Origin of the sequence: Nonomuraea mesophila, assembly GCF_004352805.1 — a bacterium.
Taxonomy (GTDB): domain Bacteria; phylum Actinomycetota; class Actinomycetes; order Streptosporangiales; family Streptosporangiaceae; genus Nonomuraea; species Nonomuraea longispora.
Map to the genome: position 1 here is coordinate 1 of NZ_SMLD01000042.1, position 56,488 is coordinate 56,488.

Here is a 56,488-nt window from a genome sequence, read left to right on the forward strand (position 1 = left end):
GGATCATCCCATGCTGCGCCTGCAGCAACACGATGACATCGGTCTCCTCCATCGCCTCCGGCGCCGTACCGGGAGCGCGTAGCGCGCTGTGGGGGAGGGGTGTTGATGACCAGGACGGCGCCGGAGGCGATGGAGGAGACCGATGTCATCGTGTTGCTGCAGGCGCAGCATGGGATGATCCGGGATCTGTTCGATGAGGTGGAGCGGGCGCCGGAGGAGCGTCGGGGGGAGGCGTTCAGCCGGTTGGTGCGGTTGCTGGCGGTGCATGAGACCGCTGAGGAGGAGATCGTGCATCCGTACGCGCGGGGCCGGATCGATGGCGGTGATGCGGTGGTCGCCGACCGGCTGGCCGAGGAGGGCGAGGCCAAGGAGCTGTTGTCGCAGCTGGACGAGGCCGGGCCGGACGCGCCTGATTTCCTGGAGCGGTTGCTGGTGTTGCGTGCGGCGGTGGAGGCGCACGCGCGTAGTGAGGAGCGGTATGAGTTCCCGCAGTTGCGGGCGCGTACCACGCAGGCCGAGCGGCGCAGTATGGCGGCGGGGGTCAAGGCGGCCGAGGCGATGGCTCCCACGCATCCGCATCCGGGCACGGAGTCGGCTGCCAAGAACGTTCTGGTGGGCACGCCGATCGCGATGATGGACCGGGTCCGCGACGTCATCCGCCAGGTGATGGGCAAGAACCCCTGATCATGGCGGCGCGCGGCATCGGGCTGCCCGGTCGCCGCGCGCGGTCAGCGCCCGGCGCGGGCCGGCTCGTCCGGTGAGCGCGCGCCGGCGGACGAGACGCCGCCGCGGTGCACGATGACGACCGCCGCGAGGCAGACGGCCAGGCCGACGGCGGTCTGCGCGTGGAAGGGCTCACCGAACATGAGGGCTCCCCAGACGGCCGTGACCGGGGCCATGAGGAACATGAGCGTGTTGACCTTGGTGACTCCCGAGCGCCTCATGATGAGCCAGTACAACCCGTACCCGCCGAAGGTGGACAGCGCCACCAGCCAGGTGATCGCGACCCAGAACGAGAGGTCGGCGGGCGGCTTCGCGGCGCCCGCGCCGACCGCCAGCGCCGTGAAGATGACGGCGCTCGTGGCGCAGTGCACGGTCATCGAGGTCGCGGCGTTGACCGGCGTACGGGCGCGGCCTTGCAGGAGCGTGGCCCCCACCAGCGAGAACATGCCGATGAGCGGGATGAGATAGGCCCACCAGGGGGCGCCGGTGCCGGCCGTGGCGTCGGCCATGGTGACGACGCTGACGCCGCTCAGGCCGAGGACGAGGCCGATCCACTGGTGACGTGAGACGTACTGGTGCAGCAGCGGTCCCGCGAGCGCTCCGGCCACGAGCGGCTGCACGCCGTCGATCAGGGCCGTGGTGCCGCTGGAGACTCCGAGCTGGATCGCGTAATAGACGGTGAGCAGGTAGCCGCTCTGCGAGAGCACGCCGATCACGGCCTGCCGGGTCACGTCGCGAGGGGTGAGCTCTTTCCACGACGCACCGGAGAGAGCGGCGACGACCAGCAGGATGACGGCGAGGGGCAGGAACCGCCACATGAGGATCGTGACCGCGGGCGCCGTGCCCACGCCGAGCTTGGCTCCGATGAACCCGGAGCTCCAGCAGAGCACGAAGGCGATCGAGAGCAGAAGGTTCACGATCCTGTCCTAACTATACCGATCTGTATACCTACCCCTTCACTATACAGATCGGTATACTGCGTGTCATGGGCAGCAACGAGACCCCGCAGCGGGTCACGATCACGCCGGCCGCACGGCGTGTCCTCGAGGCCGCCGAGAGGCTCTTCTACGAGCGCGGCATCCATGCCGTCGGCGTGGACCTGATCGCCGCCGAGGCCGGGGTGACGAAGAAGACGCTCTACGACCGGTTCGGCTGCAAGGAGCAGATCGTCGTGGAATATCTCGCGGACCGCGACGAACGCTGGCGCGTCTTCCTCTCCGGCCACATGAACGCCGCCGCTCCGACGCCGGAGGCGCGCGTCCTGGCCGTCTTCGACGCATCACGCGCGTGGGCCGCGCAGCACGGCCACAAGGGGTGCAGCATGATCAACGCCCACGCCGAGATCAGCGACCCCGCCCATCCGGCCTACCCGATCATCACGGGGCAGAAGCGGTGGATGCTCGCCCTGTTCACCGACCTCGCCCGCGAGATCGCTCCGGAGCGGGCCGGTCACCTGGGCAGGACGCTCATGCTGCTGCACGAAGGAGCGGTCGTCGCCGAGGGCCTGAGCGTCTTCCCTGACGCCATCGGCCAGGCCCGGGAGCAGGCTCAGGCCGTTCTCGCCGCCGCTTGAGCGGCGAACGGCGCGATGAGGCCGTCGTCCCGCCGGCGGCCGCGCCGGATCCGCCTCCGTGGGACGTCGTCAGGGCGGGGCGTGTGACGGACCGGGCAGGAACGGAGAAGCGCGGGACGACGCGCCACACCTAGCGTGACGGTCATGGCTTCCATCGCAAACATCACCTTCGACGTGGACGACCTCGAGGCGGCAGGCCGCTTCTACGACGCGGCCTTCGGCCTCGGCGAGCAGGTACGTCTGCGCGCCCCTGCGGCGCCGTCGACGGGCTTTCGCGGGTTCACGCTGTCGCTCGTCGTGTCCCAGCCGTCCACCGTCAACGCCCTCATCGACGACGCTCTCGGCGCGGGCGCCACGGCGCTGAAGCCGGCCGCGAAGTCGTTGTGGGGGTACGGCGGCGTCGTACAGACCCCGGACGGGACGATCTGGACGGTCGCCTCGTCGGCCAAGAAGGACACCGGCCCTGTCACCCGTACGGTCGACGACGTCGTGCTCCAGCTGGGAGTCGCGGACGTGGCCGCGAGCAGGCAGTTCTACGTCGAGCGCGGCTTCGCCGTGGCGAAGAGCTACGGCCGCAGGTACGTCCAGTTCACCGCCCCGTCGAACACCGTCACGCTGGCCCTCTACAAGCGGCCCGCCCTCGCCAAGGTCGCCGGCGTCTCCCCGGAAGGCACCGGGTCGCACCGGCTGGCCATCGGCGGCGACGCCGGGTCCTTCACCGACCCGGACGGCTTCGTGTGGGAGACGCCCTGAGAGCAGGGCCGCCCGGCGTGTTCCGCGTGATCGTCGCGGGCCGGATATGGTGCTGCGGTGGACGCTTCCACCGAGCCGCGCCGACCCGGCATGCGCCAGGTCGCGCGGGAGGCCGGGGTCTCACCGACGACCGTGAGCAACGTCCTCAACAGCCCCGAGCTCGTCGCCGAGGAGACACGCCGCCGCGTGCACGCGGCGATGGCCCGCGTGGGCTACCTGCCGGACAACGCCGCCAGACGGTTACGCGGCGTGCCCAGCCCGCTGGTCGGCGCGGTGACGCTCGACATCGCGGGCCCGTTCTTCACCGAGGTGTGCCGCGGGGTGGAGGACCGGCTGCTCCAGGACGGCTGCATGCTCATGACCTGCAGCACCGACCTGCAGCCCGGCCGGGAGCGGCACTACCTGCAGGAGCTGGAGAAGCAGCGGGTACGCGGCGTGCTCATCACGCCGGTCGAGGCCGACCTGGACCCGCTGGTCTCCCTGGCCGGGCGCGGGGTCCCGGTGGTGCTGCTCGACCACAGGTCCGACGGCCGGCTGTGCTCGGTGTCGATGGACAACCAGTGGGGCGGTGAGCAGGTCGCGGCGCACCTGCTCGCGCTGGGGCACCGGCGGATCGCCCTGCTCAGCGCGTCGATCGAGGTGCAGCAGACCGTCGAGCGCCATGCCGGGGTGCGTACGGCGTTCGCCAAGGCCGGCCTCGACCCGGACCACGGCGTGCTGGACGTACGCGTGCCGTCGCCCGACATCACGGTGACCGCCGCCGCGGCCCTGGAGGACGTGCTGGCCGCGGCCGATCCCCCCACCGCGATGATCTGCCTCAACGACACGGCGGCGCTCGGCGTGATCGGGGGCCTGAAGGAGCGGGGGATCGCGGTGCCGGACGAGATGTCGGTGGTGGGCTATGACGACGTGGCGTTCGCCGCGCAGCTCGCCCCGGCGCTGACCACGGTCTGGCAGCCGAAGCGCGAGCTGGGCCGGGTGGCCGCCGAACTGCTGCTCGACGAGGCCCGCCCGGGGCACCGTCACCAGAAGCTGGTCTACCGGCCGCGGCTGGTCGTACGCGAGTCCACCGCGCCGCCCTGCCGGTGACCGGTTCCGGCTCCGAAAGTTTCAGAGCCGTGGCGTACGCCCTTCGCCGCTGACCTGAAAGGTAACAACCTCGGACGGGATGGCAGCCGGTGGTTCGTTGACACGTTCATCAGCGCCTTCTTACCGTGTGGACGCCCGGGACCTCGTACACCGATTGGACGTTCAATGAAACGTTTATCCCGTCCCGCACTGCTCGTCACGGCGCTCGCCGGCAGCGTGTGCCTGGTCGCCGCGACCGCCGTCGGCCTGCAGTCGCCCGCCGCCGCGGCGGTGGCCTGCGAGGTCGACTACGACGTCGCCACCCAGTGGTCCGGCGGGTTCACCGGCAACGTGACCATCAGGAACCTGGGCGACGCCGTCGACGGCTGGCGCCTGGACTGGTCGTTCGCCTCCGGCCAGCGGATCACCCAGGCGTGGAACGCCACCGCCACGCAGAACGGCGCCGCCGTCACGGCCGAGGACGCGGGCTACAACGCCGCGATCCCCAGGGGCGGCCGCACCACGTTCGGCTTCAACGCCTCCTGGGACGGCTCCAGCAACCCGCCGCCCGCCTCGTTCACGCTCAACGGCGTCACCTGCACCGGCGACCCGGGTGAGCCGGGTGAGCCGACCCCGACGGTCACCCCCACTGATCCCGCGGACGGCAAGCAGGCGGAAGACCTTGACCGCGGACTGATCAGCGTCCGCTCCGGCAACGGCAACCTGGTCTCCTGGCGGCTGCTCGGCACCGAATCCCGTGACACGTCCTTCACCGTCTACCGAGGCGGTACGCGCATCGCGACCGTCACCGACTCCACCAACCACCTGGACGCGGGGGCGCCCCCGGACGCCTCCTACACCGTGCGCCCGGTCACCGGCGGCACCGAGGGCCCGGCCTCCGAACCCTCACTCCGGTTCGGCAACGGCTATCTCGACGTGCCCCTCTCCCCACCCGGCGGCCACCACGCCAACGACGCCAGCGTCGGCGACCTGGACGGCGACGGCCGTCTCGACCTCGTCCTGAAGTGGGAGGCCGACAACTCCAAGGACAACTCCCAGTCCGGCACCACCGACGTGGTCTACGTCGACGGGATCACGCTGGACGGCACCCGCCTGTGGCGCATCAACCTGGGCCGCAACATCCGCGCGGGCGCCCACTACACGCAGTTCCAGGTCTACGACTACGACGGCGACGGCCGGGCCGAGGTCGCCATGAAGACCGCCGACGGCACCGTCGACGGCCGCGGCACCGTCATCGGCAACGCGAACGCCGACCACCGCAACTCCTCCGGCTACGTGCTGTCCGGCCCCGAGTTCCTGACGATGTTCGACGGCCGGACCGGCGCGGCGCTGTCCACGGTCGGCTACGACCCGCCGCGCGGCAACGTCTCCTCCTGGGGCGACTCCTACGGCAACCGGGTGGACCGTTTCCTGGCCGGCACCGCGTACCTCGACGGGCAGCGGCCCAGCCTCATCATGGCGCGCGGCTACTACACCCGTTCTGTCATCGCCGCCTGGGACTTCCGCGACGGCCGGCTCGTCAAGCGCTGGACGTTCGACAGCGACGCCTCCGGCAACGGCTCGTACGCCGGCCAGGGCAACCACAGCCTCACCGTCGGCGACGTGGACGCCGACGGCCGCGACGAGATCGTCTACGGCGCCGCCGCCATCGACGACGACGGCGGCCGCCTGTGGAACGTCGGCTGGGGCCACGGTGATGCCGCCCACCTGGGCGACCTCGACCCCGGCCGACCGGGCCAGGAGTACGTGAAGATCTCCGAGTCGGCGAACCGGCCCGGCCTGTACATGGTCGACGCCCGTACCGGCCAGGTGTTGTGGCGTACCGGCACCGGCTCCGGCTCCGACGGCGAGGGGCCCGGCCGCGGCGTGGCCGCCGACATCCACGCCGGCAGCCCCGGCGCCGAGTCCTGGGCCTCGGGGGCGGGACAGAACGGGCTGCGCAACACCTCCGGCACGGTCGTCGGCCGCCAGCCGTCGTCGGCGAACTTCCTGTCCTGGTGGGACGGCGACCCGGTGCGCGAGCTGCTGGACCAGACCCGGATCGACAAGTACGGCACCGGCGGCGAGACCCGCCTGCTGACCGCCTCCGGCGTGCACAGCAACAACGGCACCAAGGCCAACCCGTCACTGTCGGGCGACATCCTCGGCGACTGGCGCGAGGAGGTCATCTGGCCCACCACCGACAACCGCGCCCTGCGCATCTACGCCACCCCTCACCGGACCGCCACCAAGATCCACACTCTGCTGCACGACCCGCAGTACCGGGTGGCCCTCGCCTGGCAGAACACCGCCTACAATCAGCCGCCGCACCCGAGCTTCTTCATCGGCGACGGCATGAGCACCCCGCCCCAGCCCCAGGTCTACGTGCGCTGACCGCGTCCGGTGGTGCGGCCTTCCCTGGGAGCGCGGGAAGGCCGCACCCCTCGCGACGCGTGATCAGGTCCGCGGAGGGCCGGACCGCGGGACGTGCGCGTACGGTGTTCCGCCCCGGACGGGAAGCGATGCGACGACCTCGAACCCGCCGCCGTCCGCCGGGCCTCAGCGGACGGATCCGCCGTAGGCGGCGACGCGCTCCCTGATGCCCACGAGCCCATGCCAGCCGACCCGCCCGGCGTACTCGGCCTGCGCTCCCGCGCCGCGAACCACTGCCCGCACCCGACGCCGGCCAGGGCAAGACCGTCGACCCGGTGCAGCTGCGCATCAACGCGTTCCTGTCCGTGCCCCAGGAGTCCCGGTGGCCGCGCTTCGCCCAGGCGCTGGCCAAGGCTCGGGCGGGCCACGCGAGCGACCTCCACATCACGCCCTCCGACGTTCCGACCGGCATCCGCGTCGACGGCCTGGCGTGGTGCGCCGACTTCCCGTTCACCCAGGACTGGAAGGGCATGGCCGCGATCGAGCGCCCGCTCCGCGAGATCGAGCCGCGGGCGTGCCCCGCCTGACCCGAGCGTGGCGGGAGGTGCGGTGGCGGCGTCCGAGGGCAGCGGAGGGCCATGAAAGGCAGACTCCTCCTGAAGACCGCCCTCGCGGTGACCGCCACCGCCGTCGCCGGAACGCTCGCCACCGACGCCCGCTCCACCTGGTACCAACGGCTGAAGAAGCCGTCCTGGCAGCCGCCGCCGCAGGCCTTCGGCCTGGTCTGGACCCCGCTGTACGTGCTCATCGCCTGTGCCGGCACGCGGGCCCTGTCCCAGGGCGACCAGGAGGGCAGCCGGGCGTTCAAGAAGACGCTGGCCACCAACCTGGCGCTCAACGCCGCCTGGCCGGCCCTGTTCTTCCGGGCACGCAACCCGAAGCTGGCCCTGGCCGAGATCCTCGTCCTCAACGCCTCCAACGCGATGCTCGTCCGGCGCGGATGGACGCTCGACCGCCGCGCGGGGCTGTTCCTGCTGCCGTACGCGGGTTGGACGGTGTTCGCCACCGCACTCAACACCGCCATCGCCCGCCAGAACGACACCTGACCCGCCCCGCGACGCTGGTGAGCCCGTGCGGGCGGCGGCACGGGCTCACGTCAGTGGACGGGCGAGACGGTCAGTTGGTGTCGAGCGCGACGGCGATGTCGGTGATGGTCAGCGGGAACGGGTCGCTGATCTGGGTGGCGGCGCCGGTGAGCAGGTCGACGGAGTTGAGCGTGGCGAAGCCGTCCGAGTCGACGAAAGTGGCGAAGGCCATGTTCGAGACGGTCTTGCCGCCCTTCAGGTCGCTGTAGATGTCGAGGCCCGCGTTCAATGCGACGGGCTGGCCGAGCGCACCGGTCGGGGCCAGCAGGCCGTTGTTGGCCGGCGACTGGACGACGACCTGCGCAGTCGTGGTGTTGACGTCGAACAGCGTGGTCGCCGTGTCGCCGTTGAGGTCGTTGTTGGTGTAGGCGGCGGCGGTGACCCCGGAGGCCGGCGAGCCGGGGCCGTTGCTCAGGTTGCCGTCCGACACCGTGGTGCCGTCGTTGAGGTTGTGCCGCAGGTTCTGGCCGTTGTCGCTGATCACGCGCAGCCGGTCGGCGGCGGGATTGAAGTCGACTCCGAACGCCGTGCCCTTGAGACCCACCTTGAGCTGGGAGACCTTCGAGACCACGACGTCCTGGTCGCCGGTCGGGAGCGAGATCGTGTAGATGCCGCCGTGGTTGCCGACGGCGTAGAACTTGCCGTCCTGCACGCGGAAGTCGATGCCGATCACGAAGGTGTCGGTGACCAGCCCGGAGATGCGCCTGACCCAGTTGAGCTCTTCCGGCTCCTCGGTGGTGAAGGTGGCCATCACCCTGCCGTTGTCGGTGATGCCGTACGCCCTCAAAGGGGCGGCCGCGGCCGAACTGGAGTCGGCCGCCAGGCTGGTGCCCGCCGGCCCGACGCCGATGGCCGCAGCCGTCGCTAACGCGATCAGCACGGCGGCCTTCCTCATGATCCGTCCTCGCATGGGTGCTCCTCCATCGAGTCGTGCAGGCGGCCTGTGGGCACCTGCGCCTACCGGCGTGTTCGCCGGCAGCAACAGCTTGTCCTGCGGCGGACTAGCCGTCCTCGTGACAGATGTCAAAACGCCGTGCCAGGGCAGAGGCGGTCTTTGTCATCTCGCGCAACGGCCCGCACGGGTGTCGAAGCGGCTCCGCTTCTGCCCTGCTGCGCGTACGGGTGTCGAAGCGGCTTCGCTTCTGCCGCGTTCCGGCGCACGGGTGCGGGATCAGGGGTGGGGGGAGGGGCGTTCAGTGCTTGACGGCTTCGCGGATGATGTCGTCGAGCACGTCGCGGGAGCGCACCAGGTCGCCGATCATGCGGTCGATGCGCTCACGTTCCCTCATGAGCTGCTCGGCCAGCCACGGGGAGGCCACCTCGGCCGGCCCGCCCTCGCCGTCGCCCAGGCAGGGGAGGAGCTGGACGATCTTGGCGCTGCACAACCCGGCGGCGAACAGCTCCTGGATGCGGATGACCCGCGGCACCGCGCTCTCGCCGTATTCGCGGTGGCCGCCAGGGGTGCGCCGCGATTGGAGCAGCCCCTGCTTCTCGTAGTAACGCAGGGAGCGCTCGCTCACGGCCGTCCGCCGCGCCAGCTCACCGATCCGCATGCCGCACCTCGGGTTGAACCTGACATCAATGTCAACTCTTACCGTACCGGCATGAATGAACTTTTGCTGCTCAAGCCCTACCTTCTCGGCCCGTTCGCACTGCCCAATCGTATGGTGATGGCCCCGATGACCCGTTTCCGCGCCCACGAGGACGGCACGCCACAGCCGATCGTCGCCGACTACTACGCGCAACGCGCCAGTGCCGGTCTCATCATCACGGAAGGCATCTGGCCCAGCGCCCGGGGGCAGGCGGGATGGCGCATGCCGGGCTTGGAGACACCCGAGCACGTACGAGGCTGGCGTACGGTCACCGAGGCCGTGCACGCGGCGGGCGGCCGGGTCTTCGCCCAGCTCATGCACGGCGGCCGGCAGGGTCACCCGTTGTCCCGCCTGGCCGGCGACCTCCCGTCCGGCCCGTCCGCGGTGCCCGTGCCCGGTCCGGTCCACGTACGGGACGGCGGCAAGGCCGATCCCGTCACCCCTCGCGTCATGATCAGGGCGGACATCAGGCACGCCGTCCAGGACCACGTCACCGCGGCCCGCAACGCCATGGCGGCCGGCTTCGACGGGGTGGAGTTGCACGGCGCCAACAGCTACCTGATCCACCAGTTCCTGGCCGACAACACCAATCTCCGCGACGACGAGTACGGCCCCGGCACGCCAGGCGGTCGCATCCGCTTCCCGGTCGAGGTCGTCACCGCCGTGGCCGACGCGATCGGCGCCCACCGCACAGGGTTGCGCCTGTCGCCGGGCAATCCGCAGGCGGGCATGGTCGAGACCGACCCCGGCCCGGTCTATCGCGAGCTCGTCGAGCGCATCGACGGCCTCGGCCTGGCCTATCTGCACCTCACGGACAACGACCGCTATCCCGCGCCGGCCGACCTGCGGCCGCGCTGGCACGGGCCCCTCATCGTCAACGTGGGGGAGAACGGCCCCGCCACCACCAAGGACGCCGGCGAAGCCGCGCTCGCCGCGGGCCGCGCCGACCTGGTCTCGTACGGCAGGGCCTTCATCGCGAACCCCGACCTGCCCGCCCGCTTCGCCCGCGACGCCCCGCTGCAGCCGATCGACACGGCACATCTGTACACCCACGGAACCGCCGGGTACACCGACTATCCCAGCCTGGACTGCCTCACGCTCCGCTGAGCAGGGCCGGTTCAGCTCGCGTTCGACAGGCTGGCCTCGGAGCCGTCCGCCGGTTCGCCGGCCGGCGTGGGGGGTTGCAGGGCGTCCAGCTTGGCGTGCAGACGCGCGAGCTCCTCGGTGATCATCCGCAGCCGGTCGTCGGTACGCTGCTCCTCCGCGGAGGTGCTCTCGTCGTCCATGGCGTTCACGACGACGGCGATGAACAGGTTCAGCACCACGAACGACGACACCAGGATGTAGGCCACGAAGAAGATCCACGCCCAGGGGTGCGCCTCCATGATCTGGTCGGCGATGTCCGGCCAGCCCTCCCCGGTCATCACCTGGAACAGGGTGAACAGGGAGGTCGGGATCTCGGCGAAGTGCGCCGGAGCGGTGCGCCCGAACCACTGCGTGGCCATCACCGCGGCCACGTACATGATGATGATCAGCAGACCGAGGATGGAGGCCATGCCGGGGACGGCCGCCGCCAGCGCGGAGATGACGCGGCGCATGCTGGGCACCGCGGTGACGAGCCGCAGCGCCCGCATGATCCGCAGAGTACGCAGCACCGAGGCCGGCCCGGAGGCGGGCACCAGCGCTATCGCCACGATGGCGGTGTCGAACCAGTTCCACGGGTCCTTGAAGAACGCGCCCCGGTGGGCGTAGAGGCGGGCGGCGAGCTCCAGGACGAACACGCCCACCACGACGCGGTCGACGACGTGGAGCGGCTCGCCGATCCACCCCATCACGAAGGAGGAGGTCTCACAGCCGATCGTGATCGCGTTGAGCACGATGACCGCCATGATCGCCCGCTCGAAGCGAGGGTGGGCGAGGATGGCGCGCACGCGTTCTCGATCCAGCAACGTTCCAAGCCTCCAATGTCGGCGCCGGGGCGTCGATCATCGTACGAGGTGGGACGTGCTCCGCATCGACCGGCCCGTTCTCCCGGCCGCCGGCCCGCTGTCAGGCGGGTTCGGCGTCGACCGCGTCGGCGAACGCCCTCATGGAGGTGAAGGTCCAGTCGGGGGTGACGCCGGCCGACGGTTGCGGCGTCGCGCCCCAGCCGGCGTTGTCGTGCCGGCGGTTGATCCACACGGTCGGCAGGCCGGCGGCCTTGGCGGGCACGTGGTCGTGGAACAGGCTCTGCGCCACGTGCAGCAGCCTGCCCTCGGCCACCCCGAGCCGCTCCGCCTCGCGCAGCAGCGCCTCGAAGGCGCGGGGATCCGGCTTGTAGCAGCCGATGTCCTCGGCGGTGAGGACGCTGGTGAAGGTGGCGCCGAGGTGCTTGTTGGAGCCGGCGAAGCCGGCGCGGTCGACGTTGGAGACGATGATGAGCTTGTATCGCCGCGACAGCCGCTGCAGCGCCTCGGCCGAGTCGGGGAACGCCGGCCAGTCGGGCACGGAGACCGCCAGTGACCCGGCCTCGCCGTCGCTGACCGGCACGCCGAGTTGCGCGCCGAGGCCGCGCATGGCCCGTGCCAGGATGTGCGGGTAGAGGTCGCCGGGATGGTCGGCCTCGGCCTGCGCCTCGTGTGTCGAGTACGCCGTCAGCAACTGCTCGTCCGTCATCCGCAGGCCGTGTGCGCCGGCCCACGCGCGCAGCACGGTCGCGATGCCGTTCTCCCAGTCGATGAGGGTGCCGTAGCAGTCGAAGCTGAGGGCGTCGAAGTCGCCGAGGTTCACCGTGTGTGCTCCTGGATGAGGTCGAGGTAGAAACGTTCAGAGTCGTCACAGTGCCCGTTCCAGGCGGCCCTGACCTGTCGGAGATCGCCGGAGCGCAGCACCGCGAGCAGCGATTCGTGCTCGTGCGCCAGGTCGGAGACGCTCTCGTAGGTCGGGCGGAGCTGGGCGATGAGCAGGCGCAACTCGGCGCTGAGCTCGTCGAAGGTGCGCAGCAGGCGCGCCGAGCCCGCGGCGGTGAACACGGCCCGGTGGAACGCCACGTCGTGGTCGGCGACCACGTCCCACGAGACGTCGTCCCCTAATGCGGAGAACGCCTGCGCCGCCGACGCGATGCCGGTGAGCGGCCGCTCCTGCGTCACGACCATCTCGACCGCGACGAGCTCGATGGGCCGCCGCAGCCGGCCCAGGTCGATCGCGTCGTCGGCGGTGAACGACCGGACCTGAGCACTGCGCCCGCGCCCGCGGTCGAGCAGCCCTTCGGCCACGAGGGTCTGCACGGCAGCGCGCACCGTGGGCCTGGCCACGCCGAACTCCTGTGACAGCTCGGTGTCGCGCAGGTGGTCTCCGCCCGAGTAGTGGCCGGACAGCAGCCGGCGGCGCAGTTGGTCGGCGACGGCGTCCGCCACGGTGACCGTGTGAATCGACATGTCCAACTGTATAACAGCTATCCAGATAGTCAGGCAAATGCGGGTCCGGGCTAGCGGCGCGCGAGGGGCGGGCTAGCGGGATCGTGAAGCATCCACGTCGTGGATCACCCGCTCGTCGCGTGCCGTCAGCCCGCGTGGGCCGGAGGCGATCCCACATCTGCTCACGGACAGGCGGGGGAGGGTGCGATGCAGTACGTGGTCGCCGCGGTCGGGCTGGTCGGCCTGCTGTGCATGGTCAACCTGCTACTGACCGTCGGTGTGATCCGGCGGCTGCGCAAGCAGGGCGAGAGCGCGCCGGAGATGAGCGCAGGACTGTCGCCCGGCGAGAGTGTCCCGCGCTTCGCCACCATGACGACGAGTGGTGAGCCGATCTCCGACGAACTGCTGGGCGCGCCCGCGCTGATCGGCTTCTTCTCCCCGGGCTGCGGGCCGTGCGCGGAACTGCTCCCGCTCTTCGTGGAGCGGGCACGCGGCACGTCGGACGCCGTGCTGGCCGTGGTCGCGGACACCGGCGAGGACGGCGCGGGCGACATCGAGCGCCTCGCGGAGGTGGCCCGTGTCGTCACGGAGTCGCCGCAGGGGCCCGTGCAGACGGCGTTCAAGGTCAACGCGTACCCGACGGTCATCGCGATCGGCTCGGGGGGCACGGTCGTCAGCGCGGGTCACGGCATGCCGGCCGAGGTCACGGCCTCATGAGGCGGGCGTTCCTGGCGGGGGCATGCGCGCTCGGAGGGCTGGCCCTGCTGGTCGTACGGCTGCGCGCGACGTACATGGTGGTCCGGGTCCGCGGCGGCAGCATGGCTCCGACGTTGACCGATGGGGACCGGCTGCTGTCCCGGCGCACGCACCTGGGGGCGCTGCGCCACGGAGAGGTCGCCGTCGTCCGTTACCCGCTCCCGGACGGTGGCAAGTTCCTGATCAAGCGCGTCGCCGCCCTGCCCGGCGATCCGGTTCCCGAGGACGTACGCAAGGCCGTCGACGAGGACGTCGTCCCGGCCGGCAGGTTCGTGCTGCTCGGTGACAACACCGAGGTCAGCTTCGACTCCCGCGAGCACGGCTTCTTCCACGCCGGCGACCTCCACGCCGTCACCATCAGGCGGCTGGACGCGCGGCACGCCCCCCTGTCCGCAAGCCCGCGGCCATCACGAGACGACTCTCAGTGGTGCCGCGCCGAATGAGGCCCGAGAAGGGGAAGGGGGTGAGAACGGAATGCTGGACAAGCTCATCGACCGGTTGATCCCCGCGGTCAAGGCCGACGCGGCGTGTGTCAAGAGGTGCGTGCAGATCAGCTACGACCCGAACACCGGCTGTTACAAGATGCGGTGCTACGAGACGAACTGCAGCTACCGCCAGGTCCTTCTGTGCGAGTAGAGAGAAAGGTGGGGCAAGTGAAACTTTTCACCGATTTGGCAGACCGCATCGTCGCTTTCGTCGTTCCGACCGGCGACGCGCAGGCCGCCTGCACCGCACGGTGCATTCTCGACCACACGACCTGCACGGGCAGCATCTGTTGCTCCGTCTTCAAGTGCTGGAGAAGCGACTGCTCGGTCTACCACAGGAAGCAGTGCGCGTAGGCGACTGACGGGTCCTCTGGCGACGGGCCAGGGGAGTCCCACGTCAGGCGCAGACGGGGGGCGCGGCTGAAGGGCACTGGGAGGCGCCCTTCAGCCGCGCGGGGCGTGTCACCCGTCAGCGCCGGTGGCGACGGCGACGCCGGTGGCTTGAGGAACTGTCGTCGTCCGGGTCGGGCGTCGGCAGGTGGAGACGGGGCAAGGACAGAAACCTGGTTGCGGTCAGGCGGCTCGGCTTTCTCATGGCGGCTGCTCCTAACGTGGTGGAGCGATCGGTGCGGCTCGCGGGTGCGGCCACGCCGGGGGAGCTACCCACCTGTCGGCGGCTCAGACCAGCGCGCCCGCCAGCAGGAAGATGGCCAGCCCGTGTGCGAGGGCAGCGGCGATCACGCCGCCGCGCAGCCGCAGGAAGGCGCAGATCAGCCCTTCGTACAGGGTGAAGGCGAGCAGCGGCCACCCGACGTCGGTGACCGTCGACGCCAGGAAGGCGTGGCAGGCCGCGAACAGCAGAGCCGACAGCACGGCCGCGCGTACGGCGTCGTTGTGTTGTTCCAGCCGGCCCTGAAGGAAGCCGCGGAACAGCACCTCCTCGGCGAGGTTGCCGGCCAGGCTGAACGCCAGGAGCACCGGCAGCAGCGTGACGGCGACCGCGCCGCCCCTCGCGGCCATGGGCGTCGGGAGCGACAGCAGCAGGATCGGGGCGGCGGCCAGCACACCCCCGCCGACGCCCCAGGCCAGGGTGACCGGCGTCAACCGGCCCCAGCGCACCAGCGCGCGGAGTTCGCCGTCGAGGCGCAGCACCCCCGCGGTCAGTGCCAGCGTCCCGAGGCCGAACAGCAGCAGGATCCCTGCGTGGTCGGTGAAGCGCAGCCACGGAACCGCTCCCACGGCGCCCAGCCGCCAGAATCCCAACGGTGTCATCGCATCCCTGATCAGGACGAAGCCGAGGACGAGCACCATGACGCGGAGCAGGGGGTCGCGTTCACGACGTGCCAGCAGGTAACAGGCGGCGATCAGCAGCAGGCCGGGCAGGATCCGGACGCCGTAGGCCAGGAGGCCGGACAGCACGAAGACGTCTCCGTTCGCAGAGAGGGGAAGGGCGGGGCGACGAGCCCGCCTTCCATGATGCGAGCTATCCTCAGTTTTCGGTACTCGTATTGGAGGCCCGTGCTCACGCCCCGCAAACACCCCCGCCAGCAGCGCTCCCGCGAGACCGTGGCGGCGATCCTGGAGGCGGCGGCTCAGCTTTTCCAGCGTCACGGCTACACCGCCACGACCACGAACAAGATCGCCGAACGCGCCGGGGTGTCCATCGGCTCGCTGTACCAGTACTTCCCGAACAAGGACGCGCTGCTGGTCGCGCTGGCCGAGCACTACCTCACCCAGAGCGCCCAGCAGGTGGCCCAGGTCTTCGCCCGCGCCGGCGAACACCGCCTGCCCCTTAGCGCCCTGCTCGCCGACCTGGTGGAATGCGTGGCCGCCCTGCACACCGACCGGCCCCGGCTGCACCGGCTGCTGTTCGACCAGGCGCCCCGCACCCCCGACCTGGTCACCCGCTTCCGGCAGGCCGAGCAGCAGATCGCCCAGGCGCTCGCCCGCGAACTGCGCCGCGTGGGAGCCGGCGGCCCCGACCCCGAGCTGAACGCCCTGCTGGCGGTCCAGGGCATCGAGGCCCACCTGCACGGAGCCCTGCTCGATGTGCCGGCCGGCCACGACACCACCGGCCACGTGCGGGCGGTGGTCCGCCTCTGGCAGCACGCCCTGTCCGCACCCTGCGACCCCTCCACGCCCTGCGGACGCACCGCTCGCTGAGGCGGGCCGCCCATGGAGGGCTTGGAAGCGGAGCGGGGCCGCGTCAGGTGAAACGCCGGCCCTCGTCGCGGCGGTAGGCCCAGACGGCGGCGGCCGCCGTGGCGGCGGTCCAGACGGCCAGCATGACCAGCGGCACCACGCCCGGCCGGACACCGACGACGGCCCACCAGATCAGCTCGGCCGCGCCCCGGGTGGGCACGTACGGCGAGACGGCCTGGACGAACCCCGGCAGGACCTGCGGCGGCAGCAGCAGCCCTCCGAGGACGGCCATGGGGAAGAACAGCAGTTGTGACACCGCCATCGCGGCCTTCGAGGCCAGCAGGAAGCCGACGCACAACCCCATCAACATGAACGGCACCACGCCCACCACCAGCGCGCCGACACCCAGCAGCAGCCGGCCCGGCGTGATCGTCGCCTCCGTGAACAGCGCCGCCACCACCAGGACGGGGATCACCGAGAGCAGCATGACGGCGAGCGTCGACAGGATCCGGCCGGCGAAGCGCGGCAGCGGCCCGGCGGGCAGCGTACGCAGGTACGGGTTCCACGGCAGGTCGCGGTCCTGCGCGACCGAGCTGCTGAGCCCCATGAGCGCGGCCGACATCGCGCCGAAGAACATCAGCGAGCCCGTCGCCGTCGTGGCCGCCACCGGGTCCTGGCCCGCGAACGGCACCACGAACGCCACCATCGAGACCGCGGGGAAGAACGCGCTGGCCAGGATGCCGATCGGCACCCGGATCTGCTCGATCACGAGGTAGCGGGTGTGCGCGAGGACCAGGCTAGACATGTGCGGGCTCCTTCGAGGTGAGGGCGAGGAAGGCCTCCTCCAGGGTGGCCGGCCGGATCTCCAGGCCGGAGAAGGGCACCCCGCTGCGTACCAGCTCCACGACGAGCCGGTCGGGGTCGTTGACGACCAGGTCGAACCGGTCGCCCGAACGTTCGGCGCCGAGGACGCCGGGCAGCGGCGGCAGGTGTTCGGCGACGAGGGAGACGCGCCGGGTGTCCACCATGCCGCGTACGGCCCGCACGGTGTCGTCGGCCAGCACGCGGCCCTGGTCGACCACGAGCACCCGTTCGGCCAGGGCCTCGATCTCCTCCAGGTAGTGGCTGGTGAGCAGTACGGTGCCGCCCTCCTCGTGGAAGGACCTGATGCCCTCCCACAGCGCCCGCCTGGCCCCGACGTCCAGGCCGGTCGTCGGCTCGTCGAGGAACACCAGCCGTGGCCTGCCCGCGAACGCCAGCGCCACGGCCAGCCGCCGCCGCTGCCCGCCGGACAGCCCGCCGACCTGCCGCCTGACCAGGTCCTCCAGCCCGAAGCGGGCCAGCAGGTCGGCCGTGGGGACGCGGTCGGGGAAGTGCGCGGAGACGAACCAGGCGATCTCGCCGACGCGCAGCGACTCGGGCAGCCCGGTCTCCTGGGGGGTCATGCCGATGCCGCGCCGCATGGCGGGGTCGAGCGGTGAGCCGCCGAACAGCTCCACCGTGCCGGACGTGGGCTTGCGCAGTCCCACGAAGAGGTTGATCAGGGTGGACTTGCCGGCTCCGTTCGGGCCGAGCAGGCCGACCACCTCGCCCGCTCTGATGTCGAGCGAGACGTGGTCGAGTGCGAGCACGTCGCCGTAGCGGCGGGTGGCGTCGATCGCTCTGGCGAGGACTGTCATGTCGGATCTCCCGTGTCGTGGCGTCGGCGAAGGCGTGATCATCGCCGGGCGAGGCCGGGAACGAGCACGGCGCCGACGACCAGGTGCAGCAGGAGCAGCACCACCGTCGCGGCGGTGCCGACGGCGCTGCCGAGCGGGCCGAGCAGGGACAGGCCGAGCACGGTGAGGGCGACGACCGTCCAGATCCGGCCGCCCCGGGCGGTGAACCGTTCGAGCACGGCCAGCAGCGCCCAGCCTGCGAGCCCGGCCAGCAGGCTCGCGACCACGACCGCCGCCGGCCCGACCTGATCGACGCCGGCGCCCATCCGCGCGGTCAGCTCGATCCCGGCCACCGGCACCGCCAGGACCCATGCGGCCAGGGCGGCGGCGGACGCGCCGACCACGGTGAGTGGCCTGCGGAGGGCGGTTTTCGTGGTGTTGTTCGTGGAGGTGTTCGAGGAGGCGTGCGCGGGGGTGTTCGTGGAGGTGTTCATGCCGCTCAGCTTCTCCCTCCGGCATGGTCCGCCACATCGGGCGCGCGGTCGCACTGTGTCGTCCCCTCGTGGGGCGCGGCTCCGACTTTGGTAGGGGGCCCGCCGTGCGGCAGACACGAAGGCCCGCCGTGCGCGCACGGCGGGCCCTGGCGTACGTGAGGGTCAGCAGGTGTCGGCTCCGTCGAAGGTACGAGGGCCTCGGGCGACCTGGGACCAGATGGTGTGTCCAGGGTCGACGGTGTGGCAGGCGCCGTCGGTGCCCCGCGCCCACTTGATCTTCAGCCGGAGCCGGCGGCCGCAGTCGTTGCGGGCGTACCCCTTCTTGGTGATGGTGCCCGTCGTCTGCCAGACGGCCACGCACGAGGGAGCGTTGCCCGCCGGCGCGGCGGCGGCCGGCGACGCTGAGGCGAAGGCGCCGGTGAGGGAGAGGGCGAAGACGGTGAGGGTGGCTGTGGTGAACCGGTGTCGCACGAGGTGGAGCTCCTTTTCGAGGTCGGTCCGCGCGGGCGGGATGTTCCCCGCCGTGGTCAGCCAGCGGTGAGCGGCCCTCAGCCGTCGGGCGACGTGGGGCGAGACTGGCACAGAAGCAAAGATCTCAGATGGGTAACGGCAGGGACATGGTCGGGCGGCACAGCGTCTGACCTGCCGTTTTGGGAGTGTCGCCGGTAACGTTTCTCCGGCGTCGCAGAGAATGCGGGCGCTCCTGGTCAAAACCTCGCGAAGAAGTGGGCGGGCCCGGCCTCGCCGCCGAGCCCGCCACGCGATGATCCCCGTGTCGTACGGGGGCCTCGCCGTCAGCGCTGATGTGTCAGCAGACCCGGCCGGTAGGGCAGGAGGCCGTAGTCGCCGCCGGAGCTGGGATTGCGTCCCTGGTAGAGCAGCTGCAGGTTGCAGGGGTCGACGGGCATGGTCTGGTCGGCGCCGGCGCGGACCAGTTCGCCGTGGCTGATGTCGTTGGTCCAGGTGGCGCCGCTGTTGGCCTTGCCGGCGAAGGGGTTGCTCTCGGACGCGGCCTGGGGCGTCCACGAACCGCCCAGGCTGCTGGCCGTGAACGAACGGAAGTAACGGCCCTGCGAGCCGATCGCCTCGACGAGCATGAGGTAGCGGTTCTGACCCTGGAGCTTGTAGACCTGAACGCCTTCGAACAGGTTGTTCGTCGTGTCGCTCATGATCACCGTCGAGCTGGAGCCGAAGTTGCCGGGGAAGTTCCCGATGGGCATGGTCGACCGGTAGATCTTGCCGTTGTCGCCGGCGAAGAACAGGTACATGGTCGTGTCGTCACCGATGAGCGTCTGGTCGATCGGCCCGGTCCCCGAGCCCGAGATGCTGCCGGTGAAGAGCGGCTGCTCGGCCGACCAGCCGTTCGGGTTGGTGGGGTTGCTCGACGTGCGGTAGGAGAAGGCGGTACTGCCCCACTGGTAGGCGAGCACCCAGGTGTTCCTCGGGGCGAAGTAGAACAGCGTGGGCGCGACGGTGGAGGACGACATGGCGTTCTGGCTCGCCGAGGCCATGCCGGACCAGTCGTTGAAGAGGCCGAAGTTCATCGAACCCCACCTGGTGCCCGTGTCGTGCGTCGTCGCGTAGACGAGGTGGCTGCCGTTGTAGGGGGCGACGGTGAAGTCCTTGAGCGAGACCCAGCCGGATCTCGGGGTCGCCAGCGGGCCGGTCGAGGTCCAGCGGTACGTCGACGGAAGGCTGCACTCTCCGGGGTCGCCGGGGTCGCCGGGGTCGCCGTCGTCGTCGACGCGGACGAGCTGCCACTGCTGGTTGGCGCCGCCCCAGTCGTCGTACTGGACGATGGCGCCGCCGTCGGCGGTGGAGGCGCCCTGGACCTCCAGGGCCTTGTTGCTGTGGCGCGAGATGAACCGTACGTGGCCGTCCGAGCTGTCGGCCAGCCGCCACTGCTGGTTGGTGCCGTTGTGGTCGGTCCACTGCACGATCGCGCCGCCGTTGGCGGTCGAGAAGTTGTAGACGTCGAGCACCTTGCCGGAGTGGCGGGACTTGATGCGGTAGTAGCCGCCGTCGGAGTCGACGAACTGCCACTGCTGCTGGTTGCCGTTGTTGCGGGTCCACTGGGTGATGCGGGCGCCGTCGTTGGTGGCGAGGTTGTAGACGTCGAGGGCCTTGCCGCTGTTGCGGTTGACCAGGATGTACCACGCGTTCGTGTCGACGGTGGCCGCGACGGCGGGCTGAGCTTGCAGGGCGACGAACAGGCTCGCCAGTAAGGTGGCCACCGTCGCGAGGACAGTCAGGGGTCTGATCTTCACGGTGTGCTCCGATGCATCCGGATCGGACAAGTTGCCAGCCACGCTGTTAGCGTTAACATTCACCTCCGGGCTGGGTGGCTTTCTCCATTGCGCGTGTTGTCGCGGAGTACAGCCGACGCCCCGGCCCGGCGTCAACGAGCGGGCCGTCCCCGCCGACCCGCGCGTCGCCGCCGGAACACCTGACGGCCTGGAATTTCGTACGCGCGTCGCGCCGCCCGTACGGGTGAAAGTTTCACGTCGGTCACCGGGTGGCGGTGCGGGGACGCACCCCGCGCCGCCACCTCGCTCAGGCCCGGCCGCCGATCTTCTCCAGTTCGGCGACGTCCTCGTCGCTGAGCGAGGGCCCGGCGCCGGCGACGTTCTCCCGCAGGTGGCTCACGGACGAGGTCCCAGGGATCAGCAGGATGTTCGGCGAGCGCTGCAGCAGCCACGCCAGCGCGACGGAGATCGGTGTGGCGTTCAGTCGTGCCGCCACCGCGGAGAGCGCCTCCGACTGGAGCGGGCTGAAGCCGCCGAGCGGGAAGAACGGCACGTACGCGACGTTCTCGGCGGCGAGCCGGTCGATGAGCGCGTCGTCGTGGCGGTGGGCGAGGTTGTACATGTTCTGCACGCTCACGATCGGCGCGATCGACTGGGCCTCCGCGACCTGCTCCGCTGTCGCGTTGCTGACGCCGAGGTGCCGGATCACGCCCTGCCTCTGCAGCTCGACCAGCGTTTCGAAGGCCCGCGCGAGCGAGCCCGCCTGGGGTCCACCGGCGTTGCCGAGGCGCAGGTGGACCAGGTCGAGCGTGTCGAGCCCGAGGCTTTCGAGATTCTCGTCGACGGCGCGGCGCAACTGGTCGGGCTCACGGGCCGGCGGCCATCCGCCGTGCTCGTCACGGGTCGCTCCGACCTTCGTCACCACGTGCAGCGAGCCGGGGTACGGGTGCAGCGCCTCCCGGATGAGTGCGTTGGTGACGCCGGGGCCGTAGGCATGGGCGGTGTCGACGTGCGTGATGCCGAGGTCGACGGCCTCGCGCAGGACGGCGAGGGCTGCGTCGCGGTCCGCGGGCGGTCCCATCACGCCGGGTCCTGCGAGCTGCATGGCGCCGTAGCCGACTCGGGTGACGGTCATGTCGCCCAGGGTCCAGGTGCCGCCGGGAAGGGAAAAAGAGTTCACGATCAGGCCTTTCATGGGAGCGGGAAAAGAGGCGCCGTCCGGGCGCTTCCCGACACCCCATGGTGCGTGCGAGCACACGACACCGTCCAAGACCGGTTGGATCAGGGCTGATACCCCGCGGGTATCACGGGTATGCTGCGGGCGTGGACGGGCTGGAAACACGCGAATTGCGATATTTCGTCGCGGTGGCGGAAGAATTGCACTTCGGGCGTGCCGCTGAGCGGCTGAACATGGCCCAGCCGCCGCTGTCGCGCGCCATCCAGCAACTGGAGCGCCGCCTGGGAGTCGTGCTGCTCGACCGCGACCGCAGGGGAGTCTCGCTCACCACCGCGGGCGAGGCCATGCTGGTGGAGGCCCGGCGCGCACTCGACGCCGTCGACGCGGCCGTACGCCGCACCCGCCGCGCCGCATCGGCGCAGTCCGTCCTGGTCCTGGCCACGAAGGCGGGCGCCTCCCACGAGCTGCTGAAAGAGTTGCTCGACGCCTACGCCGCCCGGCCCGCGGCCGTGGAGATCGACGTGTTGCTGTGCGAGGTCGGCGAGCAGTGGAAGCTGCTGCGCGACGGCCGTGCCGACGTGGCGATCATGCACGCCCCGTTCGACGTGATGACCGGCCTCGACAGCGCCGCCATCGTGACGGAGGGCCAGGTCGCCATCCTGCCGGCGTCGCATCCGCTCGCCCGGCGTTCCAGCCTGACCATGGCCGAGGTGAGCGACGTGCCCGGCCTGCCGATCGCGCGCTGGCCCCGCCACGACGGCACCTACCCGCCCGGCCCGGGACCCGAGGTCCACAGCCAGTCCCAGCTGGCCCAGCTCGTCGCTCTCGGGCGAACGCTTCTGGTCATTCCGGCCTCCAGCCGCGCCTGGCAGTGGCCGGAACACGTCGCGGTCCCCGTACTCGACGCACCCGCCGTCACGACCGTGCTCGCCTGGCCCGCCGGCGTCCGGTCCACGGCACTGGCCGAACTCGTGGAGACGGCCGGCCGGCTGAAGCCTCAGCCAGGGTGAACCCGCGCTCCTTCTCGCTCTGCGAGGGGGTCAAGCGATGTTCTGCCGTTCGCGGGACGCCGTGCTCATCCGGTCCGCCGCGCGCCGGGTGTGCAGCACTCCGTCCGACCAGACGTGGCGGGTGCCGTTCCACCGCATGGCCGAGGCGACGTCGGGGAAGAAGCCGCTGCCGTTGAGGTTGGCGCTGGTGTTGCAGAGCACCGGAACGCCGGACAGCCGCTCGTAGGCCTCGAGTACGCGGGCCAGCACGGGCTGACGCGCGGCGGTGACGGTCTGCAGCCTGGCCGTCCCGTCGACGTGGAGCACGGCCGGGACCCGTGCCCTCCATCCGGCGCGTACGACGTGGTCGAAGAGCATGTAGGGGTCGGGCGAGCCGGGGTCGAAGATCTCGGCGGCCCGCGATTCGAGGCACACGGGGGCGACGGGCCGGTAACCGGACCGGTTCTTGATCTCGTTCAACCGGTTCTTCATCCCGGGGCTGACGGGCGCGGAGAGGATGCTGCGGTTGCCCAGCGCTCGGGGGCCGAGCTCCGCCCGGCCGTCCAGGACGGTGACCGGCTCGTCCTCCTCGTGGAGCACGCGCGCCAGCTCCGTCTCGTCGCAGCGCCGGGACCGCCATCCGGGCGGAGCCGGCGTCGTGTCGAGGCGGGGGCCGGCGTACACCTCCCACGACAGTGCGCAGGTCCCGAGGTGGGCCAGCTCGGAGCAGGCCGCCCCGAGCGCCGATCCGGAGTCGTTGGGGAACGGCGGCACCCACACCGCGCGGAACAGGCCGCTGCGCCGCAGGGAGCTGTTCCACTTGATGTTGAGCGCGCAGCCGCCCGCGACGCACAGGTTCTGCCCGGGACCGTCGTGCTCGTCGAGCTTGCGTCGCAGACCGGTCAGCAGGAGCCGGCCGAGGTACGCCTGGTAGGTCGCGATGAGGTCCGCCTCCGACAGGCCGGGGAACAGTTCGGCCCGCCGCGCCTCCGCCTGCTCGGCCACGGCCAGGGCGGCGGGTCGCGGTACGGGCCCCGCCGCGCGGACGAGGTCGTCGAATGCGCCGAACGCCTCCAGTTCGACCCTGCCGAGCCCCGCGAAGGCCATCGCCTTTCCCGCGACCTCCAGGTGGGTGGCGACCCGCTCGCTCCGCCCGTTCGGGGGCACTGGGCGGCGGAACGGCTCGAACCGCAGCGAGAAGGTCGCGAAGGCGCTGCCCGCCAGGGGGAACAGCGCTCCCAGCGCCTCCACCTGCCCGGCCGCGCGGACCTGGTACAGCCGGGGCGCCATGCCGGCATCCCAGATGAGCACCAGCGCGTCCTCGCCGCGTTCGGCGAACGGGCTCGTGCAGTAGGCGGAGTACAGGTGGTCGACGGCGTGGGCGTAACTGGAGTAGCGGTAGGAACGCCCGCCCAAGGGCAGCTCGCCGAACTCCAGCCGCGACACGGCCTCGCGCGCCCCGATCGGCTCGTGGTACGGCGCGGCGCGCAGAGTCAGCGGCCTGCCCCCGGAGAACGTGGCGAGACTCGCCAGGCCGCCGTCGCCGTCTCCCATCCATCCGTCGATGACGAAGCGGTCGATGTCGCCGGGCTCCAACCCTTCGGCGGCGAGGATCCCGGCGATCTCGTCCAGATCCCTCATGGGGCTGTAGCGCCGCCGGTTCGCCAGTTTCTCCACCTCGACGCTGAAGAGCAGCCGGCCGTCCTCGACCACCGCCACGCCCGCGTCGTGCGTCAGCTTCAGCCCGCAGATCAGCATGCCGCCTCCGCGCCGGCCGGCACCGCCAGGCCGACGGGCTCGCCGTCGAACACCTCGATCTCGCCGTGCGGGTCCGCCAGCAGCGACAGCAGCCGATGGATCGATCGGCGTCCCTTCTGTTTCGACACCACCTGCAGCCGCAGCCGCGCCTCCCAGTCCTGCAGCGCGTCCTCGACGCGGCCGGCCTGTTCCAGGCAGGTCGCCAGCAGGTCGGCGCCGCCGACGGCGAGCGAGGATCCGGCTCCGGCGAAGAGCGTCACGCACCAGGCCGCGTCTCCGAGCAGCACCACCCGGCCCTTGCTCCAGCGCTCCATCCTGATCTGGCTCACCGCGTCGAAATAGCCGGATCCGTCGTCCGGCATGCGCGCGAGCAACTCCGGCACGACCCAGCCGAGATCGCCGTAGATCCTCGGCAGGGTGGCCCGTGCCCCGGCGGACAGCTCGGCCTCCTGAGCGGTCGTGCGATGGGAGAAGAGCGCGAGGGCGCCCCTTCCCGGCACGTTGGCGACGGCGACCTGACGGCCCTCCACGTTCAGCGACGTGGACGTACGGGGGGCCAGGCCGGCGGGCGCCGTGTCGAGGGCGAGGACCGCGACCAGGTAGTGCAGGTCATGGCGGAAGCGCTCCTCCGGGCCGAACACCAGCCGCCGCACGGTCGAGTGCAGGCCGTCCGCGCCGATCAGCAGGTCGGCCCGCTCGACGGTCCCGTCGCTCAACCAGGCACGGACGCCGTCGCCGAGCTGCTCGACGTGGCTGACCGTGCACCCGTACCTGATGTCCACGCCGCCGTCCAGAGCGTCGAACAGGGCGCGCTCGATGTCGCCCCGCATCAGGTTGTAGCTCTGGTTCCCGCCCAGCGCGTCCTGCGCCCGGGCGGAGATCCTGGCGCACCTGCCGGAGGCGTTCATGTGGGTGATCCAGTCGTAGACCACCCGGTGCCCCTCCAACGCCGGCAGGATGCCCATGCGGTCGGCGGCCTCGTACCCGAGGCCGGAGAAGTTCACCACGTAACCGCCGTCGCGCAGCCGGGGCGCGTGTTCCAGCACGATCACCTCCCATCCGGCGCGATGCAGCTGGACAGCGGCGGCCAGTCCGGCGATGCCCGCCCCGACGATGACGACCTTCATGATCATGTCCTTTCGTAGCCGAGGGACGCGGCGAGCCGTACCAGTTGCCGCCGGGAGTTCTCGCCGATGCCCCATGACTCGTCGAAGCCGACCGGGCCCGGGTCCGGCAGGGCCCGCAGCCGGGGGTCACGATGGAACTTCCAGTCGCCGCCGTACAGGTTCTGTGACGGGCCCCGCCCGGCGAAGGGCCAGTTCTGGGTGGCGCGCATCCGGTCGAGCACCGCGTCGGTCCATTCGAGCCCGAGCCAGCCGAGGATCCGGGGGAGTTCCGTGGCGGGCCGGCCGAGCAGGTCCTCGGCCCGCACCCGCAGCCGGCGTTCCTCCGGCACCCGCGCGAGCGCGGTGACGATGGCGGTGTGCGAGCGGTACCAGGCCGCGGCGCATCTCGCGGACAACGACTCCTGGTCGTGGCCGGCGCGCATCCCGCCCCAGTGCTCCCGCATGGACCTCATCGTGGTCAGCGGGTGCCGCGTCAGATGGAGGTACCCGGCGTCCGGACAGGCCTCCAGACATCTCTGGAGCGCTTGTGGGTCGGCGACCGTGTCGGGCGACTTCTCCAGCCCCACGTCGGGATGCACCAGGTCGAGCAGGTGATCCAGGAGCCGGGTCGAGGGCCAGTGCGCGTGCCGCTCCAGCCAGGCGAGGGCCTGTCCGGTCGCGGCGTCGTCCTGGCCGCCGTGGTGAAGCTGGGCGACCGTCCGTACGAGGCCGCTGCGCTGGTTCTCGATCCACCACGGCGGCAGCCTGGACCGCGCGCCGCCACCGTGGAGCACCTCCCCGAGCGTGGGCGCCGTGAACAACAGCAGCTCGGGGAAACCGTAGATCCGCGGATGCTGGGAGAGCATGGCGACCGCCACGGTGGAGCATGAGCGGGCGGGGGCGAGCAGGAAGACGGGGTTCACGTCGGACCTCACGGGAAGGGGTGCGGGCAGAGGTTGAGCGCGTCCGGCGCGAGCGGCTCCCTCGAATGACCGAGCGTGTACGCGACCCGCGTGAGCCGGGGAAGGTTGTCCAGCCGCCGGTTGTCGTGGCCGAACGTCATGGGCAGGGTCCCCGGGATGAGGACCCTCGCGCAGGCCAGATCCCGGGCCCGATGTTCCGGTGTCGTCTGGTCCACCACGATCACGTCCATCCCGGTCTCCAGGTATCGGCCGGCCAGCGCGGTCAGGTCGTCGCGCAGGTCGTCGTGCCGGAGCGGAGGGAACCGCGCGCCGAAGCCCTCGTGGAACGGGCGTCCCTCCGGCGCTTCGGTGAGGAACGCGAGCCGGGGGAACGCCTCGGGAGCGGCGTGGAGCAGGGCGTGGTCGGAGGGCCGCTGGACGAACTCCGGCCGCTCGGCCATGAGCGAGGCACGCCGGCCGTTCGCCGCGTGGTCGGCCTCGACGGCGGGGATGAGCACCGCGAGTTCACCGAGGGCCTTGGCGACGGCCTGGCACGGGTCGGGGTGCGCGGCGCCGACCGAGACCGACCGCGGGCCGCCGGGCGGCCCGATCGCCATGGCCCACACGCAGGGAACGCCGTGTTCGAGGGTGATGTCGTGCACCCGCAGGCGGTAGCCGGTGCGTGCCTCCATCGCCGCCCCGAGCAGCGCGACCTTCGGGTCCCTGGCCGTGCGCAGGTCCAGCGCGGGGACGGAGAGCGCGGCGTGCCAGGTCATCAGGAACGCGTCGCGTTCCGCCGTCTCGAGGATCGCGTGCAGCACGGCCTCCTCCAGCCGGCCGCCGATCGCGCAGCCGTTGGAGCAGGGGTAGAAGAAGGGCCGGTCGCGGCCGGGGCCGTAGTAGGCGACCGAGGCCGGTACGAGGATCGGCCGCTCCCTGGCGAAGGAGTGGCCCCACACCCAGTCGCACACGGCGTCCTCCCGGAACGGCCGGTACGGGAACCCCTTGGCGGCGTACTGGGTGGGGGCGTGCGTGCCGAGCGATCGCGGGTCGAGGGCGTCGGACCGCAGCTCGGCGTAGCTGCCGCGGACGGCCGGGTTCGTGCCGTTCGGCTCGAAGCCGGCGTACCGTTCGAGTGCCTCCAGGACGGCCACGGCCCGGCTGTCGCGCGCCCGGCCGGCGCGCCCGTGCCCGGCCATGTACGCGACGTGCCGCACTCCCGCCAGGGCCGAAGCGGTCGCCAGGCCGCTGCTCTCGCCCTCGATCACCTCCCCGATCAGCCCCGTCTCCCGGTCGACGTAGGCCGCGAACAGCTCGTCGGGGTCGGGCCGCGCCAGCCGGTACGTCGTCGGAGACGGCTTGGGCAGGGCGGACAGGGACATTTTGGCAAGGTCGGGTGTGTCGTCCGGCAGGCCGCCGCAGGTGGGACACTTGGGGTCGGGCAGGAACCGGTGCACGGTCACGGCCAGGGTGTCCAGCGCCACGGACACCAGCGCGTGCTCCGTACGCGGGTGTTCCGGCGCTCCGGCGGCGACCGCGTGCGCCTCCCCGGCGACCATCGCGGCGACGGTCTCGCACCCCAGCGCCGTGAGCCAGGGCGAGGGCGTCCGGGTGAGAACGCGGGCATGTCGTTCGCGCATCGTGCCGTCGCCGACGGCGGCCCTGCTGCCTCTGCCGCGTCTGAAGTCGCAGCAGGTCAGGCAGCCGACGGCGCCCGCTCGTTCGACCGGCCCGATGAGGACTCGTCCGAGCTCCGTCCGTACCGGCAGCCACGGAAGGCCGGCGGCGCGGCACGCCTCCCGGGCGGGCTCCCGGTCCTGGTTCTCCCAGGTGTCGCTCACGGTGACGAACATGACCGCTCCGGCGGCGGCGCACGCCGGAGCGTCGCTGGGGGGCCGGATGACGGTCCACGACTCGCTCAGGCGGAGGGCGGTGGCGTCGTGGATCAGTCCGCTGCCGGCGAGCACGATGTCAGGCACGGCACATCACCACGTTAACGACATAAGGGAGGATTCGGCTGACTTCTTGATCATGGTCGAGCGGGACCGCGACGGGCCTGTGGCCCTGTGCCATGAACGCCTCGGTCAGCTCCGCCGCGGTGAGAGGCGCCGGATCGGTCCGAACTCCCGTGCCGGGCCCGACGCGCGCAAGCGGCGCGACGGACGGCGGAGGCCGGTCGTCGCCGGTCGCCTGGGCCGCGGCCAGCGCGAGCAGCAGTCCCTCGTGCAGCGCCGCGGCGATCGACACCCCGCTGGCGCAGGCCACCGTGCGTGCCCCGAGGCGGAGGCCGACCGTGGGCGCGACGGTGAGCGAGCTGAGGTCATGGCAGCGCGGCGCCGTCCCCGCCGCCGCCATGATGTCCCGGCAGGCGGATGCCGTCTCGTCGAGAGGGGCGTCGGCGAGGTCGATCTCGGGTAAGGCCGCGTACCCGTCGGTGAGCCGCGAGAGCGCCAGCCGCCGGGCTCGTCCGAGGAGCGCCCGCGTCAGCGCCTCCTCCCAGTCGAGGCCGGCCGCCACCCCGTCCGGACGGGGCAGAAGGGGGAACGCCCGCCGCGCGTCGACGCGGACGGCGTCACGCGTGCTCAGGTCCAGCGCCCAGACCTCACCGTCCACCCGCCCCCGCCTGAACGCCGCGGCCGCCGCGCGGGCGCTCATCCGGTCCGTCCCGCCGGCGGTGAATCGGCGCGGATCGCAGGTCGCCGCTCCGTAGAGCGCGAAGGCCCGCAGGAGAGCGTCACGGTACGCGCTGGCGCGGCTCATCCCGTACCCGGCGACCGTCCCCGCCCGGCCTCGTCCGACGGGATCCACCACGGCCAGCTCGTGCACGTGGAGCGGCGGACCGGCCGGCCCCGCCCTGGTGACGTCCGTGAAGATGCCCGTACGGAGGTCGAGGCAGGGCCGGGAGCGGCTGCGCAGCGTCCGCTCGTCGAGCGGCCGCCCGGCTTCCAGCGCGTCCAGGCGGTCCATGAAGGCGTCACGCGAGCGTCGCTCCGCGGGCTGTTCGAGAGGATGCGCAAGAACGTGATGGTCCGTGCACTCCAGCGTCGTCAGGTCCACCCGGACATGGCGCGGCTCCTCGGCGCACAGACCCGTGACCTGCCGGAAGACGGACCGCACGAGCCTGTGGCCGGCCACCGTGGTCGCCGCGCGCAGCGCCTGCGGCGCGATCCGGCCTGACCGTCGTTCCCCGGCCAGGGGGAGGGCGTCGGCGCACCTGGCCAGCAGATCCGGCGGGCTCACCGGCGCTGCTCCTGAGGTCGTCACGGGGCCGAGCCAGACCTCGTGGCCGGCCGTGTGCACCGCCTGCGCGAACACCGTGCCCGGCGCCACATCGAGGCGGCCCTGTCCGGGCATGTCCGGCCCCGTCACCGCCAGGACGATGCCCGCGTCGTCGAGCAGCTCCCGCAGCCGCGCGCGAGGCGTACCGTCCAGCACGTGGCACTCGATCCGCTGGCCGGCGTCGCGCGGGGCGAGGGACGCGAAGGCCCGCCGGTCGGAGGCCGCGGGCACGGCCACGCGCACGACGCGCGTCCCCGTGGCGACCAGGCCACGGACACACGCGAGGGCCAGTTCGCCCGCGCCGATCACCAGGCCCGTGGTGTCCCGGTAAGCCTCGAACGCCCGTGCGGCGGAGGATCGGTGCTGGTCGAGGAAGCGTATCTCGTTCCGGTACTCGGCCAGTTCCCACGCCCGCAGGGTGTGGTCGTCCTCGGCCGCGCGGTCGACGACCGCCTCGGCCCGGCGCAACACCGAGACCGCCTGGCGCACCTTCGCCTCCTCGCGCGGAGGGAACGCGCCGATCAGGTCATCGAGCGCGTGGGAGCCGTCGAGCAGCGGCAGGAGCGAGGCGAGCCAGCGATACATCGACGGGTCGTCCACGTCGGTCCTGCCGCGAGGGGTGTGGATGAGTACCCCGCTGCCGGTCGGGGTGAGGTGGACGCCCTCACACAGCCGGAACGCCATCGGCGCCCCCTTCCACGGTGCGCGGCGGCCGGGCGCTGCCGAGCAGGAACTCCCCGACACTGGACTCCTCGAAGCGGTCCAGCCCGGCGGCCTCGCTGAACAACTCGGCGTTGCCCGCGCCCAGCGCGCACCCCGCCACGCTCATGGCCGTCGCGACGAGGTACATCAGCTCGAACAGGACCCCGACGTCCTTGAGCACGGCCGCGTACGCCATGCCCTCGTACTTCCACATCAGGCGGGCGAATCTGGCGGCGACGACGATGACGACCTGCGGGGGCGGCGCACCTCCCGCGGACGCCGCGGCATCGCGGACGAGCTGCCGCCGCGCCGCGGCGTCGGCCGGCCGCCGCTCCAGCCGGTGCGCATGGCCGTCGTAGCGGTACAGGCCGGGGTCGAGCCCGGCGACCCGGCGAACGACCAGGTAGAGGTCGAGCTCCCCCAACGCCCCGGCCGAGGGGTACGGCAGGTTGACGAGCTGCATCCCGTCGCTCGCGGTGACGTCGCGCACCCGGGCGCACCGGTAGAGGAACTCCCCGAGCTGACGCAGGGTGAGCGGATCGCCGTCGTCGTGGACCCGTACCGACTCGCGGTCCTCCACGAGCGCGGTCAGGCCGGGGTCCGCGTCGCGAAGACCCGCGAGGTCCGGGACGTGGAGATCGATCACCGGACCGCAGGACGCCGTACGGCGCGCGGGCGGCTGAGGGAACCGTCCCCGCCCCCAGGAGGTGGCCCCGAAACCGTGCCGCGGCCGTCCCCGGCTCCCGGACCGGCTGCGCGTGTGGAACCACAGGTCGTGCACCTTCCAGTGGCGCAGCCGCGGTTCCTCTCCCCCGTCCTCCTCCACCAGGAACCCGGTACGCCACAGGTCGTGCCAGAACCGGCCGGCCGGCGGTGTTCCGCCCGCGCCGTCCGGCCCGCCGAGCAGGCCCAGCAGCGCGGAATCGTGGATGAGGATGTCGGCGCTGGCACACGGCGACTCCAGCACCATGCCCGCGCTGTCCCGCCGCAGGAGGGCGAAGCGTGACAGCCGCCACCGCGGGTCCACACCGCGTGGAGGCGGGCCGCCCGGCGTGTCCAGCGGCTTGACCGGAAGGACACCGTAGAGCGGCCGCCCGCCCTGGAGGAACGTCGTCTCCAGCCAGCCGCCGCGCTCCAGTAGTTCGGCGAGCTCGCGTTCCTCTCCCGTCAGTCCGTCCCCGCGGCAGGCGCCCGCCGCCAGCCGGGCGAGCAGCTCCCGCTGCGCGGGCGTCGGCGTCGGCAGGTGCCGGCCGTGCGGCCAGGCCGCGAGATAGAGGCCGCCGCCGGGGTGGGGCACGCAGCTCACCCCGGGACGCAACCTCACCGACGTCGTGGCGGTCAGCCGTTCAGAATCTTCCTGGCCCGCCATACCTGCTCCAGAAGGGGCTTGATGTCCGTCAGGTTCTGGTCCTGTTCGAGGAGCGCGCCCTTGATGTCCGCCCGGGCGCACAGCGCGGCGTACAACTCCCAGACCTCCTCGGGCACGGGGTCCGAGTGCCCGTCGATGAGGATGCCGTCACGCCAGAAGCCGCCGGCCAGGTGAACCTGCACGACGTGGTCGAGCGGCATCTCGGCCATGAACGTGTCGGCGTCGAACAGGTGGTTGACGGCATTGGTGTAGAGGTTGGTGACGTCGAGCAGGACACCGCAGCCGGTGGCGTCGGTCAGCCTGCGGAAGAACTCCGGCTGAGCGAGCTGATCACCCGGGATGTCCACCACATACGTCACGTTCTCCAGCACCAGCGGCTTGCCCAGGACGTCCTGGACCACCTTCACCTTTTCGATGGTGTTGGCGAGGACCTCCTCGGTGAACCACAGCGGGGCCAGGTGCCCGAGATCGATGCCCGGCACCTTGGTCATGCACAGGTGATCGCTGAAGTACGGCGACCCGCAGGTGTCGCTCACCCGTTTGGCCCCCGCCAGATACTCCATGTCGACGGGGCCCATGGTGCCGATCGACAGTCCGACGGCGTGCGGGATGACCGTGAAGGTGTCGACCAGCCGGCGCAGCCCACTGAGGTCGGCCCCCGGCCGCGTGTACTGGTCCGCGATGATCTCGACGAAGTCGATCTGGTCGTGGGCGGCGTAGATCTCCTCGGACAACTCCTCGCGGAAACCCAGCCCGGCGCCCAGCATGGGGATGTCCAGCATGTCAGGCACCTCGGCTCTCGTCCGCGCCGGCCCGTACGACGTTCCTGGCCCGCAGGCTCCTCAGCACGCCCGCGATGGCGTCCGCGAAGCCCGCCGTCTGCCCGAAGCGGGCGGCCAGGAGGTCGGTGATCTGGGCCGTGGTCCTGTCGCCCGTGCACAGGTCGAGCAGCGCGGCCGTCGCCTCGTTCACCCGGAACGCCTCGGGCAGGCCCTGCGGGAGCACCCGCATGACGAGGACGACCGGCGTCGGCCGCGCGTCCTGCGGCGCTTCTCCCCGTTCGATGGCGTCGGCGATCGACGGTATGTCGTAGTCGAGACGCAGGATGCGGATGCCGGGCGCGAGCACCGGCCTGGCCTGCGGCGGCACGTCCGCGTCCGGAGGCGGGGCGGCGTCGAGCAGCAGCAGGTCGTCGGTGGGCAGGGGCGTCAACCGCATCTCGCTCATGGTCTGCTCGTACTGGCACAGATCGGTCGCGTACGACGGCAGGGAGGCGGTGATGGCGATGCAGTCCACCAGGAACCGGCCGAAGGCCATGGCGTGCTCGGCCACGAGCATGTTGGGCTGGGCGGGGTGCAGATCGTAGTAACGCTCGAAATAGCGACCGACGATCTCCCTGCCGCACACCCTCGACGTCAGCGGGAACGTGGCCACGAGCCGTCCTCGGCGCTTGTCGCGCAGGGTCTGGGCGAACAGAGCGACCATCTTCTTGTCGATCGCCTTGAGCGTGTCCTTCTCCGGCTCCGTCAGTTCGTACTTGCGCAGCGCCTCATCGGGCGCGTGCGCGAACCAGCCCCGGAACGCTTCGTCGACGTACAGGCGGGCCAGCGCCGCCTGTGTCTCCGCCATGGTCATCTCGATCCTCCTTGACTCGGCCTCCGAGGCGATACGCGCGAAGTTGTCCGACACATACGTGACATAGCCCTCCCAGTCCTCCAGCTCCCGCGAGATCTCGTCATGGCCGCGACGCCCGATCGCCCTGGCCGCCGCCGGGTCGCCGAGGGCCCGGCCGATGGCGTCGCCGAGCTCGGCGACGTCGCGCGGGTCGGCCAGCAGGCAGTTCTCCCTGTCGCGCAACTGGTCGGCGTACAGCTGGTAGCGGGCCACGTCGCGGGAGAGGATCAGGCATCCGCCGCAGGCGAGGATCTCCCGGGGCACGAGCGGCCGGTGCACGCCGATCGGGAAGTCGCGCTCCAGGAAGGCCACGGCGTCGCAGGCCGCGATGAAGGACGGCACCTGCCACGGCGGCATGAAGGGCAGGAAGGTGAGGTTGCGCTCGATGCCCAGGCGTTCGGCCAGCGTGTACAGGCGCCGCACCTCCGACGCGGGGCCGCTGGAAGCGATCACCACGTTGTGCCCCGCGGCCCCGCCCGGCGTGGCGGCGAAGGCACGGAGCAGGTCGGACATCCCCTTGGTGTCCCCGGCCTTGCCGTACATGCCCAGGGTCGGCTCGCCCCGCCGGAACGACCTCTCGCGCCGCCGGTAGATCCCGTTCAGCTCGCCCGCCTCGATGATCCCGTCCTGGACGGCCGCCACGTCCATCGGCTCGGCGTCCGGGTGGAAGAACGGGGTGGGCACGCTGTGGCGGACGTGCCGGTGCAGTCTCTCCGGCTCGACGCCCAGATGGTGCAGGCCCCGGCTGGTCAACGTCGGCGCGATCCAGAAGTCCGCGCCGCGCGCCACGTGCCCGTACGTCTCGCGCAGCCCGTCGTGGCGGTAGAGCCGGCCTATGTCACTGCCCGCGTGCCTCAGCCCGTAAGGGACGCCGGTCCACGAGGAGGCCAGATGCGCGGCGACCCCGTACGGTTCCAGGTAGTAACCGTAGAGAAAGTCGAACGGCCCGTGTTCTTCGACGACCCGGGCGGCCGTGCCGGCGAGCTTGCTGACGAAAGGATTGGCGAACGGCACGTGACGCAGGATGCGCGCGTCGCTCGTCGTCTGATGCACCTGGACGGCCGACTTCGTACGTGGGTCGGCGCCCGGCTGGCCGGCGTACAGATCCTCCTGAACTCTGAAGGCCGCCTCCACCTCGCCGGCATTGGTGACGACGTGGACTTCGTGTCCCATGCTCGCCAGCGCGTAGCTGTCCCATAACATTTCCCGGCTCACTCCACCCTGAATCGGTGGATATTTGCCGATCATGCACACACGCAAGGCGACACCCTTTCCTGGTTTTCCGGCCGACGCGCCGGTAAGGCGCCGTGAAACGCACGCCTTACCGGCTCAGAGCGAGAAGACGGCCCTCTTGCGAGCCGTCCGTCGCGCTGCTATCCGCGGCAGTAGAGGCAGGGGCCGATGCTGGTGCCGCAGCCGATGCAGGGAATCATCTCCATGCCGTTCTCGTCCACGGCCGTGTACTGCTGCGGCAGGGCGACGTCACTGATCTGGAAAATCTCGTTCGGTGACGTCGCCGAATCGACCGGCGTTGTGACTGACAGGTCCACGGACACTGTGTCTCCTTTCGACGGCTGGTTCGTTGACAATCACAGGCTGCGGGAGGAGAACACGCCTGTCGATGATTTCGGAATGCGCCGAACCATGGGCGTCCCGCTTTTCCCCGTACGCCCGGCCGGACGCCCTCATCCACACCGCCGGCACGATCGGCGCCGCGAAGGGACCCAGCCGTGCGGGCAGCGGAGGTTGCGCTCGGGCGCGGCGGGGTCGATCCGCCATCGTGCCAGCGCGTCGGCCACGGCCTCCTCCTTCGTGACCGCCCGCCGGCTCAGGGCGTGCCCGATGAGGCCGGCCGCGACCGCGGTCGCGCGGTGGCGGCCGAAGCTCAGCGCGCCGCCCGGATGCTCCACCGGCTCGCAGGCCACCGCGACGGAGTCCGCGATGGGCGAGGCGAACACCGACGTCCCACCGCCGAGCCCCGGGACGCCGTCGAGCCGGTCCGCGACAAGGGAGGCCACCGAGGCCGCCGCCTCGGGGACATAGGCGACCAGCGCGTCCCGCCGTGGGTACATGCCCGCCCGGGAGAGCACCTTCGCCCGGTAACGGACCTCCGCCTCTTCGAGGACCCGCAGCGTACGCGCCCAGACGGCCGGCGCCTCTCCCGGGTCGGCGAGATGCACGTAGACCCTGAGTACGGCGGTGTCGGGACAGGACCCGCGCGAGCCGTCGACGACGAGGAATCCCGGGGACAGCGCGGCACGCGCGCACGGCAGCGCCGCCGCTCCCGTGCCCGGCCGGATCGACGAGGCGGGGATGACCACGCGTACGCCGTCGATCCCGGCGACGAGGTCGGCGGAGCCCGGCTGCTCGCCGAGGATCGCCACCGGCGTGAGGGTGCGGCTATGCGGCACCGACGCCCGCAGCGCCTCCTCCAGCCCGGGGGACGGCGTCATGTCGTCGGCGTCGTTCCCGGCATGGAAGTGGTCGTAGACGAACGTGGCCAGCAGGTGTTCGAGTTCGGCCGGGCCGGCCGCGGACAGGCGGTGACGCGGACCCGCCTGCGCGCGGGTGCCGTCGGGGGAGACGGTGATCCCGTGGAGGAGCGGGCGCAGGCGGCGGGCGACGCGGATCCTGCTCACGCCGGTCGATCGAGGCCCACTCGCGCCCCGGCCTCGTTCCCGCTCAGCAACACCATCTGGCCGACTCCGAGCATGACCTTCCCCTTGGGTGGCAGGCGGCCGCTGATCTGCGTCAGCGCCAGGGTTCTGTCGATCAGGTGCCAGCCCGCGAACCGGCCCGCCCGTTCCGCCAGGCCCGTGGTGTCGACGTGCGCCGACTCCAGGTAGCTCGCCCACATCGCGGAGACGTGTCCCCGCGCCCTGCCGAACGCGGAGTCGAGGCGCCGCCCGAGGTCGTCGCCGGTCCTGCCCGACAGCGCCTCGCACAGGGCCCGGTAGACGAGGTCGCCCGCGAGGCTGCCGACGTCGCGCGCGGGATCCGCAGCCCTGAACTCCTCCCAGTCGGTGAGGTAGAGCCTCGCCTCGTCGCGGCGGAACTGGTCGAGACGTAGATCGCAGTGCGCGGGAGCCCGCGGCGCGTCGTCCTCCAGCGCCAGCAGCGCGGAGATCGCGCTGATCAGTGCGGTGTCCTGCTGCAGCAGCCGCCACACCGCCAACTCGCCCCCGCTCGCCCCCAGGTAGGTCCGCAGCGGCAACGCCCTGAACTCCTCCAGCGTCGGACGCGCGAGCGGCGCGGCGGAGATTCCGGCCGGCAGGTCACGCGAGTGCAGCAGGGCGACGAGCCGCCCGCATTCACGGCCCACATTCTCATCCACCGGCAATTCGTACGCCGACGAGCCCGGGCGATAGTCGTACACGAGCAGCCGGGCGCATTCCTCTGCGGCGACCAGCGCCGGAGTGTGGGCGGCCAGAGATCCGTTCCTCGATCCGGCGAACTCGGCGAAACGCATCGCCCTGGAAAACCGGTCCGCCGTGTCCGCGCCGGTGAGCCTTTTCACGAAAAGGCGCCGCGGCGCTCCGCCGGCAGATGTGCAGTGCCCTGTCCAGATGAGATTCCGGCCGCGCGGAGGAGCCGGGTCGGCGACGAAATCCGCATATCCCATCGCGGCCAGGAGAGGCCGGATGTCCGCTGTTCGCTCCGCCGACATGGTGTTCCTCCGTCCGGAGGCCGCGCATGGGACTTACGGGGGCGAAGGCCCATGCGCGACCGGGGCCGATCTGTTACCTCATCGTCGTCAGCGGCGCCATCTCGGTGAGTTCGGTGCCGTCGGCGGCGATTTCGTCGCGGGACACGTACGTGGTCGCGGCGTCGAGGAGCTCTCTGGAAATCATGTGCATTTCCTTTCTCGCTTGCGGTCAAATGACATGTAAACCGCGGTGCCCGCACCCGTCCATGAATTCGGCGTGGGCCGAAGGGACGACGCCGTCCGGAGCCGACGTCAGCGACGGCCGTTCAGCAGGACCAGCCCGAGCGGGGTCAGCGCGTGCCGCACCTTCTTGCCGGTCCTGGTCGTGGTGACCAGTCCGGTGGCTCTGAGCACCGCGATGTGCTCCGACGTCGTCGGCATGCTCATCCTGATGCGCCCGGCCAGCTCCGTCGTCCCGCAGGGCGAGGTGAGGTTGTGCAGGATGGCGGCGCGCGTGTGACCGAGCAGTTGCTCCATCGCCATCTGGCGCCCCCGCGGCGTGGACGGCTCGGGCGGGAGCGGAGCGGTGGTCGGATACACCACCATCAGCTCACCGCCGAGGAACGACCGGCCCACGGGCTCGCCGTCCCACAGGGGCGACGGCGCCAGGGTGACCGGCCCTTCGCTGCAGGGGGCCGGTACGTCGATGGCCTCGGCGAGCGGCCGGACCGCGCTGCGCATCCCGTGCCGGGTCACCGACCGGCTGAACTCGGCCACCTCCCGGTCATGCCCCGCGCGCACGTCGTCCCAGTACGGCAGCAGGCACTCCCGGAAGTACACGCGCAGCGCGGCCGTGAGCCTGGCCCGTCTGCCGGCGCTGCCGACGAACGCGAGCAACCACCGGGGGACCTCCCGCCCCGCGAACGCCGTCCGCAACTCACCCCGCACCGTCCTGTCCGGCATGTCGGCGACCAGGCGCAACCCCCGGTCCAGGTCCGGCTCCGGCGGAGCGATGAAGGTCAGCGCGCTCTGGCAGAGCGTCACCATCTCCAGCAACGGCCTGGCCATGGCGGGCAGGCTCGCGGCCGCGTGCCGTTGCCACCCGCGCAGTGCCCCCTCACCGCGCACGCGGCTGAGCGAGTGCAGGCTGTTCAACGTCTCGATCAGCGGCATGGGTTCGGCTGAGCAGCGGATCGAGCCGAGGTCCAGCATGGGCGCCTCCTGGGCCTTACTCCCGGTGAGGTCATAAAGTAAAAGGCGTGCGTATACCGCGGATATACGACCACCGGGCCAAGCGGTCATCCTGACAGGTAGGGGGGCTGTTGGAGTTCACGATCCTCGGCGATGTCGGCTTCACCATCGAGGGCCGCCCGATCGCCATCAGATCCGTACGCAAGCGCCTCATCCTCGCCCACCTGCTCGCCGGCCGTGGCGCCTCCGTTTCCTCCGGCCACCTGCTCGACGCCCTCTGGGAGCACGACCCGCCGAAATCCGCGCTCGAGAACCTGCGCGTCTACGTCTACCGCTTACGCACCACGCTCGGCGCGGGCACGTCCATCCAGCACGACGCGGGCGGCTACCGGCTGCACCTGGGGCAGGCCCGCCTCGACGCGGCCCGCTTCGAGGAACTGGTCGAGCAGGGCGACCGGGCCCGCTCCCGCGAGAACTGGGCCGACGCGGCCCGTTCGTACGGGGAGGCCCTGAGCCTGTGGCGGGGCCGCGCCTTCGGCGACCTGGCCGACCACCCGTCGTTGCGGGAGGAGTCGCACCGCCTCGAGGAACGCCGTCTGGTGGCGCAGTCGTGCCGCATCGACGCCGAACTCGCGCTCGGCGCGCACAAACGCCTCCTCCCCGACCTGGTCGCGCTCGTGGCCGAGCACCCGTTCAGCGAAGGCTTCCGCGCCCAGCTCATGCTGGCCCTCTACCGCTCCGGCCGCCAGAACGACGCCCTCAACCTCTACCAGGAGGGCAGGCGGCTACTGGCCGAGGAGCTCGGCCTGGCTCCCGGCCCCGAGCTGGAGTCCCTGCACCGCGCGATACTCGGCCACGAACCCCACCTCGACCTTCCCGGCCGGGCGCCCGGCCCCTGCGAGCTGCCCGCCGACCCGCCGCTGTTCACCGGGCGTACCGGGCTGGTCGAGCAGCTGACCAAGGAGGTGGCCGGCGAGCGCCCGATCCCGCTGGTGATCTCCGGTGGCGGCGGCGTCGGCAAGTCGGCGCTGGCCATCCACGTCGCCTGGGCCGTACGTGACGCCTTCCCCGACGGCCAGCTCTACCTCAACCTGCACGGGGCGTCCCCCAGCGTCAGGCCGCTGCAGCCCATCGAGGCGCTGAGCCGGCTGCTGCGCTCGCTCGGCCTCGACGCCGCCTCCGTGCCCGCGGACACCGACGAGGCCGCCGCCCGGTTCCGTGCGCTGACCATGGGGCGCCGCCTGCTGATCGTGCTCGACAACGTGCGGGACGCCGCCCAGGTGCGCCCGTTGTTGCCGGCCAGCCGTACCTGCGCCGTCCTCGTGACCAGCCGCAGAGCGCTGGCCTCGTTGGAGGGCCAGTCGCTGTGCGAGCTGGGCGTCCTGTCCGATGAGGACTCCCGCGCCCTGCTCACCCGCCTGACCGCACGTCACGGCGTCCCCGCCGACGAGAACTCGCTGGCCGAGGTGGCCAGGCACTGCGGCCACCTGCCGTTGGCGATCTCCATCGCGGCGGCGCGCGTCGCCACCCGGGGCACCTGGACGCTGCACAGGCTCGCGCGCCGGCTGAGCGAGGAACGCCGGCGCCTGGCGGAGCTGGAGATCGACGACCGAGCGGTCCGGGCGAGTCTGCAGGTCAGCTACCGCGACCTCGACCCGGTGCAGGCCCGCCTGTTCCGGCACCTGAGCCTGCTCGATCTGCCGCAGCTCGGCACCGGCACCGTCGCCGACCTGACGGGGCTGCCGCACACCGACGTGGAGAACCTTCTCGACCGGCTCGCCGACGCGCACCTGGTGGAGGCCGTCGCGCCGGGCCGTTACTGCCTGCACGACCTGACCCGCCTGCTCGCCAGGGAGCTCGCCGCCGCCGAGGACCCGGCCGAGGACCGGGCGGCCGCCGTACGGCGGGCACTGGACTCCTACCTGGCCCTGGCCAGGAACGCCAGCGCCATCGTGATCCCCGTCGCCGTCTGGCGCACCACCCTCGGCCCTGCCACGGCCGTCCGGCCTCCCCGCTTCGCCGACAGGCAGGAGGTCTACGCCTGGGTGGACGCCGAGGCCGCCAACCTGCCCGCGGTGGTCGGCAGCGCGGCGGCGCTGGGCGCCGACGATCTGGTCACTGCCCTGTCCGCGGCGTTGTTCTTCCCGCTGTACGAACGCGGACGCTGGCGCGAGCTGCACGGGATCGCGGAGCTGGCCATGGCCTCGGCCGAGCGGCTGGGCGACGCGCACCACCGCGCCGTCGCACACAGCGACATCGGGTACGTGCTGGCCGACCTGGGCCGGCACCGGGACGCGATCCGGCATCTGGAGACCTCCCGTGAGCTGTACCACGAGAACGGCAACCGCCGCGGGGAGGCCGCGCAGCTCGACCGGCTGGCCGTCGTCCACAGCAGGCTCGGCCACTTCGACGACGCGATCGTCAAGTTCCGGCAGTCGGTCGGCCTGGAAAGCGGCCAGGGCAACCGGTTCGGGGAGGCGATCACGCTGGTCAACCTCGGGGTCACCTACCGGCGGGCCAGCCGCCTGGAGGAGGCCATCGACGCGTACGAGGGCTCACTGGCCATCACCCGCGAGATCGGCGACTCGGTCGGCACCGCCATCGCCCTCGGCCATCTCGCCGAGGCACACCGGCGCGGTGGCCGGAGCCAGGAGGCGGTCGACTACTTCCGGCAGGCGCTCGACGCCGACCGGGCGGCCGGTGATCTGGGCAGTTGCACCGAGGCCATCCACTGGTGGGGGCTCGGCCTGGCGCTGGACGACCTCGGCCGGCAGGCTCAGGCGCGGGCCTGCTGGTCGAGGTCCGCCGAGTTGCTGCACGAGCTCGACCTGATCGACGCGGCCGAACGCTCCGCCATCGAGGCCTCGGCCCGTCCGGGTACTCCCGAGGTCATCCTCAGGAACATGTGAGGCCCGCGCCGGTTTCAGCGGCCCCACTCCATCGACACCAGGAGCCGCTTGAGCAGGTCGTCGAGCCGCACCTGGTCGGCGGACGTGAGGGCGTGCACCAGGTTGTTCTCCACCTCCGCGCGGATGGACATCGCAGCCATCCACAGGTCCTTCCCCTTGGCGGTCAGCTCGACGTCCACCCGGCGGCGGTCCCGCGCGCTGCGCACCCGCCGTACGAGACCGGCCCGCTCCAGCGTGTCGAGCCGGCCCGTCATCCCGGCGGGGGAGAGCAGGAGGTCGTCGGCCAGCTCGGACGGCGTCGCCCAGCCGTCGCGCGCCGCCAGCCGGTGCAGCGTCTCGAACTCGAAGTCCTGCAGCCCCACCTCGCGCAGCGCCGCCTCCTTGGTATGGGACAGGTGCTTCACCAGGGCCTTCATCCGCGTCACGATCCCCTCGGTCCGCTCGTCGAAGGGCGCCCTGCCACGCCAGCGGGCCAGATGACGATCGACGGAGTCTTCCATACGGGAATCATACGGAGCAAATAATCTCTTGACGAATGTTTCGCCAGCGAAATAGCTTCTGGGTTCATGACCAAGCGGCTCCTGATCGGGCGATGCCTGTCGGCGCTTGCCACCGCTCTCATCCCCACCACGCTGACCCTGGCGGTCCTGCGGATCACCGACGACGGCGGAGCGCTCGGCATCGTCCTGGCCAGCGAGATGGTCCCCCTCCTGCTCCTGCTGCCCGTGGGAGGCGTGCTGGCCGACCGGATCCGGCCCGAACTCGTCGCGCTGCTCTCCGACCTCGTACGCTGCCTGGCGCAGGCCCTCATCGCCCTCGAACTGCTGCTCGGCGTGCATCGCCTCCTGGACCTCGCGCTGTTGTCGGCCGTGTCGGGAGCGGCCATCTCGTTCGGCAGCCCGGCGGTGCCCAGGATGGTGGTCGCGGTGGTGCGGCCCGAGGAGCGGTTACGGATGAACACGCGCATCGGCGTGGCGACGAGCCTCTCCGCGGTCGCCGCTCCCGCGCTGGCCGGAACGGTCACGGTGGCCGCCGGTCCCGGCTGGGCGGCCGCGCTCACGGCGGCGGTGTTCGGCTGCTCGGCGCTGACCCTGAGCGGGATCCGCACCCGAGCACCCGATCGCGGCGAGCAGGAGGACGCCCCCTCCTTCGGCCGGGACGTGGCCGAGGGGTGGCGGGAGATCAGGGCCCGACCGTGGTTCCTGGCCTGCGTGCTGGGGCACGGCGTGTGGCATCTCGTGGCCGGGTTGTTCCTGACGCTGGGGCCGGTGATGGCCGTCCGCGAGCTGGGCGGCGAGGCGAGCTGGGCCCTGATCGTGCAGAGCGGCACGGTCGGCATGGTGCTGGGCGTGTTCGCCGCCCCCCGGCTGCCCATCGGCCGCCCGCTGGCCGTGGTGCAGGCCGGGGCCGCATGTTACCTCTTCCCCATGGTGACCCTGGCCGCGGGCGCGCCCCTCTGGGTGATGGCGAGCGCGTACTTCGTCGCGATGTTCGCGCTGGGGCTGCTCAGCCCGCTGTGGGAGACGGTGGTGGCCGACGAGGTGCCCGAGTACGCGCTCGGGCGGGTGCGGTCGTTCGACCACCTCATCTCGTACGCGGCCCGGCCGTTCGGGCTGGCGGTGGCCGCACCCCTGGCCGCGGTCGCCGGGGTGACGGCGCTGGCCCTGACCGGGGGTGTCCTGGTCTGCGCCGCGAACCTCGCCGCGATCCTCCTGCTGAAGAAGCCCGCCGAAGCCGCCGAAGCCTCCCCCGGCCCGGACCCGGGGCGGCCGATCACCAGCTGACCAGCCGCAACCGCGCCCTGTCCGCGGCAGGCTCGGACCGCGTCCGCAGCTCCGGTACGGCATCGCGCAGCACCTTGATCCCGAGCGGCACGAGCACCAGGCACAGGGCGGCGCCCGACAGGACTCCGTCGACCAGCTCGCTCTCCTTCAGCACACCGGTCCACAACCAGCCCGAGAACAGGAACAACACCAGCCGCCCGGTGCCGAACGTGCCCGAGCGGAAAGCGGCCCAGCCGAGGAGCACCGTCCCGATATAGAGGCCGAAGGCCGCCGATACCGGCACTCGCCAGGGCCCGTACGAGACATCCCCGTACAGATGCATCACGAGCTCGGTCGTCCGCTCCAGCCCGAGCGTCCCGATGAGCTGCAGGGCCGTCTCATCCACACCCGCCCAGTACAGGCGCGAGAACAGCCCCACGACGACCATCGCGCCGCCCAGGCGGGCCGGCCACGGGCAGCGCGCGGCAGCCACCCGGGCCAGGACCACGACGGCCAGGCACAGCACGATGGCCCCGGCCGTGTAACAGGCGTAACCGGCCGTGGCCAGTGCCGGGTTCAGGGCGTAGGCGGCCAGTTGCTCGGGTGCGGCGAACGGCTGCGCGTCGAAGGAGGCCTGCTGCTGCGGCGTGAACTCCGCCGTGCTCTGCGCCAGGTGGCGCAGCGTCAGCCCGGCGAACCACAGGAGCGGCCCGAGCACCAGGGCGCCGCCTCCGATGAAGCGCCCGGGAAACCAGGCGTTGTGGTGAACCGAGGCGGGAGTGAGGGTGAGCGGTGACATGCCGGCAGCCTGACGTCCCCGGCCAGGCCGCCACATCTGCCGTTCGCCACGCAGGGATGTCTCTTTCGTCGTAGGCGCCCTCACGAACCACACGAACCACCTGAACACGGAGAGTAATTTTATGATTACATGAAGGGTGCCCAGTGGAGGCTTGGAATATCGAATTCTGGGGCCGATCGAGGTGGTGCGCGACGGCCTTGTCCTGCCGGTCCCCGCGGCGAAGCTCAGGACCCTGCTCGCCGCCCTGCTCGTCAACGCCAACGACGTCGTCACCGTCGATACGCTGATCGACCAGTTGTGGAACCACAACCCGCCCGACGGCGCCCGCAACACCCTGCAGAACTACGTGCTGCGGCTGCGCCGCCTGCTCGGCACGGGCGCGGACTGCCCGCTGGTGACCCGTCCTCACGGGTACACGATCGAGGTCGCCCCCGGCTCGCTCGATCTGTACGTGTTCGACATTCTGGTCCGGCGTGCCCGAACAGCCGCTGCCGCTGACGAGACCGACCGCGCCGCCACCTTGCTGAGGCAGGCGCTGCGGCTGTGGCGCGGGGAGGCACTGGCGGACGTCAGCTCCGACGCCCTGCGTCGTGAGGTCGCCGCCGCGCTGGACGAGCGCCGGCTGGACGCGCTGGAACTGCGGATCGAGACCGACCTCACGCTCGGCCTGCACCAGATCCTGCTGCCCGAGTTGCGGTCGCTGACGGCGGTCCACCCCCTGCGTGAGCGGTTCTGGGCCCAGCGGATGCTGGCCCTGTACCGGTCGGAACGCCGGAGCGAGGCCCTGGACTGCTATCAGACGATCAGAGGCCTCCTGTCGTCGGAGCTCGGCGTGGATCCGGGCGCCGAGCTCCGCGACCTGCACCGGCGGCTGCTCACCGGCGAGATCACGCCGCTCTGCCCCGTCCGCCCGCGTTCGCGCGGCAACCTGCCCGCCGATGTGACCACGTTCGTCGGCCGTAAGCAGCTGCTGGCCCAGGTCGGCCGCTTGCTCACGGGCAACCGGCTGGTCACCCTGACCGGCGTGGGCGGTGTGGGCAAGACCCGGCTGGCGCTGCAGGCGGGAGCCGAGCTGTCCGGGATGTTCCCCGACGGCGTCTGGCTGGCCGACCTGACCGCGTTGCCGGAGCCGCGGTTGCTGGATCAGCTGGTGGCCCAGGCACTCGAACTCCGTGACCAGTCGACGCGCTGTCCCCTCGACGTCGTGACCGAACACCTGCGCAGCAAGCGGCTGCTGCTGGTGCTGGACAACTGCGAGCACGTGGTGACGGCCGTGGCCACGCTGGTCGACGTCCTGCTGAAAGCCTGCCCGAAGCTGAAGGTGCTGACCACCAGCCGCCATCGGCTGGGGCTGACCTGCGAGCACGTTCTGCTGGTGCCGTCCCTCTCCCTTCCACCCGTGCCCACCGGCGGCCCGCGAGGCGAGAGCCCGCCCGCGCTGACCGGCTACGAGGCGATCGAACTGCTGGCCGACCGTGCCGCCGCGGCGGCGCCCGGGTTCGCCATCACCCTGGACAACCAGCAGCGTGTCGCCCAGCTGTGCCGGCGGCTGGACGGCATCCCGCTGGCGATCGAACTGGCCGCCGTACGGCTGGGCACCCTGTCGGTCGACGAGATCCTCGACCGCATCGGCGACGGCTTCGACCTGCTGGCCGCGCCCGGCACGACCACGCCCCGCAACCACCAGACGCTCAGGCACGTGATCGACTGGAGCCACCGGCTCTGCACCGAGCCCGAACGCCTGCTGTGGGAGCGGCTGTCCGTCTTCGCCGGCGAGTTCGACGTGGCAGCGGCCGAAGCCGTGTGCTCCGGCTGCGGCGTCGACCGGAGCGACATCGTGGATCTGCTGGCCGCGCTGGTGCACAAGTCGGTGTTGCTGGCGCGTACACACGGCCGCCGCACGCGCTACCGGTTGCTGGAGACACTGCGCCAGTACGGCAGGCGCCGGCTGCGCGAGGCCGGCATGGAAGAACCGCTACGACGCCGCCACCGCGACCACTACCAGCGCATGGCCGCGCAGGCCGCGGAACGCTGGTGCGGCGAACAGGAGATCGAGTGGCTGTCGGCGCTCCGGCGGGAGCTGCCGAACTTCCGGGAAGCTCTCACCTTCTCCCTCGGCGACCCTGACCAGGCCATCCATGGGCTGGAGATCGCCGTCAACCTCACCAGGACACGGGTCTGGTTCTTCGCACAGGCCCTTGGCGAGGGGCGTCTGTGGTTGGAACGGGCCTACGACGCCGTACCGGAGCACGGGCCTTCCCGCATCATCGTCGCCGCCCTGCTGAAGTGGAGCGCCCTCGTCGTGGGCGACCGTTCGACCGCCGGGAGATATCCGTCCACCGACGAGGGGCACCGCGCGGACCCGGTCGTGTCGGCGATCGTGACCTATGCCGAGGGCAGCCACGCGCTGCTGGTGCACGGCGACCCGCACGCCATCGCGCTGCTCGCGCGGGCCAGGGGCGGTTTCGAACGTGCGGGCATGTACGGCGACGCCCACATGACCACCATGCTGTGGGCGATGAGCTGCGCCTTCCTCGGAGACGCGCGCACGGCCCGCGCCGCCGCCCGCGACTATCTGGCCGAAGCGGAGGCCTGCGGAGCCGGATGGGCCTACACGTGGACGCTGTGGGTGCTCGGCCTGGTCGAACTCCGTCACGGCGACGTCGGCAGGTCGGCGGCGTCGTTCGGCGAGGCGCTGCGCCGGCAGTACGACATCGACGACTGCTGGGGCCCGGTCTGGGCCGTGGAGGCGCTCGCCTGGTCCGCGGCGGCGTGCGAGCGCCATCACCGGGCGGCCGAACTGCTGGGAGTCGCGCACCGGATGCGCAGGCTCGTCGGCGTCACGCTGACGGAACTGCGGCCCTTCCATGACCTGCACGCCGCCGCCGAGCGACGCGCCCGCACCGTCCTCGGCGAGGAGGCGTACCTGGCCGCCTTCACGCGGGGCGGCCAGGTCACGGACATCCAGCGGTTCGTCCTGGACGAAGGGCTTGCGGGCGAAACGGTCCAGGGCCGGGCCCATACCCCTGCCGGCCCGCGCCACGGGGAGTGACCGGGAAGTGACCGCGCAGTCGGCGGTGTCGGCTGGAATCTGCGTGTGCTCGCCGCCGGCGAGCACCGGTTCCCACCACCACCGATCGACGCTGGAGTCACTATGCGAAAGATGTCTCTGGTCCTGGTTCCGGCTCTCGCCGCGGGCCTGATCACGTTCGCCCCCACCACGGCACAGGCCTCGACCTTCGTCGTCTACGAAGGCTCCCACTACACCGGCCGCTCCGCAGCGCTCAGCGCGTGCGGGATGAGCAACATCCCGTACAACGGGTCGTACAAGTGGTACGCCACCGGGCAGAGCGCCCGCATGTACAACCAGCCCAACGGCGTCGGCGTGGGGCACTACACGTTCAGCGCGTCGCGGAGCGGCGAGCGGCCCGAGGGGTTCGGCTGGAAGAGCATCATCATCCACTGCTGACCCCGCGGTGAGGGCTCCGCCCGCCGTGTGCGGGCGGAGCCCAGGGAGCGCGGGGCCTGGCTGAGCTCACGGGTGCGTACGGCGGGAAGCCAGGCGTGCGCGTCCTGTCAGGCGGGATGCCGCAGGTCGTAGGCGATGTGCCGGACCGCGTTGTGAAGGACGCGCATGCGCAGCTCGTCGGCGCGGGACAACGACAGGTTCACGGCCGCCGCGGTCGCCGCCTCCGCCGCCGTCATGGGGTCGTCGTGCAGGGCTTCGGCCAGCACGAACGTGGCGCCGGCCATCGACTCCAGGCGGTACGCGTCCTCGCCCGGGGAACGTTCGCGGCGCAGGCGGGCGGCGCGCCGCCTGACCTCGGTGACGCGATCCAGCAGCCGCGCCCGCAACGCCTCCCTCTGTCCGGAGCCCTGTTCACCTCGCGCCGCGACCTCGCCCGCCACCGCCCCCGATGCCGTCCTCCAGGGCGGACACCGGCAGCGCGGCGGCCACCACCATCCGGACGATGTCCGGCGCGCAGGCGACCGAGGGGGCGGCCAGGATCCGGGCGAACGCCGGCTCGTCGAGGAAGGGCATGCGCGGGTTCAGGCACGAGGAGGGCACGAGTGCGTCCGGGCGTGGATCGGTGAGGGCGAAGACGAGCTGCGGCGCGCGTAACCACCGCGGCGTGAGCGTCCGCCCGCTGAGCAGCTCGCCGAGCGCGAGGACGCGCGCCTTGCGCGCCTGCGTCGGCAGCCCGCCGGTCAGGCCGGCCCGGGACAACAGGTGGTCGAGCGCGTGCGGGTCCTCGCCGGTGCGTTCGTCCGGGTTCACGAGGTCGAACGTCGTCAGCACCCGCCCGCCGACGGCATAGGAGACGGCGCTGTCCATCTCGACGTTCCAGTAGACGCTCAAGGCCTGCCCCGAGCGCGACAGGCGCGTCAGCACCACGTTCCTGACGCCTTCGAACCCCTGCGGTTCGAGCGCGACCACCCACCCGTCCATGGCGGTGAGCTGGAGCAGCCCGCCCCGGTCCCGGTACTCCTCTTCCAACTCCTCCAGCTCGTCAGGATCGGCCCACAGCCCGCCGGCCGGGTCGGCGCCGAAGTCCCTGGCCACCTCCTCCAGGTCGCCGGCCTGGCACCAGGTCAGGCAGAGCTCCCTCGGCAGCCCGGCCTCGTGCAGGACGGCGACGTGTTCATCGACGGGATCCATACCTCGCTCCTCGAAGCTCCTCGAAGCCGTCGTGGCCCCGAGCACGCGCGGGCCACGATCCCTGCCGGCTCACTGACGCTGCCCTGCGACGCCGGAGCCGTCAACGGTCCACGACCAGCCATGCTCCTTGATCGGATGATCCACCGCGTCACTGTCGAGGTGCTCGAACAGGTGGATGGCGGTGACGGTGTCGAAGCGGGGCAGGGACTCGGTCCGCGGGCCCAGCAGGTCCGCCGTCACGAACTCCACACCTGATATGCCCTCCTGTTCGGCGAACCGCGCCGCGGCCTGCAGGAGGAGGTCCTCGATGTCCAGGCCGACCACCGCGGGGCCGGAGCGATCGCCGGCGGGCTGCGCGGTGGCGAGCAGGAGCGGCAGGAACCCGTGACACGTCCCGGCGTCCAGGAACGAGCCGCCACGGCGCAACTCGATCACGCGCCGATAGATCACGCCGAACGGCTGGATGAAGTCCTGGGGGTCGATCTCACCGGACTTGCTGCGCAGCGCTGTCAGGGGTTCCGGTAGAACCAGCGCGAGCAGGTGTCCGGGTCGGCGTGGCTTGTGCGGGAGTCACATGTCAAGGCGACCCGCGAGCGGCCGTTCCCCCGGGCCGTAGGGGACGCGGGCGCGCACCGTTCGGTCGACGCCGACGACCTGGTGGGGTTGTGCCAGGCCATCGCGGCGCAGGAGGGCGTCGCCGAGCGGAGGTGCCGGTTCGTACGGACAACGCGGTGACCGCGTCCGCCGTCGGTCCGGCTCCGCCCGATGTCCTCACGGACGAGGACTGCCCGGGCGCCGCATCCGGCGGCGGGCCGGCCACCCGGCACGAACGCGCGGCGGCCGTGGTGTTCGCGGGCAGAAGGCCCAGGACCACCCCTGCTTACCAGCCCAGGTCATCTCCAGGGACGGGCGGCGAATAATCTGGTGGAAAGGTGAAGGAGCCGTGATGACCGAACACCGTCGGGACGCCGCGCTTTCCCTCTCCGAGCAGGCGACCATACGAGAACTGCTCGACGCCGACCGCCGCAGAACCACGGACCGTATCGCCCTGCTGGGCCGCGACCGGGACGAGATCGTCACATCGTCGGCGCTGACGGCCTCCGACGACGAGCACGACCCCGAGGGCACGTCCACGGCGTTCGAGCGGGCCCACGTCCAGGCCCTTCTCGATCAGGCCCTGACACACCTCGCCGAACTGGACCTCGCTTCCGAGCGGCTACGCGATGGCACCTACGGGACCTGCGCGAGGTGCGGGCAACGCATCCCCATCGAGCGCCTGCAGGTCCTCCCGGCCATCAAAACCTGCATGAATTGCGCCTCCCGCCGCCGCTGACCTGCAGTTCGGGGCTTGGGCCGCACAGGCGGGTTCCGAGATCGCCGCCAACTCAGGTCGCTGGGTGAAGCTGACCAAGAAGTCCGCGCAACTCGTCATCGGCCGGCTCGGCGGGCAGGTCAGGTGCGGCAGGACGCACTTCTCCACCGCGTCGCACACGTTGCGCCAGACGTGGAAACGATCCGTGACCTGCACGGCGTCCGGCGCGGCGGTGTGTACGGCTTCGGCATAGGCACCATCGCGATCACGGCAGACGATCTTTGCGCCGGGACGCTGCTCGGGACGGCGGGTCTTGGATAGGACTACCACGCCCGTGGCGGGGGGCCACCCCTGCTAGGAGGCAGGCAGGACCGTCACCCGCGCCGCCACAGCAGGGTCGCGGCCTCGATCGCGGCCCGGTGATAGGGCGGCAGGTCGTCTCCGGTCCAGTAGACCTCGACCTGGGGGTCGCTCTCGTCCATCTGCGACGACTCGGCCTGCCCCTCCAACGCCACCTCCCAGGCGGGTACCCCTGGATCGACCTCCACGAGGTGGACCCGCCGCACCCCGCCGGGACCGTCGCGCCAGGCGCGGCGTACCGCCGCGACCCCCGCGTGCCCGCTGAGTGCGTCCACCACGAGGTGGTCGGTGAGGTCGAACAGGTCGTCCTCCAGGTCGGCCAGCTCGTCGGGAACGCCGTCCGTCAGGTCGAGCCCGGCGGGAACGCGCGGTGATCGTCCCGAGTCGGGGGAGAACGTGTGACCGGTCGCGGGCGTGGTCGTCGTGAGCGTGACCTCGTCGGCGCCCGTCGGCGCCCCTTCGAGGCCGAGCGCCGCGAACACCTCGCGCATGACCGCGCTCTCTTCGGCCGTCAGCGGGATCCCGGCCTCCACCGCGGCGATCGTCACCGTGTCGGGCAGGTAGGCCAGGTCGCCTTCGGCCAGCATGGTGCGGGTGCGAGTGATCAGCTCGTCGGGCAACCGGCCCGCCAGGCGGAGCAACATCCGGTGGATGCCGCTGTAGAGCCGCCATGCCCTGTCGTCCAGCTCAGCCCATTCGGCGCTCACGTCAGCTCTCCTCCATCACGATGATCTCATAGGAGCTCGGAGCCTCCGGGATGACGCCTCGTTCGACCATGTCCGCCCCCAGCTCGCTCACCTCCGCACGAAGCCTCGCCTCCAGCTCCGGATCGTTCACCCGGTGCATACGCGAACGCGGCGGGAAGACGGCTTCCTGGTCCTCAGCGAAGGAGGAGAAGATCGAGATGTCCTTGGCCTGCTGCCCGACGAGCTGATAGGCGACGAGAACCTTACGGTCGCCGGCCGGGTTCTCGACCATGAATCTGATCGCCACCTCAAGCAGCTTGCTCACGCTGAGGAACTCGCGGGCCGTCCCGTGCGGGTACAGCTTGGAGCCGTAGATGGGCGAGTGCACCGGAGTCATCCAGTCCCCCCGGTACGCCTGCACCGGGTGCTCGGGCGAGCCGACCCCCGGTAGCTGGGCCATCGCGTCGTGCACCATGTCGGCGTGCCAGCGCATCTCGTCCCAGAGTTTCGGGGTGACACCGCCGAGTTTCTCCTGGAGCGCGTTCCATGCATCCTTCTGCTCTCTGCGGGCCTCCCTGAGGTCCTGGCCGGCCTGCCTGACATCCTCCTTGCGGCTCTCCTCTCTGGCCTCGGCCATCCGATCCTTGGCCTCGTCGATCCGGCGCCCCGCATCGACGTAGGCGTCGGCCAGCGAGTTCAGCGGTGACCTGGAGTTCAGGTGACCATCGCCCACGTGCAGGAGCGGGCGCAGGGCCAGGGGCAGCGGCAGCGCTTTGGTGCCCGCGGCGAGGTTGTCCAGATAGTTGCCGACGAGCTGGTTGACCTTGCCCACCATCTGGTTCCGGACCAGCGGCTCCGACAGGCCGTTGGTCCAGAGCTGGGTGCGCGTCACATTGTTGATCAGGTAGTGGCTGTGCCTGGTGTACACGGTCAGCGCCATCACGTGCGCGGGCGACAGCCGGTCGCCCAAAGCCCTCACCGCCGCCGGATCGGCCGCGTCGATGCCCGAGCGGTCCAGCCAGGCCGCGAGGTCCGGATCGGTGACCCGGCCGCTTTCGAGCTGGGGCCAGAGGCGGTCGACGGTTTCGCCCACCTTCGGATGTTGCGTCTCGGAGAAACCGGCGCTGTCTCTGGCGTTCACGAAATATCTGGACTCGTGCGGGAACATGCCGTCGGGCAGGACCTCTCGCCGCAGCGTGGCGAGATCCACACCCGGCAGGCTCCGGTAGAAGTCCACCGCGCTGGGCCGGGAGCCGGGCTCAAGCCGCATGCTGCCCACGTCCGCGATCTGCGCGCCTCTGGCGATCTCGAACAACGAGTGGTCCCGGCCCGGCAACATCCATCCCATGAGCGCGCCGAGGAAACGCTCGGTCGTCCCCGGCCCGAGGTCGAGGAACTTGACCGCGGTGAGCATTTTGGCGGTGGTGCCGGATATGCCGTCGACCACCGGGAAACCCTCGCTGAAGATCTGCCTCGCCCACCGGCCGCCGGTGGTGTCGTGTATGGTCCCGCCCTCACGCCAGGGCAGCAGCGTGTCGGGGTCGAGCGGCCTGTTGAGGTGCTCCTCCACGAACGCCGACTCGAACCTGCCCAGCGGTGTCCCCGACCGTTCGTAGTGGCCGGGCGTCATGTTGAGGCCGAGCTCCTGGATCTCCGCCTCCGAGCGGTCACGGCGGCTGTACTGGCTGGAGACCATCTCCGCTACGTCCCTGGCCCCGCGTTCCGCGAGCATGCCCACGTTGCCCATGCCGAACGGGTCGCGGGCGAAGGTGTTCATACCGGGCTTGAACCTGGCCTCCAGCCGGCCGAGCGCCTGCCGGTGCCACCGCTCGTCGAGCTGGTGCTGTGATCGCCGCACCTCGCCGACGTCGAGGCCGACCTCGCCGGCCCGATCCCAGGCGCGCGCGTCCATGAGGTCGAGCAGGGCATTGCCGAAGATGTGCGGGTTGGCGCGGTTGTTGTAGGCGCCGTTGTAGAAGGCCGTCACCAGCTCGCGCAGGTTTCCGTGCGCGAGCAGGTCGTCGACGGTAACCCCGGAGCGCGTGCCCACCTGGCCGGCGCTGGACGGGTCGTCCACGAAGAAGACGCTCTCCACGCGGCGGGCGAAGGCCGCGGGGCTCTCGCCTGGCTGTCTCGGGGTGAGGCTCATGAGGACGTCCCGCAGCTTGCCGAGCGCGGCGCGGGCGGCGTCCACGGTCTGCGGGTCGTTGAAGTAGTACGCACCCAGGCGCTGCTCGAACCCCGTGGCGTCGTGTGACCAGCGGGGATCGTTGAGGAAGCGCTCGAAGTCGAACGGGACCCGTGGCGGGGTGCCGCCTCGCGCATCGGCTCTGCCCGGGGCGGGCCCGGCCGAGGTGTCGCCGGGATGGAACGGCGGCGCGGGCGTGCCGTCGCCCGCCAGGCCGGGCGCGCGGGCCGCATGGGGCGTCGGCGTGGTGCCATCGGGACCGGGGACGGAATCGGGGGCATGGTTGAGCCGCCGTTCGATCCTGCCCGTGGGAGGTGTCTCGCCTGGCATTCCCCGCTCCGAACGTGCGGAGGCGGTCGGCTCCGCACCGTCGCCACGCCCGGCCGCGTCGGGGCTCCCGCTCCCGGGGCCACGTTCGGCCTGCTGCGCCGCGCCGCCAGGAGTGCGGTCATTCGCCTGTCGCGGCGCGTCACCGGCTGTCCGCTCCGGCACCTGATGCGGAGTGCCTCCGGTTGCTCGTTCCGGCGGCTGGTGTGGCGCGGCGGCGGAAGGGCGCTCCGGAGGCCGGTGCGGTGGGGTGCCGTGGGATTGCCGGTCGCCCGGCTGGCGGGAGGCGCCGTCGGGCTTGTGGTCCGGCGTGCCGTGACTCGCCGGAGGTGTGCTCTGATCGGGTGTCCTGGGACGCAGAGCCTCCGGGGTGCGCACTGCCGCCGGGCCCTGCTCGGACACGGTGTGCGGCCGGGTCTCTCCCTGCCCGCTGAGCGGCTGCCGTTCCGGCAGGCCGGTCGGGTCGGCGCCCTGGCGGGCGGGCCCGGTGTCGGTCGCGTAGCTCAGAGTCGTGCCGCCGCGGTCCCGGAGCGGGGCCTGATCGGAGTCGTTCCCGCGGGGGTCAGCGTCGGGACGTGAGCCGGGGTCAGGGTGAGGACCCGGGTCGGGAAGGGAGCCGCCGTACGGATTGGGCGTGCTGTCGCTGCGGTGCGGAAGCGGCGCGCTCAAGTGCTGGCCGTCCGCGCCAAGCGCGCTGGAAGTGACTCCCTTGGCCAGCAGGTCCCAGTCGAAGTTACCCTGCGCCAGCATGGTCCCGGCCGTCGTGAGGCCGCCGGTCACCGCGTACTGCGCGGCCTGCCCGTACAACGAGGAGCTGGCCGCTGACAGCAGCCGCTCGGCCGCGCCCATCTCCGCCCTGGTCAGCCCGGCGCGCAGGGCGGGCGTGGCCAGCCGGGAGAGCCCGCCGCCCAACAACCCCATGAGCCCGCCCATGGCGCCGCCGCTGAGCGCGGAGATCCCGATCTGGGTCAGGTCGAGCTCATCTCTGCGGCCCTTCGCCATCTGCAGGAGCTGGACGCCGGCGTCCATGCCCGCGACGATCCCCGCGAAGATCGCGATGTTGAGCACGGTCCTCTGGGCGATCTGCGCGACGGTCATGCGGGCGAGCTGCACACGTGCCGGGATGAGCGCCAGGCTCGCCCCGCCGCTGGCCACCGCCATCGTCAGCAGGTACGAGAGCTGCAGGATCAGCAGCCAGACGGTGACCTCGATCATGTACTTGGCGTACTGAATCTGCATGCCCACGCCGTTGAGCGCGACGGCGGCGTTGATCAGCCGGTTGACCGTGTCGGCCACCTGCCCGCCCACCGTCTCGCTGACGTGCTCGGCGAAGGCCAGGTGCGCATCGCCGTCCCAGTCCGAGCCGATCTTGTTCGCGCTCCACGGCTGATCGGCGGCGCTGCCCTTGACGACCGCGTGGGCGGCGGTCACGCACGCGTCGGCGAGCCGGAAGCAGCCGCTCTCGTCACCCTCCGGCCAGTCCATGCCGACGACCCAGCCGACGTACGGCTTGGCCCAGTCGGGCACGAGGAATCCGTCGAAGCTCATGGGTTACCGGTTCGCGGACGGTCGGCGGCCTCGTAGTTGCCGGCGTTGGTGTGCAGGCCGCCGGCCAGGCCGTCGAACTCGTCGATGCAGCCCTTCAACGCCGTGAAGATGGTCCGCTCCATCTCAGGCAACTTCTTGGCCAGCTCGGCGCCGTACTCGTCATTGCCGAGCGTGTTCCTGTCGCGGTCGAAGGCGGCCCGCAGGTCGTCGCGTGCTTCCGCGAGGCTTTCCCGCTGGGCGGTGAAGACCTGGCTCTGCAGGCGCAGCGACTCCGAGCGGACGGAGTAGCCCGTCTCGGGCCGGGCGTCGCGGTTGGTCATGCGTCCGGATCCACACGTGGGGGCAGGAAAGCGTCGAGTGTGACGTTCTCTCCGAAAACTTGCTCGTAAGGGAGTTCCGCCGGCATCAGCGGCTCCATCAGCCGCCTGCGCTGCTCGGTGACCGTGGCCGTGGCGCGGTTGATCTGCTCCATGAGAGCGCCGGCCAACTCGGAGGCGGACAGTTTGCGGTAGACGCGCGGGTTCAGCTCGATACCGCGGACCTGCCCCTGCGGTCCCACTGTCACGCTGATCATCCCGTCGGGCGACGCCATCGTGGACTCGATCGCGTTGATTGCCCCGTACGCGTCGCGCAGACGCTCGACCTGCTGGTTGACCTGGTCTGCGAGTTCCTTGACCGTTGCTTGGAACGCGTCCATCACAAAAAGCTCCTCCCACCCTCAAAGGAGAATCAACGCCACATTGATTTTCAGTGCACCTGAAGCGTTGAAGATTGATTCGACACTCGCGTCAGCTGACATCTGCTGGAGACACAAGCCCGTGGATTCTTTTCCTGCTCGTAGTGGCAGCGTGTGGCTGGTAGGTCGGTGCGGGCAGTGACTCCCGGCGGATGGCCTACTTCTGCACGAGGTGCGCGGTCACCCGATCGCTTCTCCGGCATTGTTCGAGCAGATCGGCACGCTTTCAGTACGGCGATGAAGGGCTGGGCTGACGACGGTCATGGAAGCCTTTCTGAACCAATTGATGTGGACTGATCACGCGCTGTCGGGGGCCTTCAGTCCGCGTGAAGATTCTGGAGACGCAGCAGATCGAAACCGGCGCGTCCATAGCCCCCCCGACAGCGTCTGAGCCACCGCGACCGGGCCTTTGCCCCGCACCGCGATCGGCTCGTCGTGCCTACGTGGCGCGCCCGGTCGATGCGCCGGCGTACGAACTGCGGTTGCTCGTCGCGTTCGCTCACTGCCGGTTCCTGTCTGTTCATTCGCGGTCGCGCCATACATACGACCGCGGTCCCCACCGCTATGTGACGCCCATGGCCGGTGACGTAGGTCACACAAGCCGCGCTGCCATATGAATCGGGTCGCTGGGATCTGACGGTGTTCGACGGGCTGGAGATGACCAGCGGGCGGTGGGCGTACCGGCTGGGCCGCTGCACCGCCGACTTCATCGCCCTGCTGGAACAGAACCGTCTGGCTGCCCCGGACGCCCAGGGCGATCGTGGTGATCTGTGACAACGACAGCATCCACCATGCCGAAGCCGTCGCTGCTCACCGACGCCGGACGGTTCTGGGCGACCCGCGAGCGGCCGTTCCCCCGGGCCGTAGGGGACGCGGGCGCGCACCGTTCGGTCGACGCCGACGACCTGGTGGGGTTGTGCCAGGCCATCGCGGCGCAGGAGGGCGTCGCCGAGCGGAGGTGCCGGTTCGTACGGACAACGCGGTGACCGCGTCCGCCGTCGGTC

Annotated in this window: 56 protein-coding genes and 1 pseudogene; 21 read left to right on the plus strand and 36 right to left on the minus strand. The window is 71.2% G+C overall.

All coding sequences use genetic code 11. The features are described 5' to 3' along the window. Positions 1–105: 105 nt before the first annotated feature. Positions 106–684, plus strand: a complete 579-nt coding sequence (locus tag E1295_RS18060) for a hemerythrin domain-containing protein (protein WP_246080111.1) — start codon at positions 106–108, stop codon at positions 682–684. A gap of 44 nt (positions 685–728) precedes the next feature. Here the strand turns inward: E1295_RS18060 and E1295_RS18065 are convergent, their stop codons facing one another. After that, entirely contained in the window at positions 729–1,640 is a 912-nt protein-coding gene (locus tag E1295_RS18065) for a DMT family transporter (protein WP_132631484.1), read from the minus strand. A gap of 68 nt (positions 1,641–1,708) precedes the next feature. On the opposite strand from E1295_RS18065, the gene E1295_RS18070 reads away from it, so the two are divergent. From E1295_RS18070 to E1295_RS18085, 4 genes are all read left to right on the plus strand, one after another. Then, on the plus strand, positions 1,709–2,296 hold the full coding sequence (locus tag E1295_RS18070; RefSeq protein ID WP_132631485.1) for a TetR/AcrR family transcriptional regulator: 588 nt from the start codon (positions 1,709–1,711) through the stop codon (positions 2,294–2,296). 144 nt (positions 2,297–2,440) lie between these two features. Continuing rightward, positions 2,441–3,049, plus strand: a complete 609-nt coding sequence (locus tag E1295_RS18075) for a VOC family protein (RefSeq protein ID WP_132631486.1) — start codon at positions 2,441–2,443, stop codon at positions 3,047–3,049. Positions 3,050–3,106: 57 nt separating this feature from the next. Beyond that, on the plus strand, positions 3,107–4,138 hold the full coding sequence (locus E1295_RS18080; protein ID WP_132631487.1) for a LacI family DNA-binding transcriptional regulator: 1,032 nt from the start codon (positions 3,107–3,109) through the stop codon (positions 4,136–4,138). A 165-nt stretch (positions 4,139–4,303) separates the two neighbouring features. Further along, on the plus strand, positions 4,304–6,511 hold the full coding sequence (locus E1295_RS18085; protein WP_132631488.1) for a rhamnogalacturonan lyase family protein: 2,208 nt from the start codon (positions 4,304–4,306) through the stop codon (positions 6,509–6,511). Positions 6,512–6,676: 165 nt separating this feature from the next. Here the strand turns inward: E1295_RS18085 and E1295_RS52800 are convergent, their stop codons facing one another. Further along, a complete protein-coding gene (locus tag E1295_RS52800; RefSeq protein WP_484213999.1) occupies positions 6,677–6,793 on the minus strand; it encodes an ATP-binding protein in 117 nt (38 codons plus the stop codon). Between the two features lie 32 nt (positions 6,794–6,825). Between E1295_RS52800 and E1295_RS18090 the strand changes: the two genes are divergently transcribed. Then, on the plus strand, positions 6,826–7,077 hold the full coding sequence (locus tag E1295_RS18090; RefSeq protein WP_132631489.1) for a hypothetical protein: 252 nt from the start codon (positions 6,826–6,828) through the stop codon (positions 7,075–7,077). A gap of 51 nt (positions 7,078–7,128) precedes the next feature. Then, on the plus strand, positions 7,129–7,596 hold the full coding sequence (locus E1295_RS18095; RefSeq protein WP_132631490.1) for a TspO/MBR family protein: 468 nt from the start codon (positions 7,129–7,131) through the stop codon (positions 7,594–7,596). Between the two features lie 70 nt (positions 7,597–7,666). Here E1295_RS18095 and E1295_RS18100 read toward each other — a convergent pair whose 3' ends face one another. Both E1295_RS18100 and E1295_RS18105 read right to left on the minus strand, forming a co-directional pair. Beyond that, positions 7,667–8,545, minus strand: a complete 879-nt coding sequence (locus E1295_RS18100) for a DUF4394 domain-containing protein (protein WP_132631491.1) — start codon at positions 8,543–8,545, stop codon at positions 7,667–7,669. Positions 8,546–8,828: 283 nt separating this feature from the next. After that, on the minus strand, positions 8,829–9,188 hold the full coding sequence (locus E1295_RS18105; protein WP_132631492.1) for a MerR family transcriptional regulator: 360 nt from the start codon (positions 9,186–9,188) through the stop codon (positions 8,829–8,831). A gap of 51 nt (positions 9,189–9,239) precedes the next feature. Between E1295_RS18105 and E1295_RS18110 the strand changes: the two genes are divergently transcribed. Further along, entirely contained in the window at positions 9,240–10,334 is a 1,095-nt protein-coding gene (locus E1295_RS18110; RefSeq protein WP_132631493.1) for an alkene reductase, read from the plus strand. Positions 10,335–10,345: 11 nt separating this feature from the next. Here E1295_RS18110 and E1295_RS18115 read toward each other — a convergent pair whose 3' ends face one another. The 3 genes from E1295_RS18115 to E1295_RS18125 all read right to left on the minus strand — a co-directional run bounded on the left by E1295_RS18115 (position 10,346) and on the right by E1295_RS18125 (position 12,643). Then, positions 10,346–11,176: an ion transporter gene (locus tag E1295_RS18115; protein WP_132631494.1), complete on the minus strand. Its 831-nt coding sequence runs from the start codon at positions 11,174–11,176 to the stop codon at positions 10,346–10,348. Between the two features lie 100 nt (positions 11,177–11,276). Next, positions 11,277–11,996, minus strand: coding sequence for a haloacid dehalogenase type II (locus E1295_RS18120; protein WP_132631495.1), 720 nt, complete (start codon positions 11,994–11,996; stop codon positions 11,277–11,279). Then, a complete protein-coding gene (locus E1295_RS18125) occupies positions 11,993–12,643 on the minus strand; it encodes a GntR family transcriptional regulator (protein WP_132631496.1) in 651 nt (216 codons plus the stop codon). Before E1295_RS18125 ends, E1295_RS18120 begins: the two co-directional genes overlap by 4 nt. Positions 12,644–12,829: 186 nt before the next feature. On the opposite strand from E1295_RS18125, the gene E1295_RS18130 reads away from it, so the two are divergent. The 3 genes from E1295_RS18130 to E1295_RS48750 are packed head-to-tail and all read left to right on the plus strand — an operon-like array spanning position 12,830 to position 14,014. Further along, complete coding sequence (locus E1295_RS18130; protein ID WP_132631497.1) at positions 12,830–13,339, plus strand: TlpA family protein disulfide reductase; 510 nt, start codon at positions 12,830–12,832, stop codon at positions 13,337–13,339. Next, positions 13,336–13,821 (plus strand): S26 family signal peptidase, encoded by a 486-nt coding sequence (locus E1295_RS18135; protein ID WP_132631498.1) that lies wholly within the window; start codon positions 13,336–13,338, stop codon positions 13,819–13,821. Before E1295_RS18130 ends, E1295_RS18135 begins: the two co-directional genes overlap by 4 nt. A 31-nt stretch (positions 13,822–13,852) precedes the next feature. Beyond that, entirely contained in the window at positions 13,853–14,014 is a 162-nt protein-coding gene (locus E1295_RS48750) for a hypothetical protein (protein WP_166427278.1), read from the plus strand. Positions 14,015–14,541: 527 nt separating this feature from the next. Here the strand turns inward: E1295_RS48750 and E1295_RS18140 are convergent. After that, entirely contained in the window at positions 14,542–15,282 is a 741-nt protein-coding gene (locus tag E1295_RS18140) for a CPBP family intramembrane glutamic endopeptidase (protein WP_132631499.1), read from the minus strand. Between the two features lie 99 nt (positions 15,283–15,381). Here E1295_RS18140 and E1295_RS18145 point away from each other — a divergent pair, with 99 nt between their 5' ends. Continuing rightward, complete coding sequence (locus tag E1295_RS18145; protein WP_246080112.1) at positions 15,382–16,026, plus strand: TetR/AcrR family transcriptional regulator; 645 nt, start codon at positions 15,382–15,384, stop codon at positions 16,024–16,026. Positions 16,027–16,069: 43 nt separating this feature from the next. On the opposite strand, the gene E1295_RS18150 is transcribed toward E1295_RS18145, so the two are convergent. From E1295_RS18150 to E1295_RS18175, 6 genes are all read right to left on the minus strand, one after another. Next, positions 16,070–16,810, minus strand: coding sequence for an ABC transporter permease (locus E1295_RS18150; protein WP_132631500.1), 741 nt, complete (start codon positions 16,808–16,810; stop codon positions 16,070–16,072). Then, positions 16,803–17,684 (minus strand): ABC transporter ATP-binding protein, encoded by an 882-nt coding sequence (locus E1295_RS18155; protein WP_132631501.1) that lies wholly within the window; start codon positions 17,682–17,684, stop codon positions 16,803–16,805. Before E1295_RS18155 ends, E1295_RS18150 begins: the two co-directional genes overlap by 8 nt. A 38-nt stretch (positions 17,685–17,722) precedes the next feature. Beyond that, on the minus strand, positions 17,723–18,157 hold the full coding sequence (locus E1295_RS18160) for a DUF6069 family protein (RefSeq protein WP_132631502.1): 435 nt from the start codon (positions 18,155–18,157) through the stop codon (positions 17,723–17,725). 162 nt (positions 18,158–18,319) lie between these two features. Beyond that, entirely contained in the window at positions 18,320–18,739 is a 420-nt protein-coding gene (locus E1295_RS18165; protein WP_132631503.1) for a hypothetical protein, read from the minus strand. Between the two features lie 212 nt (positions 18,740–18,951). Then, a complete protein-coding gene (locus E1295_RS18170; RefSeq protein WP_220448779.1) occupies positions 18,952–20,391 on the minus strand; it encodes a non-reducing end alpha-L-arabinofuranosidase family hydrolase in 1,440 nt (479 codons plus the stop codon). Between the two features lie 319 nt (positions 20,392–20,710). After that, entirely contained in the window at positions 20,711–21,598 is an 888-nt protein-coding gene (locus tag E1295_RS18175) for an aldo/keto reductase family oxidoreductase (protein ID WP_132631505.1), read from the minus strand. Positions 21,599–21,726: 128 nt separating this feature from the next. Between E1295_RS18175 and E1295_RS18180 the strand changes: the two genes are divergently transcribed. Further along, entirely contained in the window at positions 21,727–22,590 is an 864-nt protein-coding gene (locus E1295_RS18180) for a LysR family transcriptional regulator (RefSeq protein ID WP_132631506.1), read from the plus strand. 30 nt (positions 22,591–22,620) lie between these two features. On the opposite strand, the gene E1295_RS18185 is transcribed toward E1295_RS18180, so the two are convergent. The 12 genes from E1295_RS18185 to E1295_RS18240 form a co-directional block, all read right to left on the minus strand. Beyond that, the gene (locus E1295_RS18185; protein WP_132631507.1) at positions 22,621–24,327 is read right to left on the minus strand and encodes a carbamoyltransferase N-terminal domain-containing protein; all 1,707 of its coding nucleotides are present in this window, start codon (positions 24,325–24,327) and stop codon (positions 22,621–22,623) included. Next, positions 24,321–25,454 (minus strand): FAD-dependent oxidoreductase, encoded by a 1,134-nt coding sequence (locus E1295_RS18190; RefSeq protein WP_220448777.1) that lies wholly within the window; start codon positions 25,452–25,454, stop codon positions 24,321–24,323. The genes E1295_RS18185 and E1295_RS18190 overlap by 7 nt, the downstream gene beginning before the upstream one ends. A 2-nt stretch (positions 25,455–25,456) precedes the next feature. Further along, entirely contained in the window at positions 25,457–26,368 is a 912-nt protein-coding gene (locus E1295_RS18195) for a sulfotransferase family protein (RefSeq protein WP_220448778.1), read from the minus strand. Beyond that, positions 26,365–28,314 carry a TOMM precursor leader peptide-binding protein gene (locus E1295_RS18200; RefSeq protein WP_132631510.1) on the minus strand — a complete coding sequence of 650 codons (1,950 nt, stop codon included), beginning with the start codon at positions 28,312–28,314 and terminating at the stop codon, positions 26,365–26,367. The genes E1295_RS18195 and E1295_RS18200 overlap by 4 nt, the downstream gene beginning before the upstream one ends. Beyond that, positions 28,307–30,298, minus strand: a complete 1,992-nt coding sequence (locus tag E1295_RS18205) for a hypothetical protein (RefSeq protein ID WP_132631511.1) — start codon at positions 30,296–30,298, stop codon at positions 28,307–28,309. Before E1295_RS18205 ends, E1295_RS18200 begins: the two co-directional genes overlap by 8 nt. After that, entirely contained in the window at positions 30,279–31,685 is a 1,407-nt protein-coding gene (locus tag E1295_RS18210; protein ID WP_132631512.1) for a SagB family peptide dehydrogenase, read from the minus strand. The genes E1295_RS18205 and E1295_RS18210 overlap by 20 nt, the downstream gene beginning before the upstream one ends. Further along, positions 31,655–32,467: an MbnB/TglH/ChrH family RiPP precursor modification enzyme gene (locus E1295_RS18215; RefSeq protein ID WP_132631513.1), complete on the minus strand. Its 813-nt coding sequence runs from the start codon at positions 32,465–32,467 to the stop codon at positions 31,655–31,657. Before E1295_RS18215 ends, E1295_RS18210 begins: the two co-directional genes overlap by 31 nt. Position 32,468: 1 nt before the next feature. Beyond that, the gene (locus E1295_RS18220; RefSeq protein ID WP_166427280.1) at positions 32,469–34,562 is read right to left on the minus strand and encodes a PqqD family peptide modification chaperone; all 2,094 of its coding nucleotides are present in this window, start codon (positions 34,560–34,562) and stop codon (positions 32,469–32,471) included. 170 nt (positions 34,563–34,732) lie between these two features. Next, a complete protein-coding gene (locus E1295_RS18225) occupies positions 34,733–34,915 on the minus strand; it encodes a hypothetical protein (RefSeq protein WP_132631515.1) in 183 nt (60 codons plus the stop codon). Positions 34,916–35,044: 129 nt separating this feature from the next. Beyond that, positions 35,045–35,998, minus strand: a complete 954-nt coding sequence (locus tag E1295_RS18230; protein WP_132631516.1) for a T3SS effector HopA1 family protein — start codon at positions 35,996–35,998, stop codon at positions 35,045–35,047. Continuing rightward, entirely contained in the window at positions 35,995–36,876 is an 882-nt protein-coding gene (locus E1295_RS18235) for a hypothetical protein (RefSeq protein WP_132631517.1), read from the minus strand. Before E1295_RS18235 ends, E1295_RS18230 begins: the two co-directional genes overlap by 4 nt. A 441-nt stretch (positions 36,877–37,317) precedes the next feature. After that, the gene (locus E1295_RS18240; RefSeq protein WP_166427281.1) at positions 37,318–38,217 is read right to left on the minus strand and encodes an ArsR/SmtB family transcription factor; all 900 of its coding nucleotides are present in this window, start codon (positions 38,215–38,217) and stop codon (positions 37,318–37,320) included. Between the two features lie 110 nt (positions 38,218–38,327). On the opposite strand from E1295_RS18240, the gene E1295_RS18245 reads away from it, so the two are divergent. Next, positions 38,328–41,105, plus strand: coding sequence for an AfsR/SARP family transcriptional regulator (locus E1295_RS18245; protein ID WP_132631519.1), 2,778 nt, complete (start codon positions 38,328–38,330; stop codon positions 41,103–41,105). 14 nt (positions 41,106–41,119) lie between these two features. On the opposite strand, the gene E1295_RS18250 is transcribed toward E1295_RS18245, so the two are convergent. Continuing rightward, positions 41,120–41,605, minus strand: a complete 486-nt coding sequence (locus E1295_RS18250) for a MarR family winged helix-turn-helix transcriptional regulator (RefSeq protein ID WP_132631520.1) — start codon at positions 41,603–41,605, stop codon at positions 41,120–41,122. Between the two features lie 66 nt (positions 41,606–41,671). On the opposite strand from E1295_RS18250, the gene E1295_RS18255 reads away from it, so the two are divergent. Continuing rightward, positions 41,672–42,889, plus strand: a complete 1,218-nt coding sequence (locus tag E1295_RS18255; RefSeq protein ID WP_132631521.1) for an MFS transporter — start codon at positions 41,672–41,674, stop codon at positions 42,887–42,889. On the opposite strand, the gene E1295_RS18260 is transcribed toward E1295_RS18255, so the two are convergent. Further along, positions 42,879–43,667 carry a hypothetical protein gene (locus tag E1295_RS18260; protein WP_132631522.1) on the minus strand — a complete coding sequence of 263 codons (789 nt, stop codon included), beginning with the start codon at positions 43,665–43,667 and terminating at the stop codon, positions 42,879–42,881. The genes E1295_RS18255 and E1295_RS18260 overlap by 11 nt on opposite strands. A 151-nt stretch (positions 43,668–43,818) precedes the next feature. Between E1295_RS18260 and E1295_RS18265 the strand changes: the two genes are divergently transcribed. Together E1295_RS18265 and E1295_RS18270 are read left to right on the plus strand one after the other, a co-directional pair. Beyond that, on the plus strand, positions 43,819–46,719 hold the full coding sequence (locus E1295_RS18265) for an AfsR/SARP family transcriptional regulator (RefSeq protein ID WP_246080113.1): 2,901 nt from the start codon (positions 43,819–43,821) through the stop codon (positions 46,717–46,719). Positions 46,720–46,830: 111 nt separating this feature from the next. Further along, positions 46,831–47,136, plus strand: coding sequence for a MiAMP1 family antimicrobial peptide (locus tag E1295_RS18270; RefSeq protein WP_166427282.1), 306 nt, complete (start codon positions 46,831–46,833; stop codon positions 47,134–47,136). 107 nt (positions 47,137–47,243) lie between these two features. On the opposite strand, the gene E1295_RS18275 is transcribed toward E1295_RS18270, so the two are convergent. The 3 genes from E1295_RS18275 to E1295_RS18285 all read right to left on the minus strand — a co-directional run bounded on the left by E1295_RS18275 (position 47,244) and on the right by E1295_RS18285 (position 48,777). Continuing rightward, positions 47,244–47,576 carry a hypothetical protein gene (locus tag E1295_RS18275; protein WP_132631525.1) on the minus strand — a complete coding sequence of 111 codons (333 nt, stop codon included), beginning with the start codon at positions 47,574–47,576 and terminating at the stop codon, positions 47,244–47,246. Beyond that, positions 47,548–48,327 carry a DUF6461 domain-containing protein gene (locus E1295_RS18280; protein WP_132631526.1) on the minus strand — a complete coding sequence of 260 codons (780 nt, stop codon included), beginning with the start codon at positions 48,325–48,327 and terminating at the stop codon, positions 47,548–47,550. The genes E1295_RS18275 and E1295_RS18280 overlap by 29 nt, the downstream gene beginning before the upstream one ends. Before the next feature lie 69 nt (positions 48,328–48,396). Further along, positions 48,397–48,777: a class I SAM-dependent methyltransferase gene (locus E1295_RS18285; protein WP_166427283.1), complete on the minus strand. Its 381-nt coding sequence runs from the start codon at positions 48,775–48,777 to the stop codon at positions 48,397–48,399. A gap of 111 nt (positions 48,778–48,888) precedes the next feature. Here E1295_RS18285 and E1295_RS18290 point away from each other — a divergent pair, with 111 nt between their 5' ends. Together E1295_RS18290 and E1295_RS18295 are read left to right on the plus strand one after the other, a co-directional pair. Continuing rightward, positions 48,889–49,062 carry a hypothetical protein gene (locus E1295_RS18290; protein ID WP_246080114.1) on the plus strand — a complete coding sequence of 58 codons (174 nt, stop codon included), beginning with the start codon at positions 48,889–48,891 and terminating at the stop codon, positions 49,060–49,062. A 211-nt stretch (positions 49,063–49,273) separates the two neighbouring features. Continuing rightward, positions 49,274–49,660 (plus strand): TraR/DksA family transcriptional regulator, encoded by a 387-nt coding sequence (locus E1295_RS18295; protein ID WP_132631529.1) that lies wholly within the window; start codon positions 49,274–49,276, stop codon positions 49,658–49,660. Here the strand turns inward: E1295_RS18295 and E1295_RS52465 are convergent. Genes E1295_RS52465 through E1295_RS18320 form a run of 5 tightly spaced genes read right to left on the minus strand, consistent with a single transcriptional unit; the run spans position 49,544 to position 55,445 of the window. Further along, positions 49,544–49,969 (minus strand): transposase, encoded by a 426-nt coding sequence (locus E1295_RS52465; RefSeq protein WP_132631530.1) that lies wholly within the window; start codon positions 49,967–49,969, stop codon positions 49,544–49,546. The genes E1295_RS18295 and E1295_RS52465 overlap by 117 nt on opposite strands. A gap of 44 nt (positions 49,970–50,013) precedes the next feature. Continuing rightward, the gene (locus tag E1295_RS18305; protein ID WP_132631531.1) at positions 50,014–50,706 is read right to left on the minus strand and encodes a hypothetical protein; all 693 of its coding nucleotides are present in this window, start codon (positions 50,704–50,706) and stop codon (positions 50,014–50,016) included. Between the two features lies 1 nt (position 50,707). Further along, on the minus strand, positions 50,708–54,748 hold the full coding sequence (locus E1295_RS18310; RefSeq protein ID WP_132631532.1) for a WXG100-like domain-containing protein: 4,041 nt from the start codon (positions 54,746–54,748) through the stop codon (positions 50,708–50,710). Then, on the minus strand, positions 54,745–55,068 hold the full coding sequence (locus E1295_RS18315) for a hypothetical protein (protein ID WP_132631533.1): 324 nt from the start codon (positions 55,066–55,068) through the stop codon (positions 54,745–54,747). The genes E1295_RS18310 and E1295_RS18315 overlap by 4 nt, the downstream gene beginning before the upstream one ends. After that, positions 55,065–55,445, minus strand: a complete 381-nt coding sequence (locus E1295_RS18320) for a YbaB/EbfC family nucleoid-associated protein (RefSeq protein WP_246080117.1) — start codon at positions 55,443–55,445, stop codon at positions 55,065–55,067. The genes E1295_RS18315 and E1295_RS18320 overlap by 4 nt, the downstream gene beginning before the upstream one ends. Positions 55,446–56,117: 672 nt before the next feature. Here E1295_RS18320 and E1295_RS51885 point away from each other — a divergent pair. Further along, positions 56,118–56,298, plus strand: a pseudogene (locus E1295_RS51885) (IS630 family transposase); the annotation flags it as partial. Further along, complete coding sequence (locus E1295_RS18325; RefSeq protein WP_246080116.1) at positions 56,255–56,470, plus strand: hypothetical protein; 216 nt, start codon at positions 56,255–56,257, stop codon at positions 56,468–56,470. The pseudogene E1295_RS51885 and the gene E1295_RS18325, both read left to right, overlap by 44 nt. Positions 56,471–56,488: the final 18 nt, after the last annotated feature.

Bases quoted from the DNA above. Each gene is read 5' to 3' on its own strand.
- E1295_RS18060 (WP_246080111.1), top strand. From the start codon at position 106: ATGACCAGGACGGCGCCGGAGGCGATGGAGGAGACCGATGTCATCGTG.
- E1295_RS18070 (WP_132631485.1), top strand. From the start codon at position 1,709: ATGGGCAGCAACGAGACCCCGCAGCGGGTCACGATCACGCCGGCCGCA.
- E1295_RS18075 (WP_132631486.1), top strand. From the start codon at position 2,441: ATGGCTTCCATCGCAAACATCACCTTCGACGTGGACGACCTCGAGGCG.
- E1295_RS18085 (WP_132631488.1), top strand. From the start codon at position 4,304: ATGAAACGTTTATCCCGTCCCGCACTGCTCGTCACGGCGCTCGCCGGC.
- E1295_RS18095 (WP_132631490.1), top strand. From the start codon at position 7,129: ATGAAAGGCAGACTCCTCCTGAAGACCGCCCTCGCGGTGACCGCCACC.
- E1295_RS18100 (WP_132631491.1), bottom strand. From the start codon at position 8,545: ATGCGAGGACGGATCATGAGGAAGGCCGCCGTGCTGATCGCGTTAGCG.
- E1295_RS18105 (WP_132631492.1), bottom strand. From the start codon at position 9,188: ATGCGGATCGGTGAGCTGGCGCGGCGGACGGCCGTGAGCGAGCGCTCC.
- E1295_RS18110 (WP_132631493.1), top strand. From the start codon at position 9,240: ATGAATGAACTTTTGCTGCTCAAGCCCTACCTTCTCGGCCCGTTCGCA.
- E1295_RS18125 (WP_132631496.1), bottom strand. From the start codon at position 12,643: ATGTCGATTCACACGGTCACCGTGGCGGACGCCGTCGCCGACCAACTG.
- E1295_RS18130 (WP_132631497.1), top strand. From the start codon at position 12,830: ATGCAGTACGTGGTCGCCGCGGTCGGGCTGGTCGGCCTGCTGTGCATG.
- E1295_RS18135 (WP_132631498.1), top strand. From the start codon at position 13,336: ATGAGGCGGGCGTTCCTGGCGGGGGCATGCGCGCTCGGAGGGCTGGCC.
- E1295_RS48750 (WP_166427278.1), top strand. From the start codon at position 13,853: ATGCTGGACAAGCTCATCGACCGGTTGATCCCCGCGGTCAAGGCCGAC.
- E1295_RS18150 (WP_132631500.1), bottom strand. From the start codon at position 16,810: ATGTCTAGCCTGGTCCTCGCGCACACCCGCTACCTCGTGATCGAGCAG.
- E1295_RS18155 (WP_132631501.1), bottom strand. From the start codon at position 17,684: ATGACAGTCCTCGCCAGAGCGATCGACGCCACCCGCCGCTACGGCGAC.
- E1295_RS18160 (WP_132631502.1), bottom strand. From the start codon at position 18,157: ATGAACACCTCCACGAACACCCCCGCGCACGCCTCCTCGAACACCTCC.
- E1295_RS18175 (WP_132631505.1), bottom strand. From the start codon at position 21,598: ATGAAAGGCCTGATCGTGAACTCTTTTTCCCTTCCCGGCGGCACCTGG.
- E1295_RS18185 (WP_132631507.1), bottom strand. From the start codon at position 24,327: ATGCTGATCTGCGGGCTGAAGCTGACGCACGACGCGGGCGTGGCGGTG.
- E1295_RS18190 (WP_220448777.1), bottom strand. From the start codon at position 25,454: ATGAAGGTCGTCATCGTCGGGGCGGGCATCGCCGGACTGGCCGCCGCT.
- E1295_RS18205 (WP_132631511.1), bottom strand. From the start codon at position 30,298: ATGGCGTTCCGGCTGTGTGAGGGCGTCCACCTCACCCCGACCGGCAGC.
- E1295_RS18210 (WP_132631512.1), bottom strand. From the start codon at position 31,685: ATGGCGGGCCAGGAAGATTCTGAACGGCTGACCGCCACGACGTCGGTG.
- E1295_RS18215 (WP_132631513.1), bottom strand. From the start codon at position 32,467: ATGCTGGACATCCCCATGCTGGGCGCCGGGCTGGGTTTCCGCGAGGAG.
- E1295_RS18220 (WP_166427280.1), bottom strand. From the start codon at position 34,562: ATGTTATGGGACAGCTACGCGCTGGCGAGCATGGGACACGAAGTCCAC.
- E1295_RS18240 (WP_166427281.1), bottom strand. From the start codon at position 38,217: ATGCTGGACCTCGGCTCGATCCGCTGCTCAGCCGAACCCATGCCGCTG.
- E1295_RS18250 (WP_132631520.1), bottom strand. From the start codon at position 41,605: ATGGAAGACTCCGTCGATCGTCATCTGGCCCGCTGGCGTGGCAGGGCG.
- E1295_RS18255 (WP_132631521.1), top strand. From the start codon at position 41,672: ATGACCAAGCGGCTCCTGATCGGGCGATGCCTGTCGGCGCTTGCCACC.
- E1295_RS18260 (WP_132631522.1), bottom strand. From the start codon at position 43,667: ATGTCACCGCTCACCCTCACTCCCGCCTCGGTTCACCACAACGCCTGG.
- E1295_RS18270 (WP_166427282.1), top strand. From the start codon at position 46,831: ATGTCTCTGGTCCTGGTTCCGGCTCTCGCCGCGGGCCTGATCACGTTC.
- E1295_RS18280 (WP_132631526.1), bottom strand. From the start codon at position 48,327: ATGGATCCCGTCGATGAACACGTCGCCGTCCTGCACGAGGCCGGGCTG.
- E1295_RS18295 (WP_132631529.1), top strand. From the start codon at position 49,274: ATGACCGAACACCGTCGGGACGCCGCGCTTTCCCTCTCCGAGCAGGCG.
- E1295_RS18310 (WP_132631532.1), bottom strand. From the start codon at position 54,748: ATGAGCTTCGACGGATTCCTCGTGCCCGACTGGGCCAAGCCGTACGTC.
- E1295_RS18315 (WP_132631533.1), bottom strand. From the start codon at position 55,068: ATGACCAACCGCGACGCCCGGCCCGAGACGGGCTACTCCGTCCGCTCG.
- E1295_RS18320 (WP_246080117.1), bottom strand. From the start codon at position 55,445: ATGGACGCGTTCCAAGCAACGGTCAAGGAACTCGCAGACCAGGTCAAC.